The 57,070-nt window shown below is 65.1% G+C and carries 50 protein-coding genes and 1 pseudogene (2 of these 51 cut by a window edge); 27 read left to right on the forward strand and 24 right to left on the reverse strand.

The window, feature by feature from the left end:
* From yidC to yhjD, 4 genes are all read left to right on the forward strand, one after another.
* A protein-coding gene (gene yidC / locus RFA01S_RS16555) for a membrane protein insertase YidC (protein ID WP_052057203.1) crosses the window boundary here: on the forward strand, positions 1-875 show its 3' portion. The gene continues 28 nt to the left of window position 1, outside the view; 875 of the gene's 903 nt are visible here — the last part of the coding sequence; the start codon falls outside the window, past its left edge; it ends in the stop codon at positions 873-875.
* Positions 876-927: 52 nt separating this feature from the next.
* Positions 928-1,734 carry an exodeoxyribonuclease III gene (locus RFA01S_RS16560; protein WP_027496409.1) on the forward strand — a complete coding sequence of 269 codons (807 nt, stop codon included), beginning with the start codon at positions 928-930 and terminating at the stop codon, positions 1,732-1,734.
* A 71-nt stretch (positions 1,735-1,805) separates the two neighbouring features.
* Positions 1,806-2,846, forward strand: a complete 1,041-nt coding sequence (gene trpS / locus RFA01S_RS16565) for a tryptophan--tRNA ligase (RefSeq protein ID WP_032371019.1) — start codon at positions 1,806-1,808, stop codon at positions 2,844-2,846.
* 86 nt (positions 2,847-2,932) lie between these two features.
* Positions 2,933-3,952, forward strand: a complete 1,020-nt coding sequence (gene yhjD / locus RFA01S_RS16570; protein WP_032371018.1) for an inner membrane protein YhjD — start codon at positions 2,933-2,935, stop codon at positions 3,950-3,952.
* Between the two features lie 43 nt (positions 3,953-3,995).
* On the opposite strand, the gene RFA01S_RS16575 is transcribed toward yhjD, so the two are convergent.
* Positions 3,996-5,312 (reverse strand): D-alanyl-D-alanine carboxypeptidase family protein, encoded by a 1,317-nt coding sequence (locus RFA01S_RS16575; protein ID WP_032387036.1) that lies wholly within the window; start codon positions 5,310-5,312, stop codon positions 3,996-3,998.
* Between the two features lie 260 nt (positions 5,313-5,572).
* Between RFA01S_RS16575 and RFA01S_RS16580 the strand changes: the two genes are divergently transcribed.
* From RFA01S_RS16580 to RFA01S_RS16595, 4 genes and pseudogenes are all read left to right on the forward strand, one after another.
* On the forward strand, positions 5,573-6,523 hold the full coding sequence (locus RFA01S_RS16580; protein WP_032367238.1) for a substrate-binding domain-containing protein: 951 nt from the start codon (positions 5,573-5,575) through the stop codon (positions 6,521-6,523).
* A 27-nt stretch (positions 6,524-6,550) separates the two neighbouring features.
* On the forward strand, positions 6,551-7,609 hold the full coding sequence (locus RFA01S_RS16585; RefSeq protein WP_032408071.1) for an ABC transporter permease: 1,059 nt from the start codon (positions 6,551-6,553) through the stop codon (positions 7,607-7,609).
* A gap of 2 nt (positions 7,610-7,611) precedes the next feature.
* A pseudogene (locus RFA01S_RS16590) lies at positions 7,612-8,423 on the forward strand (ATP-binding cassette domain-containing protein).
* Positions 8,424-8,507: 84 nt separating this feature from the next.
* Positions 8,508-9,713, forward strand: coding sequence for an acyl-CoA dehydrogenase family protein (locus tag RFA01S_RS16595; RefSeq protein ID WP_052060858.1), 1,206 nt, complete (start codon positions 8,508-8,510; stop codon positions 9,711-9,713).
* A gap of 61 nt (positions 9,714-9,774) precedes the next feature.
* Here the strand turns inward: RFA01S_RS16595 and RFA01S_RS16600 are convergent, their stop codons facing one another.
* The 4 genes from RFA01S_RS16600 to sdhC are packed head-to-tail and all read right to left on the reverse strand — an operon-like array spanning position 9,775 to position 13,120.
* Positions 9,775-10,557: a succinate dehydrogenase iron-sulfur subunit gene (locus RFA01S_RS16600; RefSeq protein ID WP_027496417.1), complete on the reverse strand. Its 783-nt coding sequence runs from the start codon at positions 10,555-10,557 to the stop codon at positions 9,775-9,777.
* A 1-nt stretch (position 10,558) separates the two neighbouring features.
* Positions 10,559-12,310 carry a succinate dehydrogenase flavoprotein subunit gene (sdhA, locus tag RFA01S_RS16605; RefSeq protein ID WP_027496418.1) on the reverse strand — a complete coding sequence of 584 codons (1,752 nt, stop codon included), beginning with the start codon at positions 12,308-12,310 and terminating at the stop codon, positions 10,559-10,561.
* A gap of 16 nt (positions 12,311-12,326) precedes the next feature.
* A complete protein-coding gene (locus tag RFA01S_RS16610; RefSeq protein WP_027496419.1) occupies positions 12,327-12,779 on the reverse strand; it encodes a succinate dehydrogenase hydrophobic membrane anchor subunit in 453 nt (150 codons plus the stop codon).
* Positions 12,779-13,120, reverse strand: a complete 342-nt coding sequence (gene sdhC / locus RFA01S_RS16615; RefSeq protein ID WP_027496420.1) for a succinate dehydrogenase, cytochrome b556 subunit — start codon at positions 13,118-13,120, stop codon at positions 12,779-12,781. Before sdhC ends, RFA01S_RS16610 begins: the two co-directional genes overlap by 1 nt.
* 334 nt (positions 13,121-13,454) lie before the next feature.
* On the opposite strand from sdhC, the gene RFA01S_RS16620 reads away from it, so the two are divergent.
* Positions 13,455-13,868 carry a cytidine deaminase gene (locus tag RFA01S_RS16620; RefSeq protein ID WP_027496421.1) on the forward strand — a complete coding sequence of 138 codons (414 nt, stop codon included), beginning with the start codon at positions 13,455-13,457 and terminating at the stop codon, positions 13,866-13,868.
* Positions 13,861-15,144, forward strand: a complete 1,284-nt coding sequence (locus tag RFA01S_RS16625; protein ID WP_032408072.1) for a thymidine phosphorylase — start codon at positions 13,861-13,863, stop codon at positions 15,142-15,144. Before RFA01S_RS16620 ends, RFA01S_RS16625 begins: the two co-directional genes overlap by 8 nt.
* A gap of 9 nt (positions 15,145-15,153) precedes the next feature.
* Here RFA01S_RS16625 and RFA01S_RS16630 read toward each other — a convergent pair whose 3' ends face one another.
* Together RFA01S_RS16630 and RFA01S_RS16635 are read right to left on the reverse strand one after the other, a co-directional pair.
* Positions 15,154-16,521, reverse strand: a complete 1,368-nt coding sequence (locus tag RFA01S_RS16630) for an aspartate aminotransferase family protein (RefSeq protein WP_027496423.1) — start codon at positions 16,519-16,521, stop codon at positions 15,154-15,156.
* Entirely contained in the window at positions 16,518-16,982 is a 465-nt protein-coding gene (locus tag RFA01S_RS16635; protein ID WP_032366674.1) for an Lrp/AsnC family transcriptional regulator, read from the reverse strand. Before RFA01S_RS16635 ends, RFA01S_RS16630 begins: the two co-directional genes overlap by 4 nt.
* 142 nt (positions 16,983-17,124) lie before the next feature.
* Here RFA01S_RS16635 and RFA01S_RS16640 point away from each other — a divergent pair, with 142 nt between their 5' ends.
* Entirely contained in the window at positions 17,125-18,627 is a 1,503-nt protein-coding gene (locus tag RFA01S_RS16640) for a gamma-aminobutyraldehyde dehydrogenase (protein WP_032408073.1), read from the forward strand.
* Positions 18,624-20,045 (forward strand): NAD(P)/FAD-dependent oxidoreductase, encoded by a 1,422-nt coding sequence (locus tag RFA01S_RS16645; protein ID WP_032408074.1) that lies wholly within the window; start codon positions 18,624-18,626, stop codon positions 20,043-20,045. The genes RFA01S_RS16640 and RFA01S_RS16645 overlap by 4 nt, the downstream gene beginning before the upstream one ends.
* A 74-nt stretch (positions 20,046-20,119) precedes the next feature.
* On the opposite strand, the gene RFA01S_RS16650 is transcribed toward RFA01S_RS16645, so the two are convergent.
* Both RFA01S_RS16650 and RFA01S_RS16655 read right to left on the reverse strand, forming a co-directional pair.
* A complete protein-coding gene (locus RFA01S_RS16650) occupies positions 20,120-20,974 on the reverse strand; it encodes a universal stress protein (protein ID WP_032408075.1) in 855 nt (284 codons plus the stop codon).
* Between the two features lie 19 nt (positions 20,975-20,993).
* Positions 20,994-22,496 carry an APC family permease gene (locus RFA01S_RS16655; RefSeq protein ID WP_032408076.1) on the reverse strand — a complete coding sequence of 501 codons (1,503 nt, stop codon included), beginning with the start codon at positions 22,494-22,496 and terminating at the stop codon, positions 20,994-20,996.
* A gap of 244 nt (positions 22,497-22,740) precedes the next feature.
* Between RFA01S_RS16655 and RFA01S_RS16660 the strand changes: the two genes are divergently transcribed.
* Complete coding sequence (locus RFA01S_RS16660; RefSeq protein WP_045841980.1) at positions 22,741-23,865, forward strand: adenosine deaminase; 1,125 nt, start codon at positions 22,741-22,743, stop codon at positions 23,863-23,865.
* Between the two features lie 30 nt (positions 23,866-23,895).
* Here RFA01S_RS16660 and RFA01S_RS16665 read toward each other — a convergent pair whose 3' ends face one another.
* The 5 genes from RFA01S_RS16665 to RFA01S_RS16685 are packed head-to-tail and all read right to left on the reverse strand — an operon-like array spanning position 23,896 to position 27,344.
* Complete coding sequence (locus RFA01S_RS16665) at positions 23,896-25,176, reverse strand: SatS C-terminal domain-containing protein (RefSeq protein ID WP_032408077.1); 1,281 nt, start codon at positions 25,174-25,176, stop codon at positions 23,896-23,898.
* A gap of 15 nt (positions 25,177-25,191) precedes the next feature.
* The gene (locus RFA01S_RS16670; RefSeq protein WP_052053775.1) at positions 25,192-25,506 is read right to left on the reverse strand and encodes a YbaB/EbfC family nucleoid-associated protein; all 315 of its coding nucleotides are present in this window, start codon (positions 25,504-25,506) and stop codon (positions 25,192-25,194) included.
* Positions 25,503-25,841, reverse strand: a complete 339-nt coding sequence (locus tag RFA01S_RS16675; RefSeq protein WP_032408078.1) for a hypothetical protein — start codon at positions 25,839-25,841, stop codon at positions 25,503-25,505. The genes RFA01S_RS16670 and RFA01S_RS16675 overlap by 4 nt, the downstream gene beginning before the upstream one ends.
* A 42-nt stretch (positions 25,842-25,883) precedes the next feature.
* Complete coding sequence (locus RFA01S_RS16680; protein WP_032408079.1) at positions 25,884-27,005, reverse strand: C40 family peptidase; 1,122 nt, start codon at positions 27,003-27,005, stop codon at positions 25,884-25,886.
* 6 nt (positions 27,006-27,011) lie between these two features.
* Positions 27,012-27,344: a type VII secretion target gene (locus RFA01S_RS16685; protein WP_032370666.1), complete on the reverse strand. Its 333-nt coding sequence runs from the start codon at positions 27,342-27,344 to the stop codon at positions 27,012-27,014.
* A 176-nt stretch (positions 27,345-27,520) separates the two neighbouring features.
* Here RFA01S_RS16685 and upp point away from each other — a divergent pair, with 176 nt between their 5' ends.
* The gene (upp, locus tag RFA01S_RS16690) at positions 27,521-28,144 is read left to right on the forward strand and encodes a uracil phosphoribosyltransferase (RefSeq protein ID WP_027496434.1); all 624 of its coding nucleotides are present in this window, start codon (positions 27,521-27,523) and stop codon (positions 28,142-28,144) included.
* Positions 28,145-28,176: 32 nt separating this feature from the next.
* Positions 28,177-29,067 carry a DUF2797 domain-containing protein gene (locus RFA01S_RS16695; RefSeq protein ID WP_238325161.1) on the forward strand — a complete coding sequence of 297 codons (891 nt, stop codon included), beginning with the start codon at positions 28,177-28,179 and terminating at the stop codon, positions 29,065-29,067.
* Between the two features lies 1 nt (position 29,068).
* Here the strand turns inward: RFA01S_RS16695 and RFA01S_RS16700 are convergent, their stop codons facing one another.
* Both RFA01S_RS16700 and RFA01S_RS16705 read right to left on the reverse strand, forming a co-directional pair.
* On the reverse strand, positions 29,069-30,670 hold the full coding sequence (locus tag RFA01S_RS16700; protein WP_032408080.1) for a phospho-sugar mutase: 1,602 nt from the start codon (positions 30,668-30,670) through the stop codon (positions 29,069-29,071).
* Positions 30,667-31,494, reverse strand: coding sequence for a purine-nucleoside phosphorylase (locus RFA01S_RS16705; RefSeq protein ID WP_048319886.1), 828 nt, complete (start codon positions 31,492-31,494; stop codon positions 30,667-30,669). Before RFA01S_RS16705 ends, RFA01S_RS16700 begins: the two co-directional genes overlap by 4 nt.
* Before the next feature lie 85 nt (positions 31,495-31,579).
* Here RFA01S_RS16705 and RFA01S_RS16710 point away from each other — a divergent pair, with 85 nt between their 5' ends.
* The 3 genes from RFA01S_RS16710 (at position 31,580) to RFA01S_RS16720 (ending at position 34,815) form a co-directional block, all read left to right on the forward strand.
* Positions 31,580-32,284, forward strand: a complete 705-nt coding sequence (locus tag RFA01S_RS16710) for an enoyl-CoA hydratase-related protein (RefSeq protein ID WP_032408081.1) — start codon at positions 31,580-31,582, stop codon at positions 32,282-32,284.
* Between the two features lie 105 nt (positions 32,285-32,389).
* Positions 32,390-33,565 (forward strand): M20 family metallopeptidase, encoded by a 1,176-nt coding sequence (locus RFA01S_RS16715; RefSeq protein ID WP_052060876.1) that lies wholly within the window; start codon positions 32,390-32,392, stop codon positions 33,563-33,565.
* Positions 33,566-33,651: 86 nt separating this feature from the next.
* Complete coding sequence (locus tag RFA01S_RS16720; RefSeq protein WP_032408185.1) at positions 33,652-34,815, forward strand: M20 family metallopeptidase; 1,164 nt, start codon at positions 33,652-33,654, stop codon at positions 34,813-34,815.
* Between the two features lie 37 nt (positions 34,816-34,852).
* Here the strand turns inward: RFA01S_RS16720 and RFA01S_RS16725 are convergent, their stop codons facing one another.
* Positions 34,853-35,317: a gamma-glutamylcyclotransferase family protein gene (locus tag RFA01S_RS16725; RefSeq protein WP_027496440.1), complete on the reverse strand. Its 465-nt coding sequence runs from the start codon at positions 35,315-35,317 to the stop codon at positions 34,853-34,855.
* Positions 35,318-35,498: 181 nt separating this feature from the next.
* Here RFA01S_RS16725 and RFA01S_RS16730 point away from each other — a divergent pair, with 181 nt between their 5' ends.
* The 3 genes from RFA01S_RS16730 to RFA01S_RS16740 all read left to right on the forward strand — a co-directional run bounded on the left by RFA01S_RS16730 (position 35,499) and on the right by RFA01S_RS16740 (position 40,105).
* Positions 35,499-36,902, forward strand: a complete 1,404-nt coding sequence (locus RFA01S_RS16730) for an NAD(P)H-quinone dehydrogenase (RefSeq protein WP_027496441.1) — start codon at positions 35,499-35,501, stop codon at positions 36,900-36,902.
* A 140-nt stretch (positions 36,903-37,042) separates the two neighbouring features.
* Complete coding sequence (locus RFA01S_RS16735) at positions 37,043-38,275, forward strand: aminotransferase-like domain-containing protein (RefSeq protein ID WP_052060859.1); 1,233 nt, start codon at positions 37,043-37,045, stop codon at positions 38,273-38,275.
* A gap of 99 nt (positions 38,276-38,374) precedes the next feature.
* A complete protein-coding gene (locus tag RFA01S_RS16740; RefSeq protein WP_027496443.1) occupies positions 38,375-40,105 on the forward strand; it encodes a glycerol-3-phosphate dehydrogenase/oxidase in 1,731 nt (576 codons plus the stop codon).
* A 163-nt stretch (positions 40,106-40,268) separates the two neighbouring features.
* On the opposite strand, the gene RFA01S_RS16745 is transcribed toward RFA01S_RS16740, so the two are convergent.
* Entirely contained in the window at positions 40,269-41,042 is a 774-nt protein-coding gene (locus tag RFA01S_RS16745) for a DNA-formamidopyrimidine glycosylase family protein (RefSeq protein WP_027496444.1), read from the reverse strand.
* A 51-nt stretch (positions 41,043-41,093) separates the two neighbouring features.
* Positions 41,094-45,635: an ATP-dependent helicase gene (locus RFA01S_RS16750; protein WP_032408082.1), complete on the reverse strand. Its 4,542-nt coding sequence runs from the start codon at positions 45,633-45,635 to the stop codon at positions 41,094-41,096.
* A gap of 95 nt (positions 45,636-45,730) precedes the next feature.
* Between RFA01S_RS16750 and RFA01S_RS16755 the strand changes: the two genes are divergently transcribed.
* Together RFA01S_RS16755 and RFA01S_RS16760 are read left to right on the forward strand one after the other, a co-directional pair.
* Positions 45,731-45,982: a hypothetical protein gene (locus RFA01S_RS16755; protein ID WP_032408083.1), complete on the forward strand. Its 252-nt coding sequence runs from the start codon at positions 45,731-45,733 to the stop codon at positions 45,980-45,982.
* A gap of 101 nt (positions 45,983-46,083) precedes the next feature.
* Positions 46,084-46,611, forward strand: a complete 528-nt coding sequence (locus tag RFA01S_RS16760) for a DnaJ family domain-containing protein (protein ID WP_027496447.1) — start codon at positions 46,084-46,086, stop codon at positions 46,609-46,611.
* Here the strand turns inward: RFA01S_RS16760 and RFA01S_RS16765 are convergent.
* Together RFA01S_RS16765 and RFA01S_RS16770 are read right to left on the reverse strand one after the other, a co-directional pair.
* Entirely contained in the window at positions 46,595-48,160 is a 1,566-nt protein-coding gene (locus RFA01S_RS16765) for an NAD-dependent epimerase/dehydratase family protein (RefSeq protein WP_027496448.1), read from the reverse strand. The genes RFA01S_RS16760 and RFA01S_RS16765 overlap by 17 nt on opposite strands.
* Positions 48,157-49,386, reverse strand: coding sequence for an aminotransferase class I/II-fold pyridoxal phosphate-dependent enzyme (locus RFA01S_RS16770; RefSeq protein WP_032366662.1), 1,230 nt, complete (start codon positions 49,384-49,386; stop codon positions 48,157-48,159). The genes RFA01S_RS16765 and RFA01S_RS16770 overlap by 4 nt, the downstream gene beginning before the upstream one ends.
* A gap of 377 nt (positions 49,387-49,763) precedes the next feature.
* On the opposite strand from RFA01S_RS16770, the gene RFA01S_RS16775 reads away from it, so the two are divergent.
* Positions 49,764-50,882 carry an acyl-CoA dehydrogenase family protein gene (locus RFA01S_RS16775; RefSeq protein WP_032366661.1) on the forward strand — a complete coding sequence of 373 codons (1,119 nt, stop codon included), beginning with the start codon at positions 49,764-49,766 and terminating at the stop codon, positions 50,880-50,882.
* A 3-nt stretch (positions 50,883-50,885) separates the two neighbouring features.
* On the opposite strand, the gene RFA01S_RS16780 is transcribed toward RFA01S_RS16775, so the two are convergent.
* Entirely contained in the window at positions 50,886-51,491 is a 606-nt protein-coding gene (locus tag RFA01S_RS16780) for a hypothetical protein (protein ID WP_032383951.1), read from the reverse strand.
* Between the two features lie 54 nt (positions 51,492-51,545).
* Between RFA01S_RS16780 and RFA01S_RS16785 the strand changes: the two genes are divergently transcribed.
* The 3 genes from RFA01S_RS16785 (at position 51,546) to RFA01S_RS16795 (ending at position 53,941) form a co-directional block, all read left to right on the forward strand.
* Entirely contained in the window at positions 51,546-52,730 is a 1,185-nt protein-coding gene (locus tag RFA01S_RS16785) for an NAD(P)H-binding protein (RefSeq protein WP_027496452.1), read from the forward strand.
* Complete coding sequence (locus RFA01S_RS16790) at positions 52,730-53,440, forward strand: CPBP family intramembrane glutamic endopeptidase (RefSeq protein ID WP_027496453.1); 711 nt, start codon at positions 52,730-52,732, stop codon at positions 53,438-53,440. The genes RFA01S_RS16785 and RFA01S_RS16790 overlap by 1 nt, the downstream gene beginning before the upstream one ends.
* 63 nt (positions 53,441-53,503) lie before the next feature.
* Positions 53,504-53,941: an Lrp/AsnC family transcriptional regulator gene (locus RFA01S_RS16795; protein ID WP_027496454.1), complete on the forward strand. Its 438-nt coding sequence runs from the start codon at positions 53,504-53,506 to the stop codon at positions 53,939-53,941.
* On the opposite strand, the gene RFA01S_RS16800 is transcribed toward RFA01S_RS16795, so the two are convergent.
* Both RFA01S_RS16800 and RFA01S_RS16805 read right to left on the reverse strand, forming a co-directional pair.
* Positions 53,913-56,627 carry a molybdopterin-dependent oxidoreductase gene (locus RFA01S_RS16800; protein ID WP_032408084.1) on the reverse strand — a complete coding sequence of 905 codons (2,715 nt, stop codon included), beginning with the start codon at positions 56,625-56,627 and terminating at the stop codon, positions 53,913-53,915. The two genes, RFA01S_RS16795 and RFA01S_RS16800, sit on opposite strands and share 29 nt — an antisense overlap.
* A protein-coding gene (locus RFA01S_RS16805) for an FAD binding domain-containing protein (RefSeq protein ID WP_032401223.1) crosses the window boundary here: on the reverse strand, positions 56,624-57,070 show its 3' portion. It continues 366 nt past the right edge of the window; the window shows 447 of its 813 coding nt (coding positions 367-813); the start codon falls outside the window, past its right edge; it ends in the stop codon at positions 56,624-56,626. Before RFA01S_RS16805 ends, RFA01S_RS16800 begins: the two co-directional genes overlap by 4 nt.

Genomic DNA, 57,070 nt, shown 5'->3' on the forward strand with positions numbered 1-57,070 from the left:
CCGCGGTGCTGTGGTTCTGGCACCGGGTGTTCGGTTTCGTGCTCGGCCCCGACAACGGCGTCGCCTGGGCCTTGGCCGTCGTATTTTTGGTCTTCACGCTACGAACGCTGTTGATCAAACCGTTCGTCGGTCAGATTCGTTCACAGCTCGCCATGAAGAAACTCCAACCCAGGCTCGAGGAGGTACGGAAGAAGTACTCCGGTGACCGGGCTCGACAGGCCACGGAAATCCGCACAGTGCAAAAGGAACACGGGGTGAACCCACTGATGGGTTGCCTCCCGCTGCTCGCGCAAGCACCGGTGTTCATCGGTCTGCTGCACGTGTTGCGCTCGTTCAACCGGACGGGAACCGGGTTCGGGCATCTCGGTATGTCGGCGCAGGAGAATGCGAGTACAGCCAACTACGTGTTCGGTGCGGGCGATGTGCAGTCGTTTCTCGACGCGCGGCTGTTCGGCGCACCGATCTCCGCTGCCGTCAGTAGCTCTCGAGATGTTCTCGAAGCGTTCGGTCCGTTCGGTGGGGTGCCGTCGGTGTGGAGCATCGCGGTCGTCGCGGTGCCGTTGATGATCGTTGCCGCGGTGGCTACCCACCTGAACTCCCGGGCATCGATCGCGCGTCAGGATGCGGCCGCCGCGGCGAACCCGCAGACCGCGATCATGAACAAACTCGCGCTGTGGGTCTTCCCGGCCGGGGTGCTGATCGGTGGCCCGGTGCTGCCCGTTGCGGTGCTGCTCTATTGGGTGAGCAACAACATCTGGACCTACGCCCAGCAGCACATCGTCTACCGACGGATCGACCAGGAGCCGGTCGCGGTGCCGAAAGTGGCATCAGTGGTGACGGCTCCGAAGCCAGGAGCCAAACCGAAGAGAAGGTGAGCCTGCGGAGGCCACCTGCCGGTTGTCGGTGGCCTCCGCTACGGTCGTCGGCGTGCCGATCACTATTTCCACTGTCAACGTCAACGGGATCCGCGCCGCTGTTCGCAAGGGCATGCTTCCGTGGCTCGAGGCCACCGATGCCGACGTCATCTGTCTTCAGGAGACGCGCGCCAACGACGGCGAGCTGACCACAGCACTGGCCCCGGCCCTCGATGCGGGATGGCATCTGGCGTCGGCGGAACCGTCGGCGAAGGGACGCAACGGTGTGGCCCTGCTGTCGAGGGCCGCGCCGGAGGCGATCAGAACCGGCATCGGCGTCGCTGAATTCGCCGACGCGGGTCGCTACATCGAAGGAGACTACGGTGACGTCACCGTGGCGAGCCTGTACCTGCCGTCGGGCGAGGTGGGGACCGACCGACAGGACGAGAAGGAACGCTTCATGGCTGCGTTCGCGAAGTATCTCGCCAAGACCGCCAAGGCAACGACGTCCGCCGAGCGCGACGTCGTGGTCTGCGGCGACTGGAACATCGCCCACACCGAAGCGGATCTGAAGTCGTGGAAGACCAACCGCAAGAAGTCGGGATTCCTGCCCGAAGAACGTGAGTGGGTATCGCGATTGCTCGCCGAGAAGTCACCGTGGACCGACGTCGTGCGTGAGCTGCACCCCGGCGTCGAGGGGCCGTACAGCTGGTGGTCCTACCGCGGTAAGGCGTTCGACAACGACGCCGGGTGGCGCATCGACTACCAACTCGCCACCAGTGATCTGGCCGAGCGTGCGAAGGAAGCTGTCACCGAGAGAGCGGAGGCGTACGACCAGCGGTGGTCCGATCACGCGCCGGTGACGGTGCGCTACCGCTAGGAGCGGAGCCTGCGGGACTGGTGTGGCAAGGCAATCGGTACGGGTCGGGGACGGCGTGAAAAGATTGCCGCATGTCTTCTCCTGACTCGATCGACACGTCGCAGGGTCCGCGTCGTCGGGTGCTCTCGGGCATCCAACCGACGGCGGATTCGTTCCATCTCGGTAACTACCTGGGTGCGGTGCGGAACTGGGTGGAGTTGCAAGAGGAGTTCGATGCGTTCTACTTCGTTCCCGATCTCCATGCGATCACGGTTCCGCAGGACCCGAAGGAATTGCGCCGGCGCACCCGGATAGCGGCCGCACAACTGTTGGCGGTGGGTATCGATCCCGAGAAGTCGACGTTGTTCGTGCAGAGCCAGGTTCCCGAGCATGCGCAGTTGGCGTGGGTTCTCAACTGCATCACCGGGTTCGGCGAAGCCGGCCGGATGACGCAGTTCAAGGACAAGTCCGCCAAGCAGGGTCGCGATCACACCAGCGTCGGGTTGTTCACCTATCCCATTCTGCAGGCCGCGGACATCCTGCTGTACCGGCCGAATCTCGTTCCGGTGGGCGAGGATCAGCGTCAGCATCTGGAGTTGACTCGCGATCTGGCGCAGAGGTTCAACTCGCGGTTCAAGAAGACCTTCGTGGTTCCCGATGCACACATCATCAAGGGCACGGCCAAGATCTTCGACCTGCAGGATCCGACGGCGAAGATGAGCAAGTCGTCGTCGAATCCGGCGGGCATCGTCAACATCCTGGACGATCCGAAGGTGTCCGCGAAGAAGATTCGTTCGGCAGTGACGGACAACGAACGCGATATTGTCTTCGATCCGGAGAACAAGGCAGGCGTCAGCAATCTTCTGGTGATTCAGTCCGCTCTGTCCGGGAAGAGCATCGATGATCTGGTCGCCGGTTACGCAGGCAAGGGCTACGGCGATCTCAAGTCCGACACTGCCGACGTGCTGACCGAGTTCGTGGTTCCGCTGCGCGAACGAATGGACGTATTCATGTCCGATGTAGCCGAATTGGATCGCCTCCTCGCTGTCGGTGCGGATCGAGCCAGGGAGGTCGCGAGCAGAACGCTGGCTCAGGTGTACGACAGGGTGGGGTTCCTTCCTCCCGGCGCATAGCCCTGTCAGTACACGATATTCGCGCTACACGACATTTCGAGGACACGGCCCGAACAGCCGCCGACGACAGCGAAAAGGTGAGTGCCATGCCCGATTTCAAGGCCATGCTCGACGATCGGCGTGCTCGGTGGCCGTGGCTGGATCACACTGTTGTTGCCGCGCAGCGATATCAGGGGCAGAAGGGCGATTACTACGCCGCGGGGATGACGTATTTCAGTGTGCTGGCGTTGTTTCCGCTGCTGATGGTTGCATTCGCCGTTGCCGGGTTCGTACTGGTGAATCAGCCCGAATGGCTTGCCGAGATTCAGTCGCAGATCGCCGAGAACGTCCCCGGTAGCTTCGGTGAGACGATCAGCTCGCTGATCGATACCGCGATCGAGTCCCGTACCGGTGTCGGTGTCATCGGCCTGCTTGGCGCGCTGTACGCGGGGCTCGGTTGGGTGGCCAATCTGCGTGAGGCCCTGACCGCGATGTGGGAAAGCCAGCACGAGTCGGGCGGATTCCTTGCGACCAAGGCCAAGGACCTCGCGGCTCTGCTCGGCCTGGGAGCAGCTCTGGTGCTATCTCTCGGGCTGTCCGCGTTGGCCGGGGGCGGCGTCATGCGTGGCATTCTCGAATGGTTGAACCTCGATTCCGTTCCCGGCGTCGGAGTGGCGCTGCGGGTCTTCTCGATACTGCTCGCGCTTGTCGGAACCTGGGCGCTGTTCACCTGGGTGATCTCACGTCTGCCCCGCGAACCGGTGTCGTGGCGCAGTGCGGCCAAAGGTGCACTGTTGGCCGCAGTCGGGTTCGAGATCTTCAAGCAACTCGGCGCGATCTACCTCGCGTCCGTCACGAGCGGGCCCGCCGGAGTCGTGTTCGGTCCCATCATCGGTCTGTTGGTGTTCGTGTTCACGACGTCGCGGTTGGTGCTGTTCTCGACTGCGTTCGCAGCCACCACTCGGGAGAGCCTTGCTGACGCTCATGTTCCGGCACCGGACCCCGCGGTGATCAACACCCGGGTCGAGGTGAGCGACGGCCCGGGTGTCAAGGGTGGTCTGGCCTTGGTGGGCGCGGGCGCTCTGGCCGCTCTGGGTATCGCTGGACTTCGCAATCGGCGACGCTGATCCGAGGCAACCTACTTGCGAATGTGAGAGGCGGCGGGGGAGTTCAGGGGCGGCGAGACAGTGTGCGTGCGCCCCACAGCAAACCGGCCACGACCAGTGCACCGATGACCCCGATTGCGATGCGCACGACCGTGTCGCCCTGCGCCTGCAGATCGGATTGTCGGCTACCCGATTCGGCACTCGACGCCGACGCAGGGGGTTGAGCAAGGGTCGGCACCGCGCCGGTCGCACGTGTACTCGTCACCGGCGACGTGGAATCCGGTTCGACCAGATCGCCGACGCTGCTGCTCGTATCCAGGGCGAACCCGTAGTCGAGCAGCCGAGCGGCCTGTTCCCACGGCCGGATCGGTAGCACGTCACCCTTCATGAGCGTCACGACCAGACGGCGACCGTTGCGTTCGGCACCCGCCACGAAGGTCTGCCGGGCATCGTCGGTGTAGCCGGTCTTGCCGCCGAGAGCGCCCGGATAGTTGTAGAGCAGCTGGTTGTCGTTGGACAGCGTGAAACCGGGGCGGTCCTGGTCGTCGGGGATCGTGGGATCCTTCGGATAGCCGGGAAATTGCACGTTCTCGGTCGAAATCAGTTGCGCGAAGGTCGAATTGCGCATGGCCTCCCGGTAGAACAGTGCCAGGTCGTAGGCCGAGCTGGCCATGCCGGGCCCGTCCAGGCCGGAGGGAGTCGCGGTCCGTGTGTCGAGCGCGCCCAACTCTGCTGCCTTGGCATTCATCTTCTCGACGGTCGCGGTGTCACCTCCCAGCTGAGCCGACAAGGCATGCGCGGCATCGTTTCCCGACGCCATGACCAGGCCCTGCAACAGTTGCAGATTGGTGTAGACACCGTTCTTCCCGATGCCGACGGCGCTGCCTTCCGCGTCGGCGTCCTCGGCCGTTGCGGTGATCTGTTTGCCGAGGTCCAGCTCGTCCAGAGCGACGAGGGCGAGCAGTATTTTGATCGTGCTCGCCGGTCGGTGCCGACCGTGTGGATCCTTGGCGGCCACGACCGATCCGGAATCGAGGTCTGCCACCACGAACCCGGTTGCCGAGATGTCCGCGGGCAGTGGGGGCGCGCCGTCCGGCACGATCGCGCCGCACTCGGCCAGTCGGGATCCGCCCACCGGGTCCGCCGGGATCGGAACCGGTTGTGGCGCAGCGCTACCCGGAGCCGGAACTTCCGAGGAGTCGATCGCCGGGGGCGGAGAGGCCGCGAACGGGCACGCGTCGGTGTTCGGCGTCGTGAACGGTGGCGTCGTCGATGCGACGGGTGGCTCGACTGCCGGCTGCGCCGATGCCGGGCCGCTGCCGACGCCGGCGAGAGCGAGAGCCGTCGCCCACACGGCTACGAACTTTCGAGTCCTTTTCATCGCGAATTACCATAGGCGCTGCAAAGGTCACCGAGGCCGCGACCCACCGGGGAGCGGGCCGGTTCGAAGGCCCTGCCAAACTACGTCCATCGTCTGTGATCGGCATTACGTTGTACAGACAGTGATCCGCCGAGCTGTACTACCGACAGCTCGGTCGCCCGAGAGGAACCCGGATGACATTTCGACAGGCGGCCCGTACCGGCTCGCTCCGCTCGGTTCGACGCCGCGCCGGTGGGGCGGGTGTCGCACTCGGGTTGGTGATGGTGCTGACGCTGACGGCCTGTTCGAGCACCGGTGGGGCTCCACGATCCACCGACAACGGCAGCAATGCGGGAGTGGCGAACACGCCTGCGGCGACGGTAGCGATGATCACGCACGAGGTACCGGGCGACACGTTCTGGGATCTCATCCGAAAGGGAGCCGAGGCCGCAGCCGCCAAGGACAACATCGAGCTCCGCTACTCGGCCGATCCGGAGGCACCCAATCAAGCCAATCTCGTTCAGAGCGCGATCGACTCGAAGGTGGACGGCATCGCTCTGACACTGGCCAAGCCCGAGGCCATGGCTCCGGCTGTCGAGGCGGCAACCGCAGCGGGCATCCCGGTCGTCGCCTTCAATTCCGGCTACGACGCATGGAGCGCAATGGGGGTGCAGCAGTACTTCGGTCAGGACGAAACCATCGCGGGTAGGGCTGCCGGGGCGCGGCTCACCGAAGACGGTGCGCGAAAGACCTTGTGCATCATCCAGGAGCAGGGTGCAGTAGCGCTCGAAGCGCGCTGCGCAGGAGTTCGACAGGGCTTCACCGGGGGCAGCACCGAAATTCTGAACGTCAACAGCAAGGACATGCCGTCGGTCGAGGCGACGATCACCGCGAAGCTCCAGCAGGACCCGAGCATCGATCACGTGGTAGCGCTCGCAGCCCCGATCGCACTGACCGCGGTGCAATCGAAGACCAATGCCGGTAGCGACGCCACCGTCGTCACGTTCGACACCAACGCGGCCCTCGTCGACGCGATCGAGTCAGGTGACGTCGCCTGGGCCATCGATCAGCAGCCCTATCTGCAGGGTTATCTCGCCATCGACTCCCTGTGGCTCTACCTCAACAACGGCAACACCATCGGCGGCGGCACCCCGGTGCTCACCGGCCCGGCCTTCGTCGACTCGACCAACATCGAGGCCATCGCCGAGTACGCCCGCAACGGAACTCGCTGAGCGTCGTCCGGACGTGGAAGGAACATCATGCCAACACAGGCCGACCCGGCTTCGGGAACGCACGCCGTGATCCTGGACGAGCGGGTGAAGAAACAGAAACCGTTGCAGCGCTTGCTGATTCGCCCAGAGATGGGTGCCCTGTTCGGTGCGATCGCCATCTTCGTCTTCTTCTGCATCGTCGCGCCGCCGTTTCGGTCTCCCGAAGCACTGGCCACCGTGCTGTACGCGTCGTCGACGATCGGAATCATGGCGATCGGTGTCGCGTTGCTGATGATCGGCGGCGAGTTCGACCTGTCCACCGGGGTCGCGGTCACGTTCTCCTCGATCATGGCGTCGATGCTCGCCTACAACCTGCATCTCAACGTGTGGACCGGAGCTGTGCTGGCGCTGGGCCTGGCATCGGCGGTCGGCTTCGTCAACGGGTATCTGGTGACGAAGACGAGAATTCCGTCGTTCCTGATCACGCTGGCATCGTTCCTGATGCTCACCGGCATCAATCTGGCCGTCACCAAACTCGTCACCGGACAGGTTGCGACCCCGTCGATCTCGGACATGCAGGGCTTCGACTCGGCGAAGGCCGTGTTCTCTTCGTCGTTCTCGCTGTTCGGGGTCTCCATCCGTATCACCGTCGTGTGGTGGGTCGTGTTCACACTCGTGGCCACGTGGGTGCTGATGAGAACTCGCATCGGTAACTGGATCTTCGCCGTCGGCGGCGATCAGGAATCGGCCAGGGCCGTCGGTGTTCCGGTCACCAAGGTCAAGATCGGCCTGTTCGTGCTCGTAGGGTTCTGCGCGTGGTTCGTCGGGATGCACCTGCTGTTCGCGTTCGACACCGTGCAGTCCGGCCAAGGCGTCGGCAACGAATTCCTCTACATCATCGCGGCAGTCATCGGAGGGTGTCTGCTCACGGGTGGGTACGGCACCGCCGTCGGAGCCTTCATCGGTGCGTTCATCTTCGGAATGACCAACCAGGGCATCGTGTATGCCGGATGGAATCCCGACTGGTTCAAGTTCTTTCTCGGCGCGATGCTCCTCTTCGCCGTGATCGCCAACAACTCCTTCCGTAACTACGCGGCGAAAAGGTGAGCATGACTACCTCCTCGGACCAGCCCGTCCAGTCGCCGTCGGGCGCGTCGGCGCCGCTCATCGAGCTGAAGAACGTCGGTAAGAACTACGGCAACATCGTGGCGCTGCACGGAATCGACCTACGCGTCGGCGCCGGTGAGGTCACCGGAGTTCTCGGTGACAACGGCGCGGGCAAGTCCACGTTGATCAAGATCATGGCGGGCCTGCACAAGCAGTCCGAGGGGGAGCTGTTCGTCGACGGCACACCGAGGACGTTCGACTCGCCGAGGGATGCTCTCGACCTGGGTATCGCGACGGTCTACCAGGATCTTGCCGTGGTCGCGCTGATGCCGGTGTGGCGCAACTTCTTTCTCGGCCAGGAGCTCACGAAGGGCAGATTCTTCAAGACTCTGGACACGAACGCCATGCGCGCGACGACCATCGAAGAGCTGCGCAAGATGGGCATCGATCTGCCCGACGTCGATGCCCCCATCGGGGCGCTGTCCGGCGGTCAGCGGCAATGCGTGGCAATTGCGCGCGCGATCTTCTTCGGAGCCGGTGTGCTGATTCTCGACGAGCCCACCGCGGCGCTGGGAGTCAAACAATCCGGGATGGTGCTGCGCTACATCTCCGCCGCCAAAGAGCAGGGACTGGGCGTCGTGTTCATCACCCACAATCCTCACCACGCGTACCTGGTGGGCGATCATTTCGTCCTGCTCGACCGCGGCCGCCAGAAATTGGACTGCACCTACGACGACATCTCGCTCGACGAGCTCACGACCGAAATGGCCGGGGCCAGGAGCTCGCAACCCTCACCCACGAACTCGGTCGCTGAGACCCGCGATGGGTGAGACAGGGGCACGGCGGGTAGAAGAGCAATAGTGGTGCCCGAGGGCGGCACCGGACGAAGGAGTCGACCATGAGCAAGCACGAGCCCCTCGGGCCACTGTCGCCGGACTTCCTCGAATCGGATTTCTACGGGTATCAGGGCTTGCTCGACGAGGCCGAAGTCGACGTGGTGCTGCGTACCCGCCGGTTCCTCCAGGAGCAGGTTGCGCCGCGAGCCAACGAGTTCTGGGAGAAGGCCGTCTCACCGGTACACCTCATGCCGGCCATCGCCGACCTCGAAATCGCGGGTCTGGGATACGCATTTGACGACCGCAAGGCCTCCCGCAAGCTACTCACCGGCTGGCTCGAGATGGAATTCGCGCGGGTCGATCCGTCCACCGGAACGATGTTCAGCGTGCACAGTTCGCTGGCGATGAGCAGTATCTCGATTCTGGGGTCCGAGGAACAGCGCGAGCGGTGGTTGCCCGCCATGCGCCGAATGGAGACGATCGGCGCGTTCGGACTCTCCGAACCGCACGGCGGATCGGACGTCGCCGGCGGGTTGGAGACCACGGCTCGCCTCGATGGAGACCATTGGATTCTCAACGGAAGCAAGCGATGGATCGGTAATGCAACCTTCGCGGACCTGACGATCGTCTTCGCCAAGGACGAGGCGGACGGCGAGGTCAAGGGCTTCGTGGTCGAGAAGGAATTCGAGGGGTTCCGGGCCGAGAAGATCGAGGGGAAGTACTCGCTTCGCGCAGTGGAGAACGCCGACGTTCATCTCGAGAACTGCCGCGTCCCGGTCGCCAACAAGCTGGCCGAGGCCAACTCGTTCGCCGACACCGCCAAGGTGCTTCGGCTGACCCGCGGAGGAGTGGCGTTCCAAGCCGTCGGCGTCATGATGGGCGCGTACGAGCGAGCCGTCGCCTACGCGCGCGAACGGGAGCAGTTCGGGTCTCCGATCGCCTCGTTCCAGCTCATTGCCGATCTCATCGCGCGGATGACGGCGAACATCACCGCGTCTCTGGGGATGGCCGTTCGCGTCGCACAACTGCAGGGCAACGGAGTTCATCACGACGAGCATGCGGCGCTCGCGAAGACGTTCTGCACGACGCGTCTGCGCGAGGTGGTCGGATGGGCCCGAGAGATCATGAGCGGCAACGGAATTCTCATCGAGCACGAGGTCATCAGGTTCTTCTCCGATGCCGAGGCGTTGTACTCGTACGAGGGCACCGCTCAGATCAACAACCTCATCGTCGGCCGCGGCGTGACGGGTTACAGCGCGTTCGTGTGACGGACAGACGAAAGCGCCCCTTCGCGTCTGCGAAGGGGCGCTTTCGTCGTAGCCGTGGAGATCAGCGAGCGAACAGCAGTGCGCGCTTGACTTCCTGGATGGCCTTGGTCACCTGGATGCCACGAGGGCATGCGTCGGTGCAGTTGAACGTGGTGCGGCAGCGCCACACACCCTCGACGTCGTTGAGGATGTCCAGACGCTCGGTGGCACCCTCGTCACGGCTGTCGAAGATGAACCGGTGCGCGTTGACGATGGCCGCCGGACCGAAGTAGCTTCCGTCGCTCCAGAACACCGGGCACGAGGTGGTGCAGCACGCACACAGGATGCACTTGGTGGTGTCGTCGAAACGGGCGCGGTCCGCAGCCGACTGAATGCGCTCGCGGGTCGGCTCGTTGCCCGTCGTCATGAGGAACGGCTTCACGGCGCGGAACGCGTCGAAGAAGGGCTCCATGTTGACGATGAGATCCTTCTCCACCGGCAAGCCACGGATGGGCTCGATGGTGATGTTGAGGGTCTTCGACGAATCCTTCGGCAGCATGTCGCGCATCAGCACCTTGCAGGCGAGACGGTTGACGCCGTTGATGCGCATCGCGTCACTGCCACAGACGCCGTGGGCGCACGAGCGACGAAACGTCAGAGTTCCGTCGAGGTAGCCCTTGACGTAGTGCAGCAGGTTGAGCAGACGGTCGGTGGGCAGCGTGGGGACCTGGAAGGTGTCCCAGTACTGGCCGTCGCCGCTCTCGGGGTTGAAACGAGCGATCTTGAGCGTGACCATGACCGCGCCGTCGGGCACGGGAGGCAGATCGTTCTGTTCGGACTTCTTGTCCAGTGTGGGTGCGCTCATGTCAGTACTTCCGCTCCATCGGCTCGTAGCGGGTCTGGATTACCGGCTTGTAGTCCAGGCGGATCTCGGTGAGCAAACCTTCGCCCTCCTTGTAGGCCATGGTGTGCTTCATGTACTCGGCGTCGTTGCGATCGGGGAAGTCCTCGCGAGCGTGTCCGCCGCGTGATTCCTTGCGATTGAGCGCTCCGACGACGGTCACCTCGGCCATCTCGAGCAGGAAGCCGAGTTCGATGGCTTCGAGCAGGTCGCTGTTGTAGCGCTTGCCCTTGTCCGCGACGGTGATGTGGTTGTAGCGCTCCTTGAGGGCGCGCACATCCTTCAGCGCCGTCTCGAGGCGTTCCTGCGTGCGGAAGACCGACGCGTTGTTGTCCATCGACTGCTGCATCTCGGAACGGATGTCGGCCACCCGCTCGTGACCGTGGTCGGACAGGATCAGCTCGAGCCAGTCCTGCACCATCTTCGCCGGCTCCTCGGGGAGCGGGGTGAAGTCCACCGAGTTGGCGTACTCGGCCGCGGCGATGCCCGCACGACGACCGAAGACGTTGATGTCGAGCAGCGAGTTGGTTCCCAGACGGTTCGCGCCGTGCACCGACACGCAGGCGCACTCACCTGCCGCGTACAGGCCGGGGACGATGTCCTCGTTGTTGCGCAGCACCTCACCGCGAATCTTGGTGGGGATACCGCCCATGACGTAGTGACAGGTCGGGTAGACCGGCACCGGCTCCTTGACGGGGTCGACACCGAGGTAGGTGCGCGAGAACTCCATGATGTCGGGGAGCTTCTCGTCGAGAACTTCCTCGGGGATGTGGGTGACGTCGATGTAGACGTAGTCCTTGTTGGGACCACCGCCGCGTCCCTCGAGAACCTCGAGCACCATCGACCGCGCCACGATGTCGCGCGGAGCGAGGTCCTTGATGGTCGGGGCGTACCGCTCCATGAAGCGTTCACCCGACTCGTTGCGCAGAATGCCGCCTTCGCCGCGGACGGCCTCGGAGATGAGGATGCCCAGGCCTGCGAGGCCGGTCGGATGGAACTGGTGGAACTCCATGTCCTCCAAGGGAAGTCCCTTGCGGAACACGATGCTCATGCCGTCGCCGGTCAGAGTGTGCGCGTTGGAGGTCGTCTTGTAGATACGTCCCGAGCCGCCGGTCGCGAAGATGATCGACTTGGCGTGGAAGATGTGCAGTTCGCCGGTGGCGAGTTCGTAGGCGATGATGCCGGTGGCAACCGGCCCGTCGTCCGTCTCGGTCAGGCAGAGATCGAGCGCGTAGAACTCGTTGTAGAACTCGACGTCGTGCTTGACGCAGTTCTGGTAGAGCGTCTGCAGAATCATGTGACCGGTGCGGTCGGCTGCGTAGCACGCGCGACGAACGGGTGCCTTGCCGTGGTCACGGGTGTGGCCGCCGAAGCGTCGCTGGTCGATCTTTCCTTCGGGCGTCCGGTTGAACGGAAGACCCATCTTCTCGAGGTCGAGGACGGCGTCGATGGCCTCCTTGGCCATGATCTCCACCGCGTCCTGGTCGGCGAGGTAGTCGCCGCCCTTGACGGTGTCGAACGTGTGCCACTCCCAGTTGTCTTCCTCCACGTTGGCCAGGGCGGCGCACATGCCGCCCTGAGCTGCTCCGGTGTGGGAGCGGGTGGGGTAGAGCTTGGTCAATACGGCTGTCCGAGCACGGGGTCCGGCTTCGATCGCAGCACGCATTCCGGCACCGCCTGCGCCGACGATCAGTACGTCGTAACGATGTTCCTGCATGTAAGCGTCAGTGTCCTTAGCTCGCCGAGATGTTGGGATCGAAGGTGAAGATGACGTAGGTGCCGACGCCCATGATGAGGATCATCGACAGCACCAGCAAGGTCGTCAGCCAGAATCGCGTCGAGTCCTTGCGGGAGTAGTCGGCGATGATGGTGCGCAGACCGTTGCCGCCGTGCAGCTGTGCCAGCCACAGCATCGTCAGATCCCAGAACTGCCAGAACGGGCTGGCCCAACGGCCGGCGACGAAGGCGAAGTTGATGCGGTGCACGCCGTCGTCGAGCATCAGCATGATGAACATGTGGCCCAGGACCAGCACGACGAGTGCCAGGCCGGAGAACCGCATGAACAGCCACGCGTAGAGCTCGAAGTTGCCCTTGCTCTGACGCCGCGGCGAACGCGGGTTGGCCAGGCTGGCCGGACGGTCGTAGTTCGTGCCGAGGACCTTCGCCTCGGGACCCTGCGTCGACATCAGTGACCACCCGCCGTGAACATGTTGTAGAAGATTCGTCCCGCGCCCGGGATCATGACGACGAGCCAGACGACTGCGATGACCCAGAGCATCAGCTTCTGGTACTGCGGTCCCTTGGCCCAGAAGTCGATCAGCATGACTCGGATGCCGTTCAACGCGTGGTACAGCACTGCCGCGACGAGGCCGAGTTCCATGAGTCCGACGAGCGGGGTCTTGTAGGTTTCGATGATGGCGTCGTACGTCTCGGGATTGACCCGAACCATCGCCGTGTCGAGAACGTGGACGAACAAGAAGAAGAACGTCAACACGCCTGTGATGCGGTGCAGAACCCAGGACCACATTCCCGGGTCCCCGCGGTACAGAGACCGCTTGCGCTCCTTGACCGGAGCGGCTTCCGTCGTGCTACTCATCGAGTGCAATGCCTCCAACGTCGTTGGTGGACGCGTCGAGCCCGGTGGCCGGGCTTAACCTGGCTCGATTTGTCGCGATTCGGCCCTAGTGCTGGTTGTACTAGCCGCTTGATAGAAACTGTAAACCCATTCGAAACACGGAACTAATTCGACTCGAGGTTCGTATGGTGCCGAAATCCCGTGTTAGGTTTGCCTTCCCAATTCAATCGGGCGGTTTCGGGTAGATTTCTGCATCAATTCAGACAGCGTGATTGGATGGGTGACCATGAACGAAATCGACTGGAATGCGTTGCGCGACAATGCCCATGGGGCCATGAGGCACGCTTACGCCCCGTACTCCAATTTTCCGGTGGGCGCGGCAGCTCTGGTGGACGACAATCGCATTGTCACCGGGTGCAATGTGGAAAATGTCTCATACGGTTTGGGCCTGTGCGCCGAGTGCGGGTTGGTGTCGAACCTGCACTCGACCGGCGGGGGCAGGCTCGTTGCCTTTTCCTGTTGCGATTCCCGACGCGAGATCCTCATGCCGTGCGGGCGGTGCAGGCAGTTGCTGTACGAGTTCGGCGGCGCGGATCTGCTCGTCGATACCGCCACCGGGCCGCGTCGACTGGCAGAGTTGCTCCCGGACGCATTCGGCCCCGACAACCTCGACGAAGGACGCGTGAACAACCATGCCTGACGCCGTATCGATCATCAGCGCCAAACGCGACGGACGCGTTCTCGACGACGAGCAGATCGAGTGGGTGATCGCCGAGTTCACCCGCGGAAGCGTCGCGCCGGAACAGATGTCGGCGTTGGCGATGGCAATTCTGCTGCGCGGATTGTCGCGCCGGGAGTTGAGCACATGGACGAACGCCATGATCGCGTCGGGCACGCGAATGGACTTCTCCGCGTTGCCGCTCCCTACCGTGGACAAGCACTCGACCGGTGGCGTCGGAGACAAGATCACGCTGCCGCTCGCACCCTTGGTCGCTGCGTGCGGAGCGGCGGTGCCGCAACTGTCGGGCCGCGGGCTGGGGCATACCGGGGGCACCTTGGACAAGCTCGAGTCCATCCCCGGATGGCGAGCTGATCTCAGCGGCGACGAGATGCACCGGATTCTTGCCGACCCCGCCGTGGGCGCGGTGGTCTGCGCGGCAGGCGCAGACCTGGCTCCGGCCGACAAGAAGCTCTACGCCCTGCGCGACGTCACCGGAACCGTCGAGTCGATTCCGTTGATCGCCAGTTCGATCATGAGCAAGAAGATCGCCGAGGGCACGGGCGCGTTGGTGCTCGACGTGAAGGTCGGGGCGGGCGCGTTCATGAAGAACGTCGACGATGCACGCGAACTGGCAACGGCGATGGTCGAACTCGGAACGGATGCGGGCGTACGGACCCTGGCGGTGCTGACGGCGATGGACACACCGCTCGGCCTCACCGCGGGCAACGCGCTCGAAGTGCAGGAGTCGGTGGAGGTTCTGGCCGGCGGCGGGCCGGCGGACATCGTGGAACTCACGATCACCCTGGCACGCACCATGCTCGCCGCGGCCGGGATCGAGGGCATCGATCCGGCAGACAAGCTTGCCGACGGGTCCGCCATGGACCGGTGGCGCACGATGATCGCGGCGCAGGGCGGCGACCCCGACGCCGCGCTGCCGGTCGCCCGTGAGAGCCAGGAATTCACTGCGACGCAGGACGGCGTCGTTACCGGCTTGGATGCGATGGGCGTCGGCCTCGCGGCGTGGCGGCTCGGCGCGGGCCGGGAGCGGCAGGGCGAGCCGGTACAGAGCGCAGCCGGCGTGCGTCTGCACGCCAAGCCGGGCGATCGGGTGCGGGCCGGGGATCGGCTCGCAACCCTGTACACCGACACCCCGGAGAAGTTCGACTACGCGCAGCAGGCCCTCGAGGGCAGTTGGGAGATCGGCACCACCGCCGCGCAGCCGACCCCCCTCGTCATCGACCGTATCGGGCAGTAGCACCGGCGATCAGATCAGGTTGCCCGCCTCGGTCAGCACGCTGCGCAGAATCTGTTCCATCTCGTCGAACTCCTTCTGCCCGCAGATCAGTGGCGGAGCCAGCTGTACCACCGGGTCGCCGCGATCGTCGGCCCGGCAGTACAGCCCGGCGTCGAACAAGGCGGTGGACAGGAACCCGCGGAGGATGCGTTCTGCTTCGGCGTCGCTGAACGTTTCCTTCGTGGCCTTGTCCTTCACCAACTCGATGCCGTAGAAGTACCCCTCGCCCCGCACATCGCCGACGATGGGCAGATCGTGCAGTTTTTCGAGCGTCGCGCGGAACGCGGGTGCGTTGTCCGCAACGTGGGCGTTGAGCCCCTCGCGTTCGAAGATGTCGAGATTGGCCATCGCGACGGCTGCGGAGACGGGGTGCCCGCCGAAGGTGTAGCCGTGGGCGAAGCTCGACGTGCCGTCGTCGAACGGCTCGAAGAGCTTGTCGGAGGCGATCATCGCGCCGATGGGGGAGTAGCCCGAGGTCATTCCCTTGGCGCAGGTGATGATGTCGGGCACGTAGCCGAAGTCGTTGCAGGCGAACATCGATCCGATGCGCCCGAACGCGCAGATGACCTCGTCCGAGACCAACAGGACGTCGTAGCGATCGCAGATCTCGCGGACCCGCTCGAAGTATCCGGGTGGAGGAGGGAAGCAGCCACCCGCATTCTGGACCGGTTCGAGGAACACGGCTGCCACCGAGTCGGGGCCCTCGAATTCGATGGCCTCGGCGATGCGGTCGGCCGCCCAGATTCCGAACGCCTTGGGATCGGTGTCCATGGGGGCCGCAGCCCGATAGATATTGGTGTTCGGCACCCGAAATGCGCCCGGGGTCAACGGTTCGAACGGTTCCTTGAGTGCCGGGATACCGGTGATGGCCAGAGCGCCCTGCGGGGTGCCGTGGTACGCGATGGCACGCGAGATCACCTTGTGCTTACCTGGTTTGCCGACCTTCTTGAAATACTGCTTGGCCAGCTTCCACGCGCTCTCGACTGCTTCGCCACCGCCGGTGGTGAAGAAAACTCGATTGAGGTCCCCAGGGGCGTATCCGGCGAGCCGTTCGGCGAGTTCGATGGCAGGCTCGGTGGCATACGACCACAGTGGGAAGAACGCCAATTCCTTGGCCTGCTTGGCCGCGGCCTCGGCCAGTTCTTCGCGGCCGTGCCCCACCTGAACCACGAACAGGCCCGACAGACCGTCGATGTAGCTCTTGCCGTTCGAGTCCCAGATGGTCGAACCCTCGCCGCGGGTGATGATCGGGGGAGTGACCCCGCCGCCGTGACGGGTGAAGTGGCCCCACAGATGCTTTGCCGCGGAGGCGTCGAGCTCGGATGTGGTTCGCGTCATCGTGTTCCCCAATTGTATTGCTGCTTGACGAGTTTCAGATAGACCAGGGTTTCGGTACTGGTGACCGAGTCGAGGCTGCGGATCTGCTTGTTGAGAATCCGTAGTAGTTGTTCGTCGTCCTCGCACACCACTTCGACAACGATGTCGAAGGAGCCTGCCGTGAGGACCACGTAGTCGATCGCGTCGATCGCCGAGAGTTGCTCGGCCAGTGCATGACTGTCTCCGGTGCACTTGATGCCGATCATGGCCTGCCGCTTGAATCCGACCTGTACCGGATCGGTGACGGCGACGATCTGCATGACACCGGAGTCCGTCAAGCGTTGAACACGTTGCCGCACGGCAGCTTCCGACAACCCGACGGCTTTGCCGATCGCGGCGTAGGAGCGTCGCCCGTCCTCCTGAAGTTGTTCGATGATCGCCTTGGAGACGTCGTCGAGTGCGATGGGTGACTGATCCGGCATCGGTCGATCTTGTCACCGACACCGCCGCCGACACAAGCGATAGGCGATGAAATTCGCAATAAATATCTGTTTCGACGACAGAATCGGTTGTTGCGGGATCGGAATTCGGGCGAATCCGTGGATCGGTCGGTATCGTGCAGTCATGGCGAACATTCCTGGTTGTTGGATCGACGGACGCGCAGTGGACGGCAGCGGCGACCGCTGCGGCGTCGAGAACCCGGCGACCGGAACCGTGGTGTCCGAGTTCGGTCTCGCCACGGCAGCGGACGTCGAAGCGGCTCTCGTTCGAGCGCGCTCGGCGCTACCGGAGTGGGCCACCGCAACTCCGGCCCAGCGCGGCGCGGTGCTTGCCGACTTGGCGCGATCGGTGGCGGCCGACGCCGAATTCGCAACCGAAGAGGTGGCCCAGACCGGCAAAAGCGTGCGTCTGGCAACGGAGTTCGACGTTCCGGGCAGCGTCGACAACATCGAGTTCTTCGCCGGAGCTGCCCGACATCTGGACGGCAAGGCGGCGGCCGAGTACTCGCGCGAACACACCTCGGCCATCCGACGCGACCCGGTCGGCGTGGTCGGATCGATCACGCCGTGGAACTATCCGCTGCAGATGGCCGTCTGGAAGGCGATCCCGGCGTTGGCGGCCGGGTGTTCCATCGTGCTCAAGCCCAGTGAACTCACGCCTCTGACCACGCTGCGTCTGGCGCGTCTCGCCTCGGAGGCCGGCCTGCCCGACGGGGTGTTCAACGTGGTCACCGGAACCGGAGCGGAGGCCGGAGTCGCGTTGTCCTCGCATGCGGGCCTGGACCTGATGACTTTCACCGGTTCCACTCCCGTCGGGAGGCAGGTGATGTCGCAGGCAGCCGTGCACGGCACCCGGGTGCAGCTCGAACTCGGCGGCAAGGCACCCTTCGTGGTGTTCGACGATGCCGACCTCGAGGCTGCGATTCACGGTGCCGTCGCCGGTTCGTTGATCAACGGCGGACAGGACTGTACGGCAGCCACCCGCGCCATCGTCGCGGACTCGCTGTACGACGATTTCGTCGCCGGAGTTGCCGAGGTGATGGAACGCGTCGTCATGGGAGATCCGACGGATCCGGCGACCGACATGGGATCGCTGATCTCGATCGCGCATCGGGATCGGGTTGCGGCCATGGTGGATCGGGCTCGCGATACCGGAGCGAGGATCGTCACCGGAGGCCGTGTCGCGGACGGTAGGGGTGCTTTCTACCCTCCGACGTTGATCGCCGATGTGGGTGAGCAGGACGAGATCTACCGCGACGAGGTGTTCGGACCGGTGCTCACGGTGTCGCGGCACTACGGCGACGACGATGCGATTCGGCGGGCCAACGACACCGCGTTCGGACTGGCGGCCTCGGCGTGGACCCGCGACGTGTACCGCGCGGGCCGAGCGTCGCGGGAGATCGCCGCCGGTTGTGTGTGGATCAACGACCACATCCCGATCATCAGCGAGATGCCGCACGGCGGATTCGGAGCCTCGGGGTTCGGCAAGGACATGTCGAGCTACTCGCTCGACGAGTACCTCACCGTCAAACACGTGATGACCGACATCACCGGTGTGGCCCGAAAGTCCTGGCATCGCACCGTTTTCGCTAGCGCAGGACCCGAGGATCAGGAGCTACGACGATGAGCGCATCCTGGGCTACCGAACCCACCGATCGCGGCGTGGCGATGGTTCTCGGAGCAGCGCCGCAGCCCTTCTGGCTCGACCGACCGGAACGACCGACGCCCAGGCCGCGGCACTCCGGTTCGACGTCTGCGGATCTGGTGATCGTCGGCGGCGGGTTCACCGGATTGTGGGCGGCTCTGCAGGCGGCAGAGGAGAACCCCGACAGATCGATCGTGTTGCTCGAAGGCGACCGCATTGCCGAGGGCGCCACCGGACGCAACGGCGGCTTCTGCGCGGCCAGCCTGACGCACGGACTGGGCAACGGACTCGACCGGTATGCCGACGAACTACCCGAGTTGCTGCGGATGGGAACCGAGACGCTCGACGCGATCTGCGCGACTGCGAAGAAGTACGGAATCGACGCCGACATCGAACGCACCGGCGAGCTCGACATCGCCAATTTCGACTGGCAGGTCGACGACCTCCGTGAGCTCGGCGACGAGGGGAGACGACTGTCGCAACCGATGGAATACCTCGACGCCGCTGCAGTGAGAGCCAAAATCACCTCACCGATGGCGCGCGGTGCCCTGTTCGACCCCGACGTCGCGATGATCGATCCTGCCAAATTGGCCTGGGGCCTGGCCGACGCGGCGGAGTCGCTCGGCGTACGCATCCACGAGAACACTCCGGCCTTGTCGATCGACAAGTCCGGCAACGGTATTCGGGTGAAGACGGGCTACGGCACCATCGAGGCAGCCAAGGTTCTGCTGGCCACCTCGGCATCGAAATCGTTGCGCCGCAAGCTCCGTCACTGGATAGTCCCGGTGTGGGACTACGTGATCATGACCGAACCGCTGACGTCTGCGCAGCTCGCCGCAATCGGCTGGTCCGGCCGCGAAGGATTGGCCGACTCCGGCAATCGATTCCACTATTTCCGGTTGACGGCGGACGATCGCATCCTGTTCGGTGGGTGGGACGCGCACTACTTCTACGGTAGCGACACCGACCCACGCCGAACCCAACATCCAGACGAGTTCGCGTTGCTCGCCGAACATCTGCTGCAGATGTTCCCAGCCCTCGAGGGAATCCGTGCCACCCACGCGTGGGGCGGATCGATCGACACGTGCTCGCGGTTCAGTGCCTTCTGGGATCTCGGCATGAACGGACGGGTGGCCTCGGTGGCCGGGTTCACCGGCCTCGGCGTCGGCGCGTCGCACTTCGGGGCCCGAACGGCACTGGATCTGCTCGACGGGCGCGACACCGAACGAACGCGCCTGAAGATGGTGCGTACCAAGCCGTTGCCGTTTCCACCCGAGCCCCTCAAGTCGATCGGGATCAACATCACTCGTGCGCAATTCGCTCGTGCAGACCGCAACGAGGGACGGCGGGGATTGTGGCTGAAGGGAATGGACGCGTTGGGTCTGGGCTTCGACAGCTGACCGAGCGGCTGCGCCGCACGTGCGTGGAAACTCGGGCTCTGCTACGCATTTCCACTCACATGCGGCGAAGCCGCTCACTCGTGCGGAACGACGACCACCGGCACCGGGGCAGCACGCAGAATCTTGGCGGCACTCGAGCCCAGGAACACCCGCTTGGGGGTCGCCAGCCGACTCGAGCCGAGCAACAACACATCACCCGGTTTCCAGTCGAGGTTGCCCACGGCCTCGTCCAGTGTCGACCCGTCGGCCACCACGGATTCGAGGCCCTCGATGCCGGGGAGAGTGCGGGCCGCGAGTTCCAGATTCTCCTGTGCGGCAGCGACTTGCCGTCGACGCGTGTCCAGTGAAGTCTCGTCGCTCGGGGTTCCGGTCGATTCCAGAGAGACCAGCGAGACCAATCGAAGAGGCACGTGCGCAGCGCTGGCGAGAGTGAAAGCGAACGGCAACGGGTTCGGGGCGGATGACCGGGTTGGGACGGCGACGGTGAGATCGGTGATCGGTGCGCTGGAGAGCCGGTAACCCCGAGGGGCAAGTGCCAACGGAACTTCCGAGGCGTGCAGAAGCTGACCGGCGACCGAGCCGATCGAATGTCGGTTCAGCAGGCCGTCACTGGCACCGCCGACAACGATCATGTCGGCATCGGAGTTCACGGCGAAGTCGATCAGGGCGCGGGCGAACGACTCGTGGCTGAGCACGTGCGTGGTCACCTCGATACCCGACGGGACCTGGGCGGCCGCGTCGTCCACCCAGCCCTTTGCCTTGGCCTCGAGGATCTTTCGATACGGTCCACTGCCTTCCATGACAGGTTCGTCGACGGCCATGACCAGCACGATGTCGATGGACGCGTCGAGGGCGCGGGCGAGGGCGGTGGCCAGGGCTACGCCGTCGTCGCCGCTGGGGGTGGCGAGGTAGCCGACGGTGATCTTCATGAGTTTCGGTCCTTCTCTTCTAGTAAGTGTCCGGAACCTTGACTTCGGTGGACGCGGTGAGTGTTTTGCCCTGGAAGAAATCCTTGTTACCCACGAAGCACAGCAGCATCAGGGGGATTCCGAGTACCAGCATGCCGACACCGAGGACGAACACACCGCCGATCGGACCGTAGACGGTGTAACCGTAGTCGGGCTTGATCATGTCGACTGCGCTCTGCACGAACGCCCACGTCATGGACAGCCCGCCGAGAAGTGGAAAGATGCCGCGCATGAACAGGTTTCGGGCGGACGAGAACAGTGTCCGACGGAAGTACCATGTGCATGCGTATGCCGTGATGCCGTAGTAGAACGCGACCGCGAGTCCGAGCGATGCCACCGAATCCTGCAGCGCGTTGGCGCTGACGAAGGTGAGCACCAGGTAGAACATCAGGGCTGCGGCACCCATCACGAGCGTGCCGAAGCCGGGCGTCATGTACCTGGGGTGCACGCTGGCGAACCGCTTGGGGATTGCCTCGTACACAGCCATCGACAGTGTTCCCCGGGCCGTGGGCAGGATGGTCGTTTGTGTAGAGGACAGCGCCGAGATGGACACCGTCAACAGCAGCAGCGACGCGACGATCGAGCCGGCGACCGGATCGCCGAGAATGGTGAGCACATCGTCGACGTTGTCCGGATTGTTCAGACCGATACCCGTGTCTCCGAACCCCGCGAACGACTGCACGGCGTATCCGACGAGCACGTAGGTCGCGACGAGAATCAGCGTGGTGATCACTGCGGCTCGTCCCGGCGTCTTCTCCGAGTCCTTCGTTTCCTCGCCGACGGCAAGGCAGGCATCCCATCCCCAGTAGATGAAGATGCACAGGATGATGGCCTGGGCCGCGTCGGACATCGTCACCCCGGTGGGCACCAACCAGCTCCATTGCGGCGTGATGGCCTGCGGACCGGCCGTACCCGTCCCCACCTTGACCAGTGCCGTCGCCGACACTCCGATGAGTACGCCGAACTGGACGACCAGCAACACGTTCTGCATGCGTTCGCTGATGAGGATGCCGCGAAAACTGACGTAGGTCATCGCGACGATGAAGAACGAACCGAGGGCGACCTTGGCCGCGGTGGACTCCGCCAAGTCCGACAGGCCGAGGAACTCGAACAGGTAGATGGCTGCGATCTCGGCGACATTGGCCAGCACGATGATCGCCGAGACGGCCAGCCCCCACCCGGCCATCCAACCGACCCAGGGCCCGAAGGCCTTGGTGCCCCAGGTGAACGACGTACCGCAGTCCGGTGTGTCGCGCCCGAGCTCGCGGTAGGCGAAGGCGGTGAGCAGCATCGGAACGAAGGCGATGAGAAACATCGACGGTGCTTTGTCGCCGACGGACAGAACGACGTAGCCGAGGGTGGCGGCGAGACTGTAGGCCGGGGCCACCGCCGACAGTCCGATGACGATGTTGCCGACCAACCCGAGCGCGCCGGTGTTGAGTCCCTTGCCCGGAATGGTGTTGGGCGGTTCCGCAATCGACATAGGTCTCTCCGAGGTTCGAGTCGACCGAGGCGTCGGAAGGGGACCCGACAGAATCGGTCGCGTGTGATGGATGAACACTACGATTTCCGTCGCCGATTCGCTGTGTATCGACGGAATAGTTTTCATCGGAGTAACAATGCAACGAAATAGGTCGCGGAAGCGGCGGACGTCGGGGGAATCCGCGGACTCGCCGAGTGGCGATGACAGGCGCGCGTCCGCGCACGACGCGCGCTACCGTCGACACATGAGCACCGCGGAGAACACTCAGTCCTCGATCGGTGGCAGTGCGCCACTCGATCTCGCGTCCATCAGGTCGGCTCCGAAGGCGTTGCTCCACGACCACCTCGACGGCGGACTCCGACCGCAGACCGTGCTCGAACTGGCCGACGAATGCGGATACGACGGGTTACCCGCGACCGACGGTGCCGCTCTGGGGGAGTGGTTCCGCGACGCAGCGGACAGTGGATCGCTCGAGCGCTACCTCGAGACCTTCGCGCACACCGTGGCCGTCATGCAAACCCCCGAGGGGTTGTTCAGGGTGGCGCGCGAATGCGCCGAGGATCTGGCCGACGACGGCGTCGTGTACGCCGAGGTGCGCTTCGCGCCGGAACAGCACCTCGAACGCGGGCTGACCCTCGACGAGGTCGTCACCCACACCCTCGCCGGTTTCGAGGCGGGCATCTCCGCAGCCAAGGTGCGGGGCAAGAACATCACCATAGGCACCCTGCTGACGGCCATGCGGCACGCCGCACGTTCACGAGAGATCGCGGAACTGACGGTGCGTTTCCGTGACCGCGGGGTGGTGGGCTTCGACATCGCCGGGGCCGAGGCGGGCTTCCCTCCCAGCCGCCATCTCGACGCCTTCGAATATATGCGAGCCAGCAACGCGCACTTCACCATTCACGCAGGCGAAGCGTTCGGTCTGCCGTCGATCCAGGAGGCAGTGGCGTTCTGCGGGACCGACCGGCTCGGACACGGAGTGCGGATCACCGACGACATCACCACGAACTCCGACGGCACGCCGTCACTCGGTCTGTTGGCCGCGTACGTCCGCGACACCAGGATGCCTCTGGAGTTGTGCCCCAGTTCCAACGTGCAGACCGGTGCCGTCGAATCGTTGGCGACGCACCCCTTCGATCTGCTCGCACGACTGCGGTTTCGCGTCACCGTGAACACCGACAACCGATTGATGAGCGACACCTCGATGAGCCGAGAAATGGTCAAACTGGTGGATACGTTCGGCTACGGGTGGAGTGACCTCGAGCGATTCACCATCAATGCGATGAAGTCCGCATTCCTGCCGTTCGACGAGCGATTGGCGTTGATCGACGACGTCATCAAGCCTGGCTACGCGGTGCTGATCGGCTGACGAGCGAGCGCGCGGCCGGACGGGAACGCCCTACTTCTTGCGGAGACGGCTCTCGAACTCTCGCTCGAGGGCGCGCCAGGCCTCGGCCTCGACGTCGAACGGTGCGCTCGGGGCCAGCCGATCGGGACTGGGCTCGAGGGTGTACGAGACGTACCAGCCCAACGGTGTGGACGTGGCGAGGGCCTCGTCCACCGAGCTGTCGCCGGCGAAATCGGCTGCATCGGTGAACAATTCGACGGCAAGATCGAGCTGGTCGACGTCCACCGCGGTGGGCCCGTCGGCAAGGTCGTCGGCGAGTCCGGGCAAGACGTAGACGTTGTCGTCGGTGATCGTGATGTCCAGGGAGCCGTCGATCGCGGCGGTCTGAACATCGGAGTAGGTGCTGACCTGCGCCAGATCGTGATCGTGATCGTCGGCGAGATAGCGAGCCAGCGACCGCTCGGACCCGAACACGCTGATGGCTCCACCGCGGCCGAGGAAGACGGGCTTGTCGCCGAGGTAGCACCGCAGGGTGTACAGCGTGTCGTCGGACGTGATGATGCGAATGGGATCGATACCGACGGTGGTCCAGAACGTCTCCTCCGCCGCGGCAGCGGCGATGGGATCTCGGTCGACGTCGTCCTCGTCGCTCTCTGCGTCGTCGTCGGACTCGTCGTCCTCGGTGTCGTCGTCGATGTCGTCCGTTGCGTCGTCTGCATCGACGGCGTTCTCCGCAGCCGCGGTGATCTCCGCGTCGGCGACGGCAACGGCGGCGCTGTCGACGTCGGGGGAGGTCACGATGGAATCGACTGCGTCGAGGACTTCGTCCCATTGCTTCGCCACTGCTGCGCCGATGCGGTCCCACAGCTCGGCACCTTCACGGCCGAGAAAGTTCTCGACGCCACCGGCCACCGCTCCAACGAACGGATTTGTTCCGAAAAAGCTTGTGACAGGCCGTAGTTCGCAGACATCACCGATGGACGAGACAATGTCGAAGGTGGCCCGCAGTTCGGCGAGAACGTCGGCTTCGGGGTCTGCAGCCACCAACTCGGGCACTGCGACGAGGTCGAACCGATGCAGCTCGTCGGGCTCGAGTTCGTAGGCCGCGAGAGCGGACACCACCGGCCACGACGGGTGGTCGACGAGGTCGTTGTCGTCGTCGGATCGGACGAATGCGGCGAGCTCGGCAACCGTGGCGAATCCGTAGAGATCTTCCTCGTGTCCGAGGAATGCCTCCCATTCGTCGTCGCCTTCTCGCCACTCCGGTGCCCACAGTGTCGAGAAGTCACCGGCGGTCAGACCGAGTTCGATCGGGATGATGTCTCCAGCCATGGCGCGAAGCCTATCTCAGGAGTCTGTGAACGAAGCCTGCAGACTTTGCAGGATGGTCTCGCGCTGGTCCAACGCTGCGGACGCCGCCTCGGCGGCTGTGAGAACGATGGTCGACGCGAGTTCGCGGGCAGTCACCGATCCGAGATCCTCCGCGAGATCGAGGCCGACCATGGCCCCGGTACCGTCCGCGACGACGGTCACGAGCCCGTTGGGCGAGGCCACTCGAATCCTGATGTGGTCGACGCGCTCCTGTGTCTCGCGCAATCCGTCGAGCCGGTGTCGGGCTTTGTCGATCACGGTGTCGAGATCGGTGGGGTGAGAGTGGGTCATACCGGTCGCAACCAACTCGTGGGTGCCGGATCCTGGGCCAGATCGTCGTTCGCGTCGGCGGCCACTCGGGCGTCGGTCGGCAGACCCAGGCGATCGAGGATGTCGGCGGGAACCCCGTCCTCGGCCAACCGGATTCGGCGCTGTGCCCGAGCGGCTGTGGTCGCCCGCGTGCATCGATGCAGGATCGTCGACGCCAATGCTGTTCCCCCGTAACGTAGTTCACGTTCGTCGATAGCGATTGCGATCGGCACTCCATGCTCGGTGGCGCGAACGGATACCGAGCCGGATCGAGTTGCCGATACCGCGCTGACGACGGTGGTGTTCGCGTCCGTCATCGACTTCCTCTCATTCGGTCTGCCTCTCGTTCGGTCCGACCGTTACTGGGTCGGGCGGTAGAAGCCCTTGAATGCCATGTCGCTGTTGGTCGTTCTGATCGGTCCTACCTGTACCGGGTCTCCCGCCTCGACGAGCTGGCCGTTGCCGATGACCATCGCTACGTGGCCGTCCCACACCGCGAGATCGCCGGGCTGTACGTCACCGGCCGCGACCGACGAGCCGATGTCCTGTTCCTGCGCCAGCCGGGGGATGTCGACGCCCTGCTGTGCGTACGCCCATTGGGTCAACCCACTGCAGTCCAGTCCGGTGCCCGGCGTCGTACCGCCCCAGGCGTAGGGGACGCCCTGCTGCGTCAACGCGCTGCGAACGGCACCTGCGGCTTCGGCGTTGGGGGCAGTGACGGTGCTCCCGTCGGGCAATCGCACCTCTACTCCTCGGCCGGCGTCCCCGGCGCGGGGTGAATCCATCGCCGAATTGCCCAAGAAGTGCTGTGCTCCACCGGCTCCGGGGGAGTCCGGCGTGCCGCCGGTCGGTGAGAGCGACTGCGCGAACGTCTTCGCCAGCTTCTCCCCGGTCTCTATGACCTGCGCCGTTGCGGGTGAGGTCATCAGATTGGAGGGCGAGCCCGGCACTGCTGCCGGGCCGGAGTCGATGGGTGCGGGGACCGCGGGTGGGGAGGCCAGCTCGCCGGCTGTCGCAGCGTGCACGGCCAGTTCGGCGCGCACACGCGCGACCACCGCCAGGGCACGCTCGAGGTGCTCGATCGCGGCCGAGATCAGCATCGTCTGCCCGATCGGGGTGGCGATGATCGGTCCTGCGGAGAGGGCGATGCCCACGAACGACTGCACTATTGCCTGTAGTTCGACGAAACCCTGCTCGGTATCCCGACATGCCCGATCGACGACGGCCGCGATGTCGTCCGCGTGGTCGGCAAGGGCTATACCGCTGGCATGAGCGTTCTCGGCGTACCGAAGTGCTGCGTCCGCAGCGTCGCCGTTCCAGTTCGAAGCAAGTTCGGTGATCGCGATGCGGCCGATTCCCTGTGCGGCCTCGATCGCAGCCGACGACAGTCGCAACACGTCGGCCGGGCCTCCGGAGGGAACGGTACCGCCGCCGAAGGCACCGAGCAGCTCGACGATGGGGCGAGAGAGTAGATCGATCATCGCCGCTTACCGAGCGTCCGACGCGCGACCGGCAGAGTGGGCCGTGACGGCCGCCCCGGTTGCGTCGTCGGTGCGGGCGTACGACACCGCAGCGTCGGTGGCCGCAGAACCGAGGCTCGCCACAGCTCCCGCCAGGCGAACGACCGCATCGGTATGCGCCAGATGGGTTCCGGTCACCGTGGCCAGAAATTCCTGCCCGATCAGGCCGAACACCGGTGCCAACACGGCGGGCCCGCAGGCAGCGGCGGCAGCACCGGCCGCCGCGATCTGCTCGGCCATGGTCGACGCCGCTGCGCCGTAGGCGAGCACCCCCTCGGTCTCGACGACGAGTTCGTCCATGAGTCCCCCTGAAATCGCGTGCGTTCGCGCAGTCGCCGAATGCGACGCCCAACTGGTTCGACGCGAGTGCGGGCACATCGGTTCCCACGACTTGCCGTTCGCCGTGCGTCTCGGCGATCTCCTCCGGTGGGGCTCATCGTGTGGGCCTCATGGTGCTGGGCCTTATCCTGTGAGACATGGATACACACGTGGTCGACCACCCACTGGCCGCCGCCCTGCTCACCACCATGCGGGACGAGCGGAGCGACAACGCCACGTTCCGCACTGCGCTCCGCCAGCTCACCCACATGCTGGTGTACGAGGCCACCAGGGACGCCGACATCGACACGTTCGAGGTGCGTACTCCCGTCGCGGTCACACAGGGCACCCGGTTGGCTCGTCCGCCGCTGCTCGTGCCCGTCCTGCGTGCCGGTCTCGGCATGGTGGAGAAGGCGAGCGGTCTGATTCCACAGTCTCGCGTCGGGTTCGTCGGGATGGCCAGGGACGAGCAGACGCATCAGCCGGTGCCCTACATGGAGTCCCTGCCCGACGACCTGTCCCAGACTCCGGTCTATGTGCTCGACCCCATGCTGGCGACCGGTGGATCGATGGTGCACACGATCGAGCTGCTCGTCGGACGCGGCGCAACCGATGTCACTGCCATCTGCGTCGTGGCCGCCCCCGAAGGTGTCGCAGCGCTCGAAGCATCGGGACTCCCGGTGCGACTCGTTGCCGCGAGCATCGACGACGGACTCAACGACAATGCCTTCATCGTCCCGGGCCTCGGCGACGCGGGCGACCGTCAGTTCGGACCCCGCTGATTCGCTCCGGTGCAACCCTGCTCGCGCTCGGGGTGTCCTGGCCTTCCGCCGGGCCTGACACCCCGCGGTTGCGCCTGCTCGACATCGAGACCGAGCAGGTCGAGTTCCAGGAGCTGGTGGGTAACACACTGAGCTACCGCGCTCTCGGCGGTTCGGCAGACCGATACTGCACGGGCCGAACGGCATTCACTGCGGACGGGCCACCGCGGTACGTTCCGTGCCCGGGCCGAGAGCCGGCCGTCGGGTCGAGCCAGTGCGCACGGTGCGCGGACAAGGACGTGTTTCGTTTCGTTCATACCGTGCACCGCAGCGGATTCGTCTCGCGTGATCTGGAAAAGCATGTCATGGCACCGCATTGGCTCTACCTGGCGGCATTTGCCAACGGCACCTTCAAGATCGGGACAGCCGCGCAGACTCGCAAATGGGGTCGGCTGGCCGAGCAGGGGGCTATCTGTGCGCAGTACGTCGCGTACGCGGACGACGGCAAGGCCGTGCGTGTCGCCGAGGACCTGGTGACCGAAAGGCTCGGACTACGGCAGGCCGTGCGGTCGGCGACGAAGGCAGCATCGCTGTGCGTGCCACTCGATCTCGACCGGTTGGAGGCAGGCACTGCCGCACGTGCGGAGCAGGTCCGTCAGCTGTTGACCGACGCCGCGATCGGCGGATGTCGGCCGATCGCGGAGCGGTGGACTCCGCCTGCGGGGCGGGAAACATTGAGCGAAAACGATACTCGGGTTGCCTACCCCGCCGATGTCGCAACCGGCTCTCATGGACTGCAGATCAGGACATGCGTCGGGCAGGCAGTGATCGCCTCGGTCGACGAGCAGACCTACGTCGCGGATCTAGCGGCATTGAAGGGTCGGCGCATCGAACTCGGGGCTTTCACGTCCGATCTGCCTGCGGTGCAGTCGGCACTGTTCTGAGTTACAGCTCTTTTGCGAACGCGGAGAGCTGGGCCAGGAGTTCGTCCGCCGTCGCTCTCGCCCTTGCCAGATCCTGCCGGTCCGAGACGGGCTCGACGACCTCGAGGTACGCCTTGAGCTTGGGTTCGGTCCCGGACGGTCGCACGATGACCCGGAGTCCGGATCCCGCGATTTCGACTGCGTCGGTGCGCAACTCGTCGTCCCGGTCGGCGTAGTCCATGACAGTCACCGTGCGTCCGGCCAGCTCGGTCGGCGGCGTGCTGCGCAGTCGGCGCATCATGTCCCCGATGTCGGTGAGATCCTGCACTCGGCGCGACACCTGCGCACCGCTGTGGACTCCGAATTCGACGGCGAGGTCGTCGAGTACGTCGAGTAGCGTGCGTCCGTCCTGCTTCAGCGCTGCCGCGAGGTCCGCCAGTACGACGGCGGCAGAAATCCCGTCCTTGTCTCGCACCACATTCGGATCTACGCAGTGACCGATCGCTTCTTCGTAGGCGTACACGAGGCCGTCTCCGGCGCGCACGAGCCATTTGAAACCGGTCAGTGTGCGGGCATAGCGCGCGCCGCGGGCCGGTGCCAGTGCCGAGAGCAGCTGCGAGGACACGATGGTGTTGGCCACCAGTGAGCCGGGCGGTGCGTCACGCAGCAGGTAGTCGGCCAGCAGAGCGCCGGTTTCGTCCCCGGTCAGCATCCGCCAACCGTGAGCATCTCGGACTCCGACTGCGCAGCGATCGGCATCGGGGTCGAGTGCCACGGCGAGGTCGGCGTCGGTCTCGGCCGCCAGCGCGAGAACCGCGTCCGCAGCACCCGGCTCTTCCGGGTTGGGGAAGGTCACCGTCGGGAAGGACGGATCGGGCTCGAACTGCTCCTCGACCACCCGGATGTCGCGGAACCCAGCGCCGCGCAGTGCCGCCACGGCGAGTTCTCCGCCGACGCCGTGCAGTGCTGTCAGGGCGATACGAACATCTCGTGATCTCGAACGGGGCAGTCTCACAACCGAATCGAGATAGCGCGACGCGATGTCCGAGCCGCTGGGCTCGACGGCTGTGCGAGGCACGTCGACTGCATCTGCGCTGGCGTCGATGAGCGCCTCGATCTGGGCATCGCTCGGCGGAACCAACTGCGACCCGCCCCGCAGATACACCTTGTACCCGTTGTCGGCGGCGGGGTTGTGCGATGCGGTGATCTGCACCCCCAGCTCGGCATCGAGCGCCCGTACGGCGAAGGCGACAACGGGCGTGGGGAGTGGTCGAGGCAGAAGGACCACCGAAAATCCCTGCGCAGCCAACGTTTCCGCCGCCGCGAAGGCGAACTGTTCCGAACCGGTGCGCGCGTCACGGCCCACCACGACCGTGGATCCTCCGAGGCCCTGCCCGAGCAACCACGCTGCGATACCGGCGGTTGCTCGTACGACCACGGCGACGTTCATGCCGTTCGGGCCGGCGCGCACCGGCCCTCGGAGACCGGCGGTGCCGAAGGTCAACGGACCGCTGAATCGGTCCGCGAGTTCGGAATCGGAGAGGCCGTCGAGTTCGTCGCGGCTCGCCGGATCGGGATCTCCCGCGATCCAGCGTTGCACGCGTTCGGTGAGATCCTCGATCACAGCCGGGTGACCAACTCGTGCAGCAGAGCGCCCATCCGAGCTGCCGAATCCTTGCCCGCAGCGAGCACTTCGGAATGATCGAGGTGTTCTCCGGTCATGCCGGCAGCGAGGTTGGTAACCAACGAAATTCCCAGCACGCGAGCACCCTTTGCACGGGCGGCGATCGTCTCGTGCACAGTCGACATGCCCACCAGATCTGCACCGAACGTGCGCAGCATCTTGATTTCGGCAGGCGTCTCGTAGTGAGGGCCCGGCAGTCCCGCGTAGACGCCGTCCTCGAGAGACGGATCGATCTCGGCCGCGAGAGCGCGGAGTTCGGGTGAGTAGGCACCGACGAGATCGACGAATTCGGCGCCGACGAGCGGCGAACGGGCGGTCAGGTTGAGGTGATCGGAAATCAGAACCGGTTGGCCGACGCTCATGCCTTCACGGATGCCGCCGGCGGCGTTGGTCAGGACGACGGTCGTCGCGCCTGCCGCGATCGCGGTGCGCACCGGGTGCACGACGCGTCGGAGGTCGTGGCCCTCGTAGGCGTGCGTACGGCCCTGAAGTAACAGAGTGTGGGTTCCGCCCACGTCCACCGAGGTGATCGTGCCGGAGTGGCCCGACGCGGACGGCGGCGCGAAGCCGGGGAGATCGGCCATGCGCACGGTCGCGGTGGGGGAGCCGAAGACATCTGCGGCCGCCTGCCAGCCGGAGCCGAGGACGATGGCGACGGTATGGGTGTCGATGCCGGTCGCTGCAGCGAGAGCATCGGCGGCGGTGCGCGCCGCCGCGTCGGGATCGGTCACGGGATCGGTTGCTCGTGCGTCGGAAGTTGCCACGATGAACAACAGTATGAGATCGCTGCGATGGATGTGGAACCGAGACGGTGCGACCGGGAAGTTACCGCCGAGTAGTATCCGCTGCATGCCTTATCTCGAACGCGACGGTGATGTCCACATCTTGTTCCTCGGTGCCCAGGAGGGCGCGGGCAACCCAGAGAACAGGTTCCACCCCGACTGGATAGATGCCGTCCATGCACTGCTCGACGAGGTCGAGGCATCGACCGGTCCGGCCGCGCTGGTCACCACCTCGGCGGGCAAGTTCTACAGCAACGGACTCGATACCGATTGGCTGTTCGCGAACCTGGACCGGATCACCTGGTACCTCGACCGCGTGCACACGCTCTACACGCGGCTGCTGGCGTTCCCGATGCCCACGGTCGCAGCGGTGCAGGGCCATGCGTTCGGTGCCGGCGCGATGTTCGCAACATCGCAGGATTTCCGTATCCAGCGCGCAGACCGAGGCTTCTACTGCCTGCCGGAGGTCAACCTCAACATGCCGTTCACCGTCGGTATGTCTGCCCTGATCAACTCCAGGCTGCCCAAGCAGACCGCCGTCGAGGCAATGCTGACCGGCCGTCGTTACGGCGGGGCCGATGCGGTGGCCGCCGGAATCGTCGAGGCCACCGCGTCCGAGGAATCGGTGGTCTCCGACGCCGTTGCCAAGGCGGCGGCGCTGACCAGCACCCGGGGAGCGAACCTGGCCGGCATCAAGAGTCGGATGCACGCGGACCTGCTCGCTGCGCTGACGACGCCGACGGACGACAGCAACTTCAGCTTCGGCAACTAGCCTCGTCCGGCACTGTTCGGGCTCGGAGTCGGCACAGCCGTTCCGACACGCCGCCGCGCTAGTGACACACTGTCTCTCGTGATCGACGAACCGAACAGTGCCGCCGTGGGCGAGGAGATCGGCCGCGCGCTCGCTCACGCAACCGACGAACTGGTTGCGCTGTCGCATTCGATTCACGCAGAACCGGAACTGGCGTTCGAGGAGTATCGCAGCGTTGCGAAGGTCCTCGACACGCTTCGCGCCCACCATTTCGAGATCGAATCCGGGGTCGCCGGCATCGACACCGCATTCACCGCGTCGGTGGGTAGTGGCGAGCTCGTGATCGGAATCTGCGCGGAGTACGACGCGTTGCCCGAGATCGGTCATGCCTGCGGCCACAACATCATCGCCGCGTCCGCGGTGGGTGCCGCCCTGGCGCTCGCGCCGGTGGCCGATGCGCTCGGCATCACGGTCCGAGTGCTCGGCACCCCTGCCGAGGAAACCGGCGGCGGCAAGGTCCTGATGCTCGAGCGCGGCGTCTTCGACGACATCGGTGCCGCACTGATGGTGCATCCGGGCCCGTTCGACATCGTGGGCGCGACGTCGCTGGCATTGGCCGACGTTGCCGTCGAATTCACCGGCCGCGCTGCCCATGCCTCGGCCGCCCCCGAGTGGGGAATCAACGCGGGCGATGCCGTCACCGTCGCACAGGTGGCGCTCGGGCTCATTCGGCAGCACCTCTCGCCCGGCCAGCAACTGCACGGCATCGTCAGCGACGGCGGCGTCGCGCCGAACATCGTGCCCGGACATGCCGAGCTGCTCTACTATCTTCGCGCGAACAGCACCGAGTCACTCGAGGCGCTGACGAAGAAGACGTTCGCCTGTTTCGAGGCGGGTGCCATTGCCACCGGATGCACACACGAAATCCGCACGGTGTCGCCGACGTACGCGGCCCTGACCCCGGATTCGTGGCTGGTGGCGGCATTTCGTCAGGAAATCGAATCATTGGGACGGTCGCCCTTGGCACCGGATTTGGAAGGATTTCGCCCGTTGGGCAGCACTGACATGGGAAACGTGACGAATGTTCTACCCGGAATCCACCCCGTCGTCGGCCTCGATGCCGGAGGGGCGGTGACGCATCAACCGGAGTTCGCCGCAGCGTGTGTCACCGAGTCCGCCGACCGTGCACTGCTCGACGGTGCTCTCGCCCTCGCCGGAACGGCCGCTCGCGCCGCAGCCGATCCACAGACCCGGGCGCGTCTGCTCGACGGTGTGAACGCTCGATCGGCGGCGCAGCGATGAGCGCAGGCGAAGAGGCAGAAGTTCGGATGAGCGCAGGCGAAGAGGCAGAAGTTCGGATGAGCGCAGGCGAAGAGGCAGAAGTTCGGATGAGTTCACGTGAAGCCGCGATCGATCGGTGGATCCACGCTCACACAGAAGATCTGTCCCTGTGGCGTCGGCACATTCACGCCCATCCGGAACTGGCCCGTCGTGAATTCGCTACGACGGCGTTCGTCATGGAGCAGCTGTCGGCGGCAGGCCTGTCACCCAAACCTCTGCCCGGCGGCACGGGCTTGATCTGCGATATCGGTCCCGACGGCCCACGCGTCGCGCTGCGTGCGGACATGGACGCGTTGCCGCTGCAGGAGATCACCGGTGCGCCGTACACGTCGACGGTTCCCGGCGTATCCCACGCGTGCGGGCACGATGCGCACACCACGGTGCTGCTGGCGACCGGACTCGCGCTGGCGTCGCTGCCGGACCTGCAACATGGCGTTCGGCTGATCTTCCAACCTGCCGAGGAGGTCATGCCGGGCGGTGCACTCGACGCTGTTGCCGCGGGAGCGCTCGATGGGGTGTCGAAGATTTTCGCGTTGCACTGCGATCCTCGGCTCGAGGTGGGGCAGGTGGGAGTGCGTGTCGGGGCCATCACCTCCGCCGCCGACACCGTCGAATTGCGTCTGGACTCGCCGGGCGGGCACACGTCGAGGCCCCATCTGACGACCGATCTGGTCTACGCGTTGGGCACCGTCATCACCGGGCTGCCCGGCATGTTGAGCAGACGAATCGATCCGCGAACCAGCACAGTGATGGTCTGGGGCGCGGTCGTGGCGGGGCAGGCCCCCAACGCCATTCCGCAGACCGGCATGCTCACCGGAACAGTACGGACCGGCGACCACGAAACGTGGGCGCTGCTCGAGCCGCTCGTTTCCGAGATCGTCACCGGTCTGCTGGCACCGACCGGGGTGCGCTTCGAGCTGCACTACCGTCGCGGCGTACCGCCTGTGGTGAACGATCCGGCGTCCACGGCCACCTTCGAGAAGGCCATCGGCCGAGTCGGCCCGACAGCATTGGCCGACACGGCGCAGTCCGGTGGCGGCGAGGACTTCTCGTGGTACCTGGAGAACGTGCCGGGAGCGATGGCCCGACTGGGCGTGTGGTCGGGGACCGGTCCGCAACTCGACATCCATCAGCCGACATTCGACCTCGACGAGCGAGCCTTGGCCGTGGGTGTGAAAGTGATGACCGGAATCGCATTGGACCCGAACTAGCGGTCGGGCGGTTGTCGTCGCCGCTGACCGCGAACTTCTACGACGTGGTGCCCGGTCCTACGTTGCGGCTGTTCCTGGTGCGTAGGTCGCGCACGTATTCGGCTGGGGCACCGGCAATTTCGGCGGCCTCGGCCATGACCCCGAGGTAGCGTGCCGACGGTAGGCCACCCTCGTAGGCGTCGAGAACGTAGAGCCACGCCAGGACCGGCTCGCCTCCGGTCTCGATGCGCAGCCGGATCTTGCGGTGGATGCCGAGCTCCGAGCCCTCCCACCGATCCAGGCTCTCCTCGTCCTCATCGGAGACGTCGTAGAGCACCACGAAGACCTGTGAGTCCGGGTCCTCGACGATCGTGGCGAGCGCGCCCTCCCAGCCGATGTCGCCACCGCCGAAGGTCAAGCGCCACCCGTGCAGCCACCCGGTTCCCGACAGCGGTGAGTGGGGGCAACGCTGCAACATCTGCTCCGGATGCATGTTCGATCCGTAGGCGGCATAAATTGGCACGTCGGCCAGCCTAAACCGTATCGCCGCCCGTTGACGCCCCGTGGTGGTGTTTCGGTGCGTCGTCGCAGGTACGCCGAGCGGCGGGTGGAGTGAAGCTAGCCTTACCGACGCGCGGAACCGGACACTGCAATACCGTTGACGTGACACAGTACAAAGATTTCAGCACGCGAGAAGAGGATCAATGACCCGGATTGTGATCATCGGTGGTGGTCCGGCAGGGTACGAAGCAGCATTGGTGGCGGCGCAGCACGGCGGACAGGTGACGCTCGTCGATTCCGACGGCATCGGTGGTGCGTGCGTTCTGTGGGACTGCGTGCCGTCGAAGACGTTCATCGCCTCGACCGGCATTCGCACCGAGATGCGTCGCGCGAGCGACCTCGGAATCTCACTCGACCCATCACAGGCAGCGGTCGCGCTGCCCCAGATTCATTCGCGAGTGAAGAGCCTCGCGCAGGCGCAGTCCACCGACATCGCGCACCGGGTCACCTCGGTGGGCGTCGAAATACTGGCCGGTCGCGCCGAGATGATCGACACGCACGTCGGATTGGCCTCGCACCAGATCAAGGCGGTGTTGGCCGACGGCGAGGAGCGAATTCTCGACGCCGATGTCGTCCTCGTCGCCACCGGAGCGCGCCCCCGCGTCGTCAAGGGTGCCGAGCCGGACGGCGAACGCATTCTCAACTGGCGGCAGTTGTACGACCTCGAAGCACTGCCAGAACACCTTGTCGTCGTGGGATCCGGTGTGACCGGTGCCGAGTTCGTCTCGGCCTACACCGAGATGGGCGTCAAGGTCACCGCGGTATCGAGCCGCGATCGCGTCCTCCCGCACGAGGACGAGGACGCTGCCCTTGTGCTCGAAGACGCGTTCAACGAACGTGGCGTCACCCTCGTCAAGCATGCCCGCGCAGACTCGGTCGTCCGCACCGACGACGGTATCGTCGTCACGCTGTCCGACGGGCGCACCGTCGAGGGCAGCCACGCGCTGATGACCGTCGGATCGGTCCCGAACACGTCGGGACTCGGTTTGGAGAAGGTCGGGATCGAGCTCGACAAGGGTGGATACCTGCGTGTCGACCGCGTGTCTCGTACTGCGGTCGCGGGCATCTACGCGGCGGGTGACTGCACGGGTCTGCTGCCGTTGGCGTCGGTGGCCGCGATGCAGGGACGCATCGCGATGTACCACGCCCTGGGCCAGGCCGTCAGTCCCATCAAGCTCAAGACCGTGGCGTCGGCGGTGTTCACGCGGCCCGAGATCGCATCGGTCGGCGTCGCACAGTCCGCGATCGATGCAGGCGACGTACCGGCACGCACGGTGATGTTGCCGTTGACGACCAACCCGCGAGCGAAGATGAGTGGTCTCAAGCGTGGTTTCGTCAAGATTTTCTGTCGCCCCGCCACCGGTGTGGTCATCGGTGGTGTGGTGGTTGCTCCGAGCGCATCGGAGTTGATTCTTCCGATCGCGATGGCCGTGCAGAACAATCTGTCGGTGAACGACCTGGCCAACACGTTCTCGGTCTATCCGTCGCTGTCGGGTTCGGTCATCGAGGCCGCGCGCCAGCTGATGGCGCACGACGATCTGGACTGATCTCGCAATGTGAGAAACGCGTTTCATATTTCGGACGCACATGACATAGTCGAGAGAGCGGACACACCCGTCCGCTCTCTCTTCGACTCTGCGGATCCGCGGGCCGTTCTTCCCGTCCCTGCTGCCCTGGAGTCTCTTTCGTGTCTTCGATTCATCCGTTTGCCGGCTTGGCCCGACGCACCGCAACACTCGACAGCTCGGCCATCCGCGACCTTCTGGCCCTGACCGCTCGCGACGAGATCATCAGCCTGGCCGGCGGTTTACCGGCCACAGATCTCATACCGGTCGACCGCATCGCTGCCGCAGCGGACGCAGTGCTGCGACACTCCGACGCAGTGCAGTACTGCGAGACCTCCGGCCACCGAGCCCTGCGCCGCGTCATTGCAGCCAGGGAAACCCTCGCACGCGAAGGGGGTACCGTTCCGGTGGAATCCGTCGTCGTGACGCACGGATCGCAGCAGGCCTTGACACTGCTCGCGCAGGCGCTGATCGACCCGGGTGCCGTCGTGGTGGTCGACGAACCGGCGTATACCGGAGCGCTGCAGGTGTTTTCGATTGCCGAGGCGCAGATCGAATCCATCCCCATCACCGATGGCGGGATGGATGTCGACGAGCTCGAAGCGCGGCTGCTCGCCGGCCTGCGGCCCGCGGTGGTCCATACGGTCGCCAACTTTCACAACCCCCGCGGCGTGACGATGACCGAGGCTCGCCGTCGCCGACTCGCGGCCCTGGCCAACCGGTACGGATTCTGGATCATCGAGGACGATCCGTACGGCGAGATCTGGTTCGACACAATCGAATCCGGACCGTCCCCGTTGCCGATCGCGTGTCACAGCGATCGTGTCGTCAGGTTGTCGAGCGCGTCGAAGATCCTGGCGCCGACTCTGCGCGTGGGATGGTTCGTTGCCCCGCCCCGAGTGTGCGCGGCGGTGGAACTGCTCAAACAGGGTGCCGATCTGTGCGGTTCCTCGCTGACACAGCTGATGGCGGCCGACCTGCTGGGCGACACCGAGTGGCTGGCGGCCCACCTGACCGATCTTCGGCGTGAGTACGGTTGTCGCGCAGACGCATTGACGAGCGCTCTGTCCGGGGAATTCGGTTCGGCGCTGGACGTCTCGCGACCCACAGGTGGAATGTTCGCATGGGCGACCTTTCGTGACGGGACCGATACCACCGAGCTGCTCGCTGTGGCGCTCGCGCACGGCGTCGCGTTCGTGCCGGGTAGCGCGTTCGTGCGCGCTGCAACGTCTACGTCGGCCGAGTACTTCCGCCACTCGCTGAGGTTGAGCTTCGCCGGCTCCACACCGGAGGTGCTGAACGAGGCGGTGCGGCGGCTGAGCGCGGCACATGCGTCGATGACACGGCGGAGCTGAACCGCGACCAGCCTGCGCTGGTTCTGCGCTCGGCCGACCTGGGGCGGTAGCCTGACGTGGGAGACATCGCGAGGAATTTTCGAGGACAGGGAGCGTCCAGTGAGCAACCGATCGAACACGAAGTTCCTCGGACCCACCCAACGGGTGGAGGCGTGGGACCAGCTCGGACGCGAACAATTCGACGTCGTGGTCGTCGGCGGTGGCGTCGTGGGTTCGGGTGCCGCGCTCGACGCCGCAACACGAGGCCTGAAGGTGGCGCTCGTGGAGGCGCGTGACTACGCGTCGGGCACGTCCTCTCGCTCGTCCAAGATGTTCCACGGTGGCCTTCGCTACCTCGAACAACTCGAGTTCGGACTCGTCCGTGAGGCGCTGCACGAACGTGAACTCTCGCTCTCCACACTCGCGCCGCATCTGGTCAAACCGCTGAAATTCCTGTTCCCCCTCACCCATCGGGGGTGGGAGCGCCCGTACATCGCGGCGGGTATCTTTCTGTACGACCGGATGGGCGGTGCCAAATCGGTTCCGCAACAGAAGCATCTGACCCGTTCGGGTGCCCTGCGGATGTCGCCCGGCCTCAAGCGGAAATCGCTGATCGGCGGAATTCGGTACTACGACACCGTCGTCGACGACGCGCGGCACACGATGACCGTCGCCAGAACGGCAGCCCACTACGGCGCGGTGGTGCGTACATCCACTCAGGTCGTGGGGTTCCTCCGTGAAGCCGACCGTGTTTCCGGTGTGCGAGTGCGAGATTCGGAGACCGGGGCCACCACCGAGGTGCGTGCGCACGTGGTGATCAACGCCACGGGCGTGTGGACCGACGAAATACAGTCGCTGTCGAACATGCGTGGTCGCTTCCGAGTACGGGCCTCGAAGGGTGTGCACATCGTGGTGCCGCGCGATCGCATCGTCAGCGAAGCCGCGATCATTCTGCGCACCGAGAAGTCCGTGCTGTTCATCATTCCGTGGGGCGCGCACTGGATCATCGGGACCACCGATACCGACTGGAACCTCGATCTCGCGCACCCCGCCGCGACCAAAGCCGATATCGACTACATCCTCGGCGAAGTCAACGGGGTGCTCGTCACGCCGCTCACGCACGACGACATCGACGGCGTCTACGCGGGATTGCGGCCGCTACTGGCGGGTGAAAGCGACGAGACGTCCAAGCTGTCCCGTGAGCACGCGGTGGCGCGGGTGGCACCGGGACTCATTGCCATCGCAGGTGGCAAGTACACGACCTACCGGGTGATGGCCGAGGACGCAGTGGATCTCGCGGCCGAGGACATCCCGGCGCGGGTGGCGTCGTCGATCACCGAGAAGGTGCCGCTCGTCGGCGCGGACGGTTACTTCGCCCTGGTCAATCAGGCCCCGCACCTGGGTGAAGTACACGGGCTGCATCCGCACCGAGTGACTCATCTGCTGGACCGATACGGCTCGCTGATCGACGAGGTGCTGGCCATGGCGGACGGCAAACCCGAACTGCTGCAACCGTTGACCGACGCGCCCGCTTATCTGCAGGTCGAGGTGGTCTATGCCGCTGCGGCCGAGGGCGCACTGCACCTCGAGGACGTGCTGTCGCGGCGCACCCGGATTTCCATCGAGTACTCGCATCGTGGGATGAACTGCGCGGGTCAGGTCGCCGCACTCATCGCCCCGATCCTGGGGTGGGACGAGGCCACGGTCGACCGTGAGGTCGACACGTACCGGGCTCGGGTCGAGGCCGAGATCGCGTCGCAGCGTCAGCCGGACGACGAATCTGCCGACGCCCTGCGCGTCGTCGCCCCCGAAGCGCGTCAGGAAATTCTCGAACCCGTCCGGACCCTCTGAGTCACGGAACCCGAACCAGCGTCCGCGGTGCGCGAGCAGCCGTCGCGCCGGAGACAGCCATGACCAGCAGGGTGAGTATCGCAAGTGTCAACATACGATCCATGGTGATCGGCCAAGCTGTGAGCAGGCTTGGTCTCACCTGACGAAGCTCTGTGAAGGCCGGTCATCTCTGGCAGTGCGGGCAGTAGTAGATCTGCCGTTCTTCGAGTGGGTTGTCGCCGATCAGTCCGAACTCGATGGTGGTACCGCACCGCCTGCACGGCTTGTTCTCACGGCCGTACACCCAGAAGTGACGGCCCGCGCGACGATCCCCGGTGGTGACGCGCTGATTGCGATTCTTGTTGGCGGTGATGGTGCGGAAGGACAGGTCGATCATCTTCTTCAGGTCTCCGGAGTCCTCGACCGGCGTGCGGGGATCGACTCCGCGAAGGAAGCAGATCTCGTTGCGGTAGACATTGCCGAGTCCGGCTATGTTGCGCTGATCGAGCAGGGCCAGGCCGATCGGTCGGCCGGGGTCCGACTCCAGATTGGTCAGGGCGACACCTGGGTCCCAGTCGGGTCCGAGTAGATCCGGTCCGAGATAGCCGACAGCGTCGTCCTCGTTCTCGAGGATCTCCAGCACGCCCAGCTCGAATCCGATGGCCTGCGCCTTCTCGGTGTTCAGAATGATCCGCGCTTGGAAGGCCGGACGACGCCAGCGAGCCCCCAGTGCGTAAACGTGCCAGGTGCCTTCCATCTTCAGGTGCGAGTGGATCGAGTAGCCGCCCACTCTGATCAGCAGGTGTTTGCCCCTCGACGCGACAGACTCGACCGTTTCGCCGGTGAAGTCGACTGTGGCGTAACGGGGTACACGAATGTCGCAGGCAGTGAGCTGCTGGCCCTCGAGCGCTGCCCGCAGAGTGTTGGCGGCACGCCAGACGGTATCGCCCTCGGGCATCTACGTCCTCTCTCGTTCTTCGGTTCTCTTCTTCGTCAGTGGTGCGGTGCCTCAGCGCCGCAGGCGTAGTCCGCGGGGAGTCGCCGAGAAACCGGCCGCGGTCAACGTCTTGGAGAAGTCCGTGCCGTGGATGTCGTGACCGTTGATCCGTTCGACCAGTAACTTGTCCACCCCGCCGCGCTTGACCGTGGTCGCCAATGCCGTTGCTGCAGAAGCGATGTCCTCGGTGTTGTCGCCGAAGGTCAGCACCGACTTCCCGCCACGTTCGACGAACATCGTCAACTCCCCACGAACAAGTACGACCAGCGCTCCCGCCTTGCGACCCGGCCGGTGCTTCGTCGTGTCGTCGGTGTCTTCGCCGCCGGCCTTCGGCCAGGGCAGTGCTCCGCCGTACGGGTTGGCCGGATCGCAGGACGCGAGTACGACGGCGGTGGCGTTCTTCTTCGGTTCGTCGTAGCTGCGCAAACGGTCGACGACGTCGGAGGTGGAGAACTGAGCGCCGCCCAGCGAATCGACGAAGTATCCGCGTCGGCAGCGACCCGAATCCTCGAACCCCGTGAGCACCTTGTACATCGTGGCGAACCCGCCGGGGACCCCTTCGTTCATGACCGAACCACGCGTCACCACGCCATAGCGTTCGAGAAGTACATCTGCGGTGGCATGAGCCCGGACGGTGAGGTCCGGTTCGAGTTCGGGCAACCGTGACCACCGACCGCCGGCCGTCGGGGGGCCGGTGCGGGTGGGTAGAGACGGCCGCTCGAACTGACGGTAGGAACGCAGGCGCGGGGTTCGACGCGGTGATCGATGACTCGGGGCGGAGCGGGTGGCCGTCGAGTTCAACAGCGCTCGCAGTGGCGCGAACGTGTCGTTGCTCAGTCGTCCGGCCCACACCAACTCCCAGAGCGCAGCCTGCAGAGCCGTGTCGTCGGTGCTGCCGACGGTGTCGGAGAGCTGGCGGAAGAAGTACGCACCGCCGCCGGCGACTGCGTCCTGAATGCGAATCTGCAACTCGGACAGGTCGGATTCGGAGGCGGGCACCAGAGTCAGCGGCGCGGTATCGGCCATGTGCAGGCTCACCCAACCGTCTTTGGACGAGATTGCACCGTGGCCCGCCCACAACACCTCGCCGGTCGAGGTCAACTCGTCGAGCATGGCGGGGCTGTAGTCGCTCACCCGGGAGGCGAGCACGAGAGATTCCCACGCCGACGCCGGAACGGGCACGCCCGCAAGCTGTTCGATGACCGTTGCCACACCGTCGATCCCGCTCAACCGACGACTGTCCACGTGCTGCCACGCCGGCAGGAAGCGGCCGAGCGTGGCGGTGGACACGGGTTCGACTTCCTGCCGTGCCGCCGCCAGAGATCGCCGCCGCAATCGCCGAAGAACCTCCGCGTCGCACCATTCGCTGCCCGTGGCACCGGGACGAAATTCGCCTTCGACGACGCGCTTGTCGACGGCCAGTCGGCGCAGGACGTCACGCACCACGGCGGTACCGACGCCGAACCGCGCTGCTGCGTCGTCGAGGGTGAACGGTCCGTGGGTTCGGGCGTACCGGCTGATCAGGTCGACGAGTGGGTCGTCGACGGGCTCGATGAACGCGGCGGGAGTGCCGATCGGTAGCGGAACACCGAGTGCATCGCGCAAGCGAGCCGCGTCCTCGATGGCCGTCCACCAGTTCTGGCCGGCGAACGAAACTTCCATTGCCCGCTTTGCATCGGCCAACTCGGCGAGCCACTGCGGATATTCGTCGCCGTTGGTGCGCTGTCCGACTTCCGCGGCGGTCAGCGGACCGAGCAGCCGCAGCAGATCCGCAACACCCTCGATGTCCTTGGCGTGTCTGTCCTCGGGCAGTCGCTGCAACTCGAGCTCGGTGGTGGTGATGACGCTGTCGTCCAGCAACTCTCGCAGCTCGACGCGTCCGAGCAACTCGGCCAGCAGAGCTGAATCGAGAGACAGTGCGGCGGCCCGCCGTTCGGCGAGCGGGCTGTCGCCCTCGTACATGAAAGCGCCGACGTAGTTGAACAGCAACGAATTCGCGAACGGTGACGGTGACGGCGTCTCGACGTCGACGATCCTGATCTGGCGTCGCCCGATGCGGGCCAGGATGTCTTCGAGGGCGGGGAGGTCGTAGACGTCCTGCAGGCACTCGCGCACGGTTTCGAGCAGGATCGGGAACGTGGGGTATTTACGAGCGACGTCGAGCAGCTGTGCCGAACGCTGCCGTTGTTGCCACAGTGGTGCGCGCTTGCCGGGGTTGCGTCGGGGCAGAAGTAGTGCGCGAGCAGCACATTCGCGAAATCTCGACGCGAACAATGCCGATCCGCCGACCTGCTCGGTGACGATGTCGGCGATCTCGTCGCGCTCGAACACGAACAGTTCCGCGCCGGGCGGCTGGTCGTCGGTATCGGGTAGCCGGACGATGATGCCGTCGTCGGATGCGGTGGGGGCGGCGTCGATGCCGTATCGCTCGATCAGCCTCGCGCCGACCGCGAGGGCCCACGGCGCGTGTACCTGCTGACCGTAGGTGGAGTGCAGCACCAATCGCCAGTCGCCGAGTTCGTCGCGAAAGCGCTCGACGATCATCGTCTTGTCGGTGGGCAGTTGGCCGGTGGCCTCGAGTTGTTCGTCGAGCAAAGCGATCAGGTTGTTGACTGCGTTGGCGTCGAGACCGTCGGTGCTCAGCCGCTCGGCCAGGTTGCTGCGGTCGGTGGTGCTCCGCAGAAACTCGCCCAGGGCCCGGCCCAATTCGGCCGGTCGACCGAGGCCGTCGCCGTGCCAGAACGGCAGCCTGCCCGGTTGGCCGTATGCGGGACTGACCAACACCCGGTCGTGCGTGATCTCTTCGATGCGCCAGCTGGTGGCACCGAGTGCGAACACGTCGCCCACTCGCGATTCGTAGACCATCTCCTCGTCGAGTTCGCCTACCCGAGACTGCTTTTCGCCCACCATGTAGACGGTGAACAGGCCGCGGTCGGGGATGGTACCGCCGGACGTGACGGCCAGTCGCTGCGACCCGGGACGGCCGGTGAGAGTGTTGGCGTCGCGGTCCCACACGAGCCGTGGCCGTAGTTCGGCGAACTCGTCCGACGGGTAACGGCCCGAGAGCAGGTCGAGTGTCGACTCGTAGGCAGACCTGGGCAGAGTGGCGAAACTGCCGGTGCGACGGACGGATTCGAACCAATCCTCGGCGTCGATGGGTTCGAGTGCGCACGCCGCGACGGTCTGCTGGGCGAGGACGTCGAGGGGATTGGCCGGGACGAAGAGGGCCTCGATCTTGCCCGACGTCATGCGTTCGACGGTGACCGCGCAATGGATGAGATCGGTGCGGTGCTTGGGGAACAGCACGCCCTTGGAGATCTCGCCCACCTGGTGGCCGGCGCGACCGACGCGCTGCAGACCACTGGCCACCGACGGCGGTGCCTCGACCTGGACCACCAGATCGACTGCGCCCATGTCGATTCCGAGCTCCAGGCTGCTGGTGGCCACAACGCAGCGCAGACGACCGGTCTTCAGATCGTCTTCGATCAGCGCGCGCTGATCCTTGCTGACGCTGCCGTGGTGGGCCCGTGCCAGCAGAGGATCGGCACCGTGGTTGACGTCGGATGCGGTGCCCACCTGAGATGGTGGTTTGTGCTCGGTATCGACTCCGCCGCCGATACGTTCGGCGTACACCTCGTTGAGCCGCGCGGTGAGTCGTTCCGCGAGCCGGCGCGAGTTGGCGAAGACGATGCACGATTTGTGCTCGAGGATGAGATCGACCATCTTCTCCTCGACGTGCGGCCAGATCGATCCCTGAGCCGGGGGAGCGGCGGAGGTGTCCGCATTCGGGTCGGTGACGCCGAGTTCGGTCATGTCCTCCACGGGCACCTGAACCGTCAGGTCGAAAGTCTTCGGTGCGGGTGGGGCGACGATCTCGATGGGGGCGGCACCGGCGAGGAATCGGCCCACTTCCTCGTGGGGGCGCACCGTCGCGGACAGGCCGATGCGTTGCGCGGGCTTGTCCAGCATCGCGTCGAGGCGCTCGAGGGACACCGCGAGGTGCGCGCCACGCTTCGTGCCTGCCACGGCGTGCACCTCGTCGACGATCACCGTATCGACCTCGGCCAGGATGTCCCGCGCCGCAGAGGTGAGCATGAGGAACAGAGACTCGGGAGTGGTGATCAGAATGTCCGGCGGAGTCTTGATCATGGTCCGGCGATCGGCAGCGCTGGTGTCGCCCGAGCGGACTCCGACGGAAATCTCCGGCGGGTTCAGACCGAGACGCTTGGCTGTCTGGGTGATGCCGACCAACGGAGCTCGCAGGTTGCGCTCGACGTCCACTGCCAGAGCCTTGAGCGGCGATATGTAGAGCACCTTGGTCTTGCGGGTGCTGTCCGCACCCAGCTGGGCCAGCTCGTCGAGGGCCCACAGGAACGCCGACAGCGTTTTGCCCGAGCCGGTCGGCGCGACCACCAGGGTGTGCGATCCGCTGGAAATGGACGACCACGCACCGAGCTGCGCCGACGTGGGAGCCGGAAATGCGCCGTTGAACCACTCGCGAGTCGGCCGCGACAGCTTCTCCATGATGTCGGTGCCGATACTGTGCGTGGCCATCCCACCATCATGCCCCGAGGCACCGACAGGTAACCCCGGAGCGCGAAGCTCGTGCGCTGCGGTGTCGTTTCGCCCGATTCGGGTACCCGGTGGCCATGACCGACGACCAAGAGATCATGCAGAAGATTTCCGCGAAACTCGACGCACTGCTCGGCAGCAAGACGAACGGCCTGCAGAACGAGGTGCCGCCGGGTGCAAGCATCCAATCGGACGAGGACGACGCCGAGCACGGTCCACTCGGCCGGGATTACCACATGGCGAGCAAGTACGCCCAGGCGCTGGCCATCAACGAGCCTCAGGTGATCGACCGTGACGAGTTCGACCGCTTGGTCGCCGAATACGGCTGAGCCGACGCATTTGAGCGAGCCCCGACCCCTGCATGGGATCGGGGCTCGCTCGTCTCGGGCGCACCTGGCGAACACCCGGGGCCGGTTCTACAGTCGATGGAGTGACCGAACGCAAGAAGCCAGGAGTCACGTTCGAGTCCTGGGTCGACAAACAGATCCGCGAGGCGCAGGACGCCGGTGCATTCGAAGGACTCGACGGCACCGGCAAACCCATCCCGATGGGCGATCCCGACGACGAACTGTGGTGGGTTCGCGGCTATCTGAGGCGAGAGAACCTGCCGGTCGATGCGCTCTTGCCCACGGCGTTGGCCCTGCGCAAAGAGATCGAGCGGCTGCCCTCTACGTTGATCGGTCTCCGGCGCGAGGAGTCCGTACGAGACGTGTTGGACGAGCTCAACGCTCGCATCGTCGAGTGGATTCGCTTTCCTACCCCGCCGATCGTGCCGCTCGGCCCCGTGGATGTCGAGACATGGGTGTCCCGGTGGCGTACCAATCGAACCGAGGTCGACCGATTGGAAAGACAGCACGACGCGGAGTCGGCTGTGACGTCGGGCCGGCCCTCGGCGGCGGACCACGACGGTGCATCGTGGTTCGCGCGCGTTCGCAGCAGGTTCAGCTGGTGGCGCTGAGTCCGATCGTCCTGGCGCAGTAGGCCAGAGCGTCCGCCGCAGTGGACACGAACGGAAGCGCAGCTGTACCGTCCACGCGAACTCGAGAAGGCAACAGCCCGTCGGGGCACATCGGTTCCTCCAGTGTCGTCCACCCGGTTGCGCGCCGGCGCACGCCGCCGACCACGGTGTCGGTCGCGTGCCGGACTCCGCTGCGGAGCGCCACCGGGGCGGTGTCGAGGTGCGTGCGAGCGAAGCGCAGTGCGGCGTCGACAGCGTCGACGGTCTGGGTGGCCGATGATCGGCCGCGCAGCCCGGTGCTCAGGCCGTGGCCGGGGAGATCCAATACCACTACGTCGACGCCTGCCCGTGCGATCTCTTCGGCCAGGGGTGTCAGGTAGCGGGCATGCAGACCGGTATCGGCAACCAGCACCACCGACTGGTCGGTGGCTGTCGCCGATCGGTGTACTTCGATGTGCACTCGCCCGCCGGCGATGTCGAGCTGCCGGTGCACGATATCGAGGCCGGCGACGTCTGCGCGGGCGAGCGCGACCGCGTCGGAGGCCGGCCGCAACGCTGCCTCGCAGGCGAGGTCGCGTTCGAGGGCGTCCTGACTCCTCAGCAGCGACTTGCCCTGCAGCAGAATCATCACGGCGGCAGCCTCATGGGAGGTGAGGGTGGGTGCCCAACCGGTGGCAGCACCGAGCGCGGTCGAATCGACGATGGGCTCTCCGGGCGTGACCCACTGCCCGGAGAACGGCGTGAGGCCGAGGGCGAAGGCGATGTTCGCGATACGCGTCGCCGCTTTCTGTGGAACGTCGAACATCAACTGGCCCTGCATCGCAGCGAGTTCGCGCACGCCGACCCAGTCCACCGGACCCAGGTTGTACGGACCGACGAGGTCGGTCTTGGCCGCGCGGTGGAAGGCGTCGGCCATGTCGTCCTGGAACAAGAATTGATACGAGGCCCGATCCGCTTCCGGGAACGCGCCGATCGGCCCGGTGAACTGGTCGATCCCGTCGTTGGCGAAGTCGGGTCCGACGATGTACGTGCACCGCAACATGGAGATGGTCATCTCACCGGGGTGCCTACGCAGCCACCACTCCGCGTAATGTTCCACCTCGGCTTTGTCGTAGAAGTAATAGCGATTGGGATCGCCTGCTGGATAACTGTTCTCGGTGAGCGGCTCCGGAGCGATGTCGGCACCGTACGCATTGATGCTCGAGGCGATCACCACGCGTGACACCCCCGCTCGGTATGCGGAATCGATGACGTTGCGTGACCCGCGCAGGTTGATGTCGTGGGTCTCGGTCTTGTCTTTGAGCTCCTCGACCACGAACGCCAAGTGCAGCACGACGTCGCACTCGGCGAACGTCTCCTCGAGGTCGGGAGAGCGAATGTCCGAGCGGAGCGAGGTGAACTTCGGGTGCGTGATTCGGGCTGGGCGACGGGCTATCCCGACGACCGCGTCCACCTCGGGATCCTCGAACAGCCTCGGGAGAATCGCGGCCGCGAAGTCACTGGTGGCTCCTGTGACCGCGATACGCACGCCGCGGTGGCGCTCACTCATGAGGGCAGCTCCGCTACGGCCTCGATGATCTGTTCCGTGGCGGTCGACAGGTGTTGTTCGGTGTGCGTTGCCATCACGCACAGGCGAAGTATGGCACCGGATTTCGGCACGGCGGGATGCAAGGCAGCGCTGGTGAAGATGCCACGGTCGTAGAGGTTCTTCCACAGACTCATGGCCACGAGGTCGTCGCCGATGTGGAGTGAGACGATGGGGGCGGCCGTATCGCCGTGGGGTGTGGACGAGCGACCTGCCACGTCGAGGCCGGCCGATTGCAGTCCGCCGCGCAGGATCTCGGCGTTGTCGAGTACGCGCCGAGCCCGATCCTTGCCCTCGTCGCTTCGGATCAGGCGGACGGAAGCCAATGCGGCACCCACCGCAGCAGGCACACCGGAGGTCGTGAACAGGAAGGCGCGGGCCTTGACCCGGAGGGTGTCGATCAAGTCGCTCGAGCCGGTCACGAACCCGCCGGTGGAACTGGGGCTCTTCGACAGTGACGCCATCGTGACGTCGACGTCCTTGGTGATGCCGAACAGCTCTGCCGCTCCGGTGAGTTCGGGCCCGTAGACACCGAGGCTGTGGGCTTCGTCGACCATCAGCGCTGCGTGATAGCGGATACACAGCTCGGAGACGACGTCGAGCGGTGCCAGGTCGCCCTCCATGGAGTACAGACCGTCGACGATCACCAGCACGGCTCCGTCGTCGACGACGGGTTGCTGGAGTTTGGCTTCGAGATCGGCCATGTCGTTGTGCTTGAACTTGACCACCGACGCGCCCGAGAGAGTGCTGCCGTCGCGGATCGATGCGTGGGCCGCCGAATCGACGATCACCGTGTCACCGGGGCCGACGATCGCACTGATCGTTCCGAGGTTCGTCTGGTAGCCCGTGGTGAAGACGAGTGCGTCGTCCGTTCCGTGCCACTGGGCGATCTCGTGCTCGAGTTCGAGGTGGAGGTCCAGAGTGCCGTTGAGCAAACGACTCCCAGTGACTGCGCTGCCGAATGTGTCGAGCGCGTGCTGGGCACCCTCGACAACCTTGGGATGGTCGGCAATGCCGAGGTAATTGTTGGATCCGAGCATGATTTTGTCCCGGCCCTCGACGCGAACGACCGGGGCAACGGCCGATTCCATCTTGCGGAAGTACGGGACCACATCGGCGTCTCGAACAGCGCGCAGCAAATCCACGCGCTCGTCTCCGCCGAGTCGTTTCATCAATCTGTTGACAACCATCGTGTACCAGAACTCCTCACAGAGTCGATTGTGGATTGTCGCGAATTCATGAGTTCATTCGGAGCGGGCGGCGCTGGCGATTGGTATTCGGCAGAAGAATATTCAGCGTTTCAAAAGATGCTCGTGCGACGGAAATCGGTTGGTAAATGCGCCCCGAAAAATAACTTCGGTTTCTTTCGATGGGCAAACTTTACGAGACCTTTAGTTTATCGTCGCAGGTGGCGGGGTATTGTCGGGGTCCAGCGCGAATTCACCTGCTTTACCGCTGTCCATGCTGATATTCGACTGATTTGTCCAGGTCGACTGATGGTACAAATTGGACGACGCCCCAATCAATCAGTGACACACAATCGATTAGTGACACAAGGAGATGAACAGTGACTGGATTAATGGTGCGCGAAAGAGAAACGCTCGAGAAGTACATGCCGGGTTTGCTGCAGTATCTGGACACAACCCCACTGGACCGACTGGAATCCCGCGATTCGGACGCGATCGACAAGTTTCGGGAATTCGGCGGTACCGGCTTGGTGGTCCCGGGCGAACTGGGTGGTCTCGGTGCTCCGGCCATCGACGCGGTTCGGGCGCAAAGGGCCATCGGGTCTCGCTCACCCTCTCTGGGCGCGGGAACCACGATGCACCATCTCTCACTCGCGTCCCTGACCGAATTCGCTCGTGGTGCCACCGACGACGACCGAGCATTGATCAAGGGATTGGTCGACCAGAAGGCGATCGTCGCTTCCGGGTTCTCCGAGGGCGTCACCGGCGGGAGTGTGTTCATTCCGACGATGACCGCCGTGAAGAAGGGCGACAACTACATCGTCAACGGAAGCAAGAAGCCGTGCAGTCTGGCACGTTCGATGGATTTGCTGACCTGCAGCGTCGAGATCGACTCCGGTGACCGCGCCGTCGCGCTGATTCCGGCCGGCCTTCCGGGTATGAGTGTGAAGCCGTTCTGGACCACCGACATTCTGGCCGGCGCGCAGAGCGAGGAAGTGTTGCTCGAAGACGTCGAAGTACCGGCAAGCCTCGTCCTACCCAACAAGGACGACGATCCCGATGGCGTGCACGAGATGACCGGCTACCTCTGGTTCGGGATGCTGATCTCCGCCAACTACATCGGCGCCGCGACCTCTCTGCTCGAGCGGATGATCGAGCAGGACAAGGGTGACTACGAAGGCTACGTTCGAGCGGCGGCCGAACTCGAGGTGTCCATGGCGGCAATCGAGAACGTGGCCCGTGCCTTCGACGAAGGTGAACGCGGACAGGACATCTCGGTGAAGTTGCTGTTCAACCGCATCGCGATTCGTGACGCACTGGTGCGCAGCAGTGCGGCTGCCATCGAATCGCTGGGCGGGATCGGCTTCATCAAGTCACCCGAAATCGCCTACGTCGCAGCAGCATTGCACGCGTTCGCATTTCATCCGCCATCACGGCGGTCCATTTCGGAGACCCTGGCCCGTTTCCACGCAGGTGAAGATTTCGCGTTCGTCAAATAGCGACTACCGCTGTTCGTCTTCCATCTCGTCGTTCAACTTGTCCTCGCCCCGGTTGCGGAAGAACTTGAATCCGGGGATGCCGATGACGGCGCGCCTGACGTCCTTCGTCACTCCGAGAAGCTCGTGGATCTCGGGGGAGACCGTATCGAGGGTCGCGAGGATGGGGAGTAGAGCTTCCATGTGGTCGAGGAGTCCGGGAAGCTGATCGACCATGGCGATCGCTGCGTCGACCTCGGCGTCGGACAGGTTGTCGACGAAGCGTCGCGCCATGGGCTCGGACTTCTTGGCGATGGGATCGAACATCTCGATGAGCTCCAACGCCGTATGCGAGGCGGCCGATGCCGACGCGACCACGGTGTCCGCGGCACCGGTCGTCCGTTGTACATGAGCAACCACGGCATCGGCCGAATCGATGACATGGTCGATTCGTGTCATCAATGTCTCTATACGGCTCAGCAGTGCTTCGATTCTGCCGGGCAGGGTAAGCGCGAAATCGGCCGTGGTGAACATCCAGCTCACACCGGCCCGCGCCACTGCGGCTCCTCGCCGAAGCACCGTTTCGGTACCGAGAGGGTCGGGGAGGACCACACCTGCCAACACGAGAGCCATAGGAGCGACAATGCCATACCGACGCAACGCCCCGACTGCCGTTAGCCTCGACGCATGAGAGTCCTCGTCACCGGTGCCAGCGGGTACATCGGGTCTCGGCTGGTGGCGGCCCTGTTGGCAGACGACACGGACGTCGTCGTCGGGTCTCGGACTCCGAAGAACCTGCGCACTTTCGACTTCTACGATTCCGTGACCGCGGTGTCGCTCGACGTCACTGACGAACAATCCTGTGCCGCGGCCTTCGCAGAGTCGGGCGACATCGATGTCGCCTACTACCTCGTCCACGCGATCGGCGAAGCCGACTACCGTGCCCAGGACCGGACGTCCGCCGAGCAGTTCGCCGCGGCCGCCGCACGAGCGGGAGTGCGTCGCATCGTGTACCTGGGCGGCTTCGTCCCCGACGACGCCCACCTGTCGGAGCACCTGGCCAGTCGCGCCGACGTCGGTGAGGCGCTGACGGTGGACGGTATCGATCTGGTGTGGTTGCGAGCGGCGATCGTCATGGGTGCCGGCTCCACGTCGTACGAGATGCTGCGCTATCTGGCGGACCGCCTGCCGGTGCTGCCGTTGCCGAGCTGGCTCGCCGAGCCCGTTCAACCGATAGCAGTCGACGACGTACTGCACTACCTGGTGGCGTCGGCCGATACCGACACCGTCCCAGCAGGTTCCTACGACATCGGCGGCCCCGACGTGGTGCCGTACCGCGACCTGGTGTTCGCCTACGTCGAAGCCGCCGGGCTGCAGCGCATCGGGATACCGGTACCGCTCGTTCCGACGTCACTCGCCGGCAAGGTGATCGGAAAGATCATTCCTGTGCCCGCCGGGCTCGCCGAGGATCTGGTCGGTTCACTGCACAACACGATGACCACGTCGGAGAGCCGGATTCGGGATCTCGTCCCTGATCCGCCCCGTGGTCTGACCACCATCGCAGACGCCATGGCCCGTAGCGTGCGAGGAACCGTGGGCGAGCCGCCCGGGGTCTGTGCACTGAAGGACCCGCTGCGACTGGCGAACACCGACGCAGCATGGAGCGGCGGAGATGCGCTCGGCGTCCGGCGGCACGGCGTGGCAGCGTCCTCGGACCGCACCTGGGGTCTGGTCGAGGCTCTGGGCGGCCGTCGACTGCTGGCATCGAAGCCCGTGGCAGCAGCAGTGCGTACCAACCTCGATGTGGCTGCGAGTGTGAACCGACGCGCGAAGTCGGTCGTGCGCCGACTGACCGATACCGAGGAGGCATGATGGCAACGTGGTCGACGACCGCGCTGAACGTGATGAAGTCCGCTCTGGTCGATCCTGTCGAGCGAGACCACCGGGAGTCCGACGCGGCGTTCAGGAAACGGCGCATCATCGTGCTGATCACACTGGTGATCGGGGCGACGGTGCTGTATTTCTCGCTCAAGGTGGAACCGGGTGACCCGTCGTTCTACGCATTGACGCTCGTGTTGGCCGCAGTGTGGATCGTCGGTGGATGTCTGTCGGGGCCGCTGCACCTCGGACGGATCAAGGTGGGCGGGTCCATCCGGCGGCCGATCGTCACCCCCATCCTCATCGGTCTCGCCGTCGGTGGCGTGTTCATGCTCGGCGGCCTCGTCGTCCGTCAGATTCCGCCGCTCGCCGATTTCACCGAGAACGTGCTCGCACACGCCCGAGTGGGGTCGCTGGTACTGATCGTGTTCATCGCGTTGCTCAACGGTGTCGCCGAGGAGATCTTCTTCCGAGGAGCCTTGTACTCAGCCATCGGAGTCAAACATCCGGTGATCATCTCGACAGTCGTCTACACCATCGCCACCCTCGCGTCCGGCAACCCGATGCTCGGCTTCGCCGCCGTGCTGCTCGGTTACGTGATGGGGCTGCAACGTCGGGCATCGGGCGGAATTCTGGCACCGATCCTGACGCATGTCAGCTGGTCGGCGGTCATGGTTCTGGCGCTGCCCCCGCTGTTCGTGTGAGCAGAGGGTCATGTCTCGTGCGGGCAGAGGGGCATCGGCGGGGATCTGAGCTAGATTGCGCACGTGAGTGAAAACCTCGATCGCGTCGACCGCCTGATCGTCGACGAATTGATCTCGGACGGCCGCGCGACGTTGGCGACGTTGGCAGAGAAGGCGTCTCTGTCCGTGTCGGCTGTTCAGTCGCGAGTTCGACGCCTGGAGTCGCGACGAGTCATTCGCGGTTATACGGCGCAGGTCGATCCCGAAGCTCTGGGGCGTCCGTTGTCGGCGTTCGTCGCGATCACTCCGATCGATCCGGCTCGGCCGGACGACGCCCCCGCACGACTGAAGCATCTGACCGCCATCGAGTCGTGTCACTCGGTTGCCGGCGAGGAGAGCTACGTCCTGATGGTGCGCGTCGAGTCGCCGCGCGCCCTCGAACATCTACTGCAGGAAATTCGCGCCACGGCGCACGTGCAGACGCGCAGCACGATCATTCTGCAGACGTTCTACGATCGTTGACCGCTCGCCAGACGCGGTCCGAGGACATGGGCAAGTGGTGCAAGCGCACTCCCACCGCGTCACGGATCGCGTTGGCCAGTGCGGGGGCGACGGGGTTGTACGGTGACTCGCTCATCGACTTCGCGCCGAACGGGCCCAATCGGTCGTAGGTGTCCGCGAACAGCACCTGGGTTCGTGGAATGTCCGCGAACTGGGGGACGTGATAACTCCGAATGGAGTCGGTGGTGATCCGCCCCGCACCGTCGGTGCGCATCTCCTCGTACAGTGCGCTGCCGATGGCCTGCGCGACACCGCCTTCGACCTGGCCCCGGCACTGCTGCGGGTTCATCACGGTGCCTGCGTCGGCGCTCTGCACCGACTGGAGGATCGCGACCGTACCGGTCGCTTCGTCGACCGCCACCCGAAATGCCTGCACGTTGAACGCCAGTGATCGCGGGAGTCCGCCGCTGTTGCCGCTTGCCGTCAACGTGCCGCCCGCCGATGCCAGTACGTCGTCCAACGGGACGAAGCGATCTCCGCACCGCACCCCCTCGGGCCCCAACGTGCAGTTCGAAGGGCGGTGCCCGGTCGCGGTGGCAGCGACCTCGACGATGCGGGCCGACAACCCGCGCACCGCCGCGTAGAGCGCCTTGCCTGCGACGACGGTCCCCGCCGAGCCGAACGCACCGGTGTCGTAGGTGACCGACTCGGTATCGGACTGCACGACGCGGATGCGGTCGACCGACGTGCACAGCTCGCTGGCCGCGATCTGGGTGTGGACGGTGGTGGTCCCGTTTCCGAACTCCGCTGTTCCGACGCGTATCTCGTAGCCGCCCTCGGGCAGCAGCGACGCGGTGGCCTCGGCGCGGTGGCCACGGGGCGGAATGGTGGCGATCATGGCCACCGCCATTCCTTCACCGATCTTCCAGCCGGGCGGCGCAGGCTCGCCGTTGCCTTGCCTGATGGCGTTCTCGGCGAGGTCGATGCACTGATCGAGACCGTAGCTGCCGAATTGCAGGTCGTCGCCTTCGCGGTGCGCGGCGACGATCTCGTCGCCGGGAACGATGACATTGCGGCGGCGGAACTCGAACGGGTCGATATCGAGCTCTCGGGCGAGATCGTCGAGGGCCGATTCGATCGCGAACATGACCTGCCCCAGTCCGTAGCCGCGGAAGGCACCCGATGGAATGTTGTTGGTGTACACGGTCTTCGCGTCGACCCGCTTGTTGGCGCACCGGTAGATCGCCACCGATTCGCCGCACCCGTGAAACATCACTCCGGCACTGTGATTGCCGTACGCCCCGGCGTCGGTCAGCACGTCGATCGACAGTGCGGTCAACACGCCGTCGGCGCTCGCGGCGGCGGTGACGTCGACGCGAAACGGGTGTCGGCACGGTGCGACCGTGAACTCGTCCGTGCGGGTGAACTCGAACTGCACCGGCCGACCGGTCCGCAGAACGGCCAGCGCGACGACGTCCTCGGTCAGTAGTTCCTGTTTGCCGCCGAAGCCGCCACCCACCCGTGCGGTGAACACGCGGACACGATCCCGGGGGAGGCCGAAGATCTCGCATATTTCGTCGCGCACCAGGTAGGGAACCTGGGTGCTGGTGCGCAGATGAAGCCGGCCGTCGGCGTCCAGCCAACCGATGGTGCCATGAGTTTCCAAGTGCACGTGCTGAATTCGCTGAGTCGTCCATCGCCCGGTGACCACCGCTGCTGCAACACGTACTGCAGCGTCGACGTCACCGGTGCTGCCGTGCAGTTCGGCCACCAGGTTTCGGGACGGGTCGGCGATCCGAGCCGCTGCATCCTTGTCGCCGTGGATCTTCGGTGCGTCCGGGGCGAGTGCCGACTCGGGGTCGAACACGGCGGGTAGCACCTCGTACTCGACGATGAGGGCGCGGCAGCCCTCCTGCGCGGCGGCGATCGACTCCGCGACCACGATCGCCACACGTTGGCCGATGAACCGGACGACGGTGTCGAGTACCCGGGTGTCGTCGGGGTCGTCGACGCGGCTGTCGTGTCTGGCTGTGGAAAATGCCACCGCCGGGCTGTCTTTCGAGGTGAGCACCAGCTGCACGCCCGGCACCTGTTCCGCGGCCGTGGTATCGATGGAGACGATCCGCGCGTGGGCATGCGGACTTCCGAGAACGCTGGCGTGCAGCAGCCCGGGCGGGGAGTGATCGAGCGTGTACGGCTCGGTTCCGGTGACTACCCGTGTGCTCGCGGGGGCTTCGAGCGAACGCCCGCATGCCGGACCGTCTGCCCCCTTCTCGGTGTTGACCACCCCGCACACGGCATCGGAGATGGCGCGATACCCGGTGCAGCGACACAGGTTTCCCTTCAGTCTCGAGGGCAGCTCGTCCCTGTCGTCCGCGGTCAGGGTCGACGCGGTCACGACCATCCCGGCCGTACAGAACCCGCATTGGAATCCGGCGGCCTCGACGAACCGGCGCTGCATCGGGTGCAGATCCTCCGGGGTGCCGAGCCCGGCCACGGTGGTGACGGACCTGTCGGCCGCGCGGTAGGCGGGAAATATGCACGAGTGCACCGGTTCTCCGTCGACGAGGACCGTGCATGCGCCGCAGTCACCGGCGTCGCAGCCCTTCTTGACCTCGAAACGGTCGTGTTCGCGGAGCAAAGTGCGCAGACATTGACCCGGTCGCGCGGCAACCTCGGTCGGTACGCCGTTGATGTCGACGATCATGACAGCTCCTCACGAATGGACTGCGCCGCAGCGCAACTGATGTGTCGACGCCAATCCGGCGCACCATGGGGATCGTCGTACCAGTGCTGCGGACCGATAGTGTCGGCAAGGGCGTCGTCGAGCTCGTGCGCCGTCGGTACAGCCGAAAACCGAAGTACGAACGGACGAACGGTCGACGCGGTGACGGTCAACACGAATGTGCCGTCGGGGTCGACGCGGCCGATCACCACCGCCGCCGATCGGCCGAGAGGTGAGAGCGACAGCGTGCGCATCGCCGTTCTCGACTCGAGGGCGTGCCGCGGAACGTCGATGCTGCGCAGCACATCCCCGGGTCGGAGCACCGTGGTCTGGGGGCCGACGACCAGCTGGTCGATCGGCAGACGGTAGTCGTGCTCGGGGCCGTGTGCCGACCACACCTCTGCGACGCCGTCGAGGGCGGCAGT

The organism is Rhodococcoides fascians NBRC 12155 = LMG 3623, assembly GCF_001894785.1.
Taxonomy (GTDB): Bacteria; Actinomycetota; Actinomycetes; order Mycobacteriales; family Mycobacteriaceae; genus Rhodococcoides; species Rhodococcoides fascians.

Coding starts and splice junctions, on each gene's coding strand:
- trpS (WP_032371019.1), top strand. CDS start 1,806: ATGTCTTCTCCTGACTCGATCGACACGTCGCAGGGTCCGCGTCGTCGG.
- yhjD (WP_032371018.1), top strand. CDS start 2,933: ATGCCCGATTTCAAGGCCATGCTCGACGATCGGCGTGCTCGGTGGCCG.
- RFA01S_RS16575 (WP_032387036.1), bottom strand. CDS start 5,312: ATGAAAAGGACTCGAAAGTTCGTAGCCGTGTGGGCGACGGCTCTCGCT.
- RFA01S_RS16580 (WP_032367238.1), top strand. CDS start 5,573: ATGGTGCTGACGCTGACGGCCTGTTCGAGCACCGGTGGGGCTCCACGA.
- RFA01S_RS16585 (WP_032408071.1), top strand. CDS start 6,551: ATGCCAACACAGGCCGACCCGGCTTCGGGAACGCACGCCGTGATCCTG.
- RFA01S_RS16595 (WP_052060858.1), top strand. CDS start 8,508: ATGAGCAAGCACGAGCCCCTCGGGCCACTGTCGCCGGACTTCCTCGAA.
- RFA01S_RS16600 (WP_027496417.1), bottom strand. CDS start 10,557: ATGAGCGCACCCACACTGGACAAGAAGTCCGAACAGAACGATCTGCCT.
- sdhA (WP_027496418.1), bottom strand. CDS start 12,310: ATGCAGGAACATCGTTACGACGTACTGATCGTCGGCGCAGGCGGTGCC.
- RFA01S_RS16610 (WP_027496419.1), bottom strand. CDS start 12,779: ATGTCGACGCAGGGTCCCGAGGCGAAGGTCCTCGGCACGAACTACGAC.
- sdhC (WP_027496420.1), bottom strand. CDS start 13,120: ATGTGGTCCTGGGTTCTGCACCGCATCACAGGCGTGTTGACGTTCTTC.
- RFA01S_RS16620 (WP_027496421.1), top strand. CDS start 13,455: ATGAACGAAATCGACTGGAATGCGTTGCGCGACAATGCCCATGGGGCC.
- RFA01S_RS16625 (WP_032408072.1), top strand. CDS start 13,861: ATGCCTGACGCCGTATCGATCATCAGCGCCAAACGCGACGGACGCGTT.
- RFA01S_RS16630 (WP_027496423.1), bottom strand. CDS start 16,521: ATGACGCGAACCACATCCGAGCTCGACGCCTCCGCGGCAAAGCATCTG.
- RFA01S_RS16635 (WP_032366674.1), bottom strand. CDS start 16,982: ATGCCGGATCAGTCACCCATCGCACTCGACGACGTCTCCAAGGCGATC.
- RFA01S_RS16640 (WP_032408073.1), top strand. CDS start 17,125: ATGGCGAACATTCCTGGTTGTTGGATCGACGGACGCGCAGTGGACGGC.
- RFA01S_RS16645 (WP_032408074.1), top strand. CDS start 18,624: ATGAGCGCATCCTGGGCTACCGAACCCACCGATCGCGGCGTGGCGATG.
- RFA01S_RS16650 (WP_032408075.1), bottom strand. CDS start 20,974: ATGAAGATCACCGTCGGCTACCTCGCCACCCCCAGCGGCGACGACGGC.
- RFA01S_RS16655 (WP_032408076.1), bottom strand. CDS start 22,496: ATGTCGATTGCGGAACCGCCCAACACCATTCCGGGCAAGGGACTCAAC.
- RFA01S_RS16660 (WP_045841980.1), top strand. CDS start 22,741: ATGAGCACCGCGGAGAACACTCAGTCCTCGATCGGTGGCAGTGCGCCA.
- RFA01S_RS16665 (WP_032408077.1), bottom strand. CDS start 25,176: ATGGCTGGAGACATCATCCCGATCGAACTCGGTCTGACCGCCGGTGAC.
- RFA01S_RS16670 (WP_052053775.1), bottom strand. CDS start 25,506: ATGACCCACTCTCACCCCACCGATCTCGACACCGTGATCGACAAAGCC.
- RFA01S_RS16675 (WP_032408078.1), bottom strand. CDS start 25,841: ATGACGGACGCGAACACCACCGTCGTCAGCGCGGTATCGGCAACTCGA.
- RFA01S_RS16680 (WP_032408079.1), bottom strand. CDS start 27,005: ATGATCGATCTACTCTCTCGCCCCATCGTCGAGCTGCTCGGTGCCTTC.
- RFA01S_RS16685 (WP_032370666.1), bottom strand. CDS start 27,344: ATGGACGAACTCGTCGTCGAGACCGAGGGGGTGCTCGCCTACGGCGCA.
- upp (WP_027496434.1), top strand. CDS start 27,521: ATGGATACACACGTGGTCGACCACCCACTGGCCGCCGCCCTGCTCACC.
- RFA01S_RS16710 (WP_032408081.1), top strand. CDS start 31,580: ATGCCTTATCTCGAACGCGACGGTGATGTCCACATCTTGTTCCTCGGT.
- RFA01S_RS16720 (WP_032408185.1), top strand. CDS start 33,652: ATGAGTTCACGTGAAGCCGCGATCGATCGGTGGATCCACGCTCACACA.
- RFA01S_RS16730 (WP_027496441.1), top strand. CDS start 35,499: ATGACCCGGATTGTGATCATCGGTGGTGGTCCGGCAGGGTACGAAGCA.
- RFA01S_RS16745 (WP_027496444.1), bottom strand. CDS start 41,042: ATGCCCGAGGGCGATACCGTCTGGCGTGCCGCCAACACTCTGCGGGCA.
- RFA01S_RS16750 (WP_032408082.1), bottom strand. CDS start 45,635: ATGGCCACGCACAGTATCGGCACCGACATCATGGAGAAGCTGTCGCGG.
- RFA01S_RS16755 (WP_032408083.1), top strand. CDS start 45,731: ATGACCGACGACCAAGAGATCATGCAGAAGATTTCCGCGAAACTCGAC.
- RFA01S_RS16765 (WP_027496448.1), bottom strand. CDS start 48,160: ATGAGTGAGCGCCACCGCGGCGTGCGTATCGCGGTCACAGGAGCCACC.
- RFA01S_RS16770 (WP_032366662.1), bottom strand. CDS start 49,386: ATGGTTGTCAACAGATTGATGAAACGACTCGGCGGAGACGAGCGCGTG.
- RFA01S_RS16780 (WP_032383951.1), bottom strand. CDS start 51,491: ATGGCTCTCGTGTTGGCAGGTGTGGTCCTCCCCGACCCTCTCGGTACC.
- RFA01S_RS16785 (WP_027496452.1), top strand. CDS start 51,546: ATGAGAGTCCTCGTCACCGGTGCCAGCGGGTACATCGGGTCTCGGCTG.
- RFA01S_RS16790 (WP_027496453.1), top strand. CDS start 52,730: ATGGCAACGTGGTCGACGACCGCGCTGAACGTGATGAAGTCCGCTCTG.
- RFA01S_RS16800 (WP_032408084.1), bottom strand. CDS start 56,627: ATGATCGTCGACATCAACGGCGTACCGACCGAGGTTGCCGCGCGACCG.